Origin of the sequence: Komagataeibacter rhaeticus (assembly GCF_003207855.1) — a bacterium.
Lineage (GTDB): Bacteria > Pseudomonadota > Alphaproteobacteria > Acetobacterales > Acetobacteraceae > Komagataeibacter > Komagataeibacter rhaeticus.
Genome location: NZ_NKTZ01000006.1, coordinates 57,281 through 114,213 on the forward strand (window position 1 = coordinate 57,281; position 56,933 = coordinate 114,213).

The following is a 56,933-nucleotide window of genomic DNA, read 5'->3' on the forward strand; positions in this document are numbered from 1 at the left end:
AGGGTCACGACCGTATCCCGGAAATCCGTATCCCGTTCACGCTTGTAGGACAGCGACAGCATGGGATTGACCACGATGCGCGACAGGCGGCCGGCATCAAGCATGCCTTCCTCCAGATCGAACTCCCACGCCCGTGTCTGCTGCGCCATGAGCTTGCGCTGCAGCCGGTTGGCCAGCTTGGACACGACACCCTGCATGCTGACCAGCTGCTGGTCCAGCGTCTGGCGCAGGCGGGACAGTTCTTCCGCGTCGCACAGGTCCTCGGCGGCAATTTCCTCATCATACACGGTGGTGAAGGCACGATAGCCGACGGGCATGTCCTCCTGCGCCGCGTCTTCCTCACCGGGGCCACCAGCTTCTTCCGAACCGCTGGCCGTGCCGCCCTGCTCGCCATCCTCCGGCTCGTCATCACCAGCGCCCGTGCCCTGTGACATCTGCATGGGCTGGGCACTGTCGTCCTCTTCCGGGCCTTCGTCCTGGGACTCGGGGGTTGTATCCTCGGCCTGTTCCTCATCCTCGCTGCTGGCGGCCTCGGCCTCGGCCGTGCCGTCGTCGGCGGCCTCATCGGGCGTGGTTTCCTGCTCCAGCAGCGAACAGGCCATCAGCAGCCTGCAGGCGGCCTGCGCGAATTCACTCTGGCTGTCCTGACGGCGCGCCATCTCGTCCAGCGCGCGGCGGGCGGCGGGTGGCAGGTCATCCTGCCAGCGCGCCATGATCTCCCGCATGGGTTCGACCACCGGCTGGCCGGACATGCGCGCACGCGCCAGCAGCCCCAGGGCGAGGGGGGTGGGCAGCCTTGTATGGCTGGGCAGGCGGTCCAGCCCCAGATCGGCGCATTCCTGTGCTAAGCGCGCATCAAGATTGGCGGCAACCCCCGCCATGTGCCGTGCACCCAGGCTTTCCACCCGCGCCTGTTCCAGCACGTCATATACCTCACGCGCCTCACCCGCGGGCGGGCGGGCACGGTCATGCAGACCCGTGTCATGATGGCGCAGGCGCAGGGCGGCGGCATCGGCCGCCCCCCGCATGCGGGTCATTTCCGCATCCGTCATCTTGCGCGCGGGGTGGGGCAGGCGCACATGCGTGCCGGTAACGGATACCCCCGAGGGCACGGGACCGTTGAGGAACGAGACCTCGGCCTGCGCCTGCCCGCCCATGGCGCGCACCGCCCCTACGGTTGCGCGCTTGAAGCTTTCGGCCTGCCGGGCCTCACGCTCGGCCTGGGGGTCGGGAACGTTTTTCCGGTTCTCACGCATGAACTGCCTGCCCTGCCATCAACCCCGGGGTGCCAGCGGGCTGGCGTTGAAGCAGCGCTGGTAATATTCCGCCACCGTGGGGCGTTCGGCCTCGTCGCACTTGTTAAGGAAGGTAACGCGGAAGGCGAAGGCAAGATCTTTGAAAATCTCGAAATTCTGCGCCCAGCTGATCACCGTGCGCGGTGACATAACGGTGGAGATGTCCCCCGCGATGAAGCCCGAGCGCGTCAGGTCCGCCAGCGCCACCATGCTTTCCACCCGCCTGCGCCCGGCCTCGTCCTTTTTGGGGTCGATGCCCATCTTGGCCAGCACGATGGCGGTTTCCTGCGCGTGGGGCAGGTAGTTCAGCGTGGTCACGATGTTCCAGCGGTCCATCTGGCCCTGATTGATCTGCTGGGTGCCGTGATACAGCCCGGTCGTATCGCCCAGGCCCACGGTATTGGCGGTGGCGAACAGGCGGAAGAAGGGATGGGGGCGGATGACACGGTTCTGGTCCAGCAGCGTCAGGTGGCCCTCCACCTCCAGCACGCGCTGGATGACGAACATGACGTCCGGGCGGCCGGCATCGTATTCATCGAATACCAGCGCGCAGGGATGCTGCAGGCCCCAGGGCAGCAGCCCTTCGCGGAATTCGGTGATCTGCTTGCCATCCTTCAGCACGATCGCATCCTTGCCGATCAGGTCGATGCGCGAGATATGGCTGTCAAGGTTGATGCGCACGCTGGGCCAGTTCAGGCGCGCGGCCACCTGCTCGATATGCGATGACTTGCCCGTGCCGTGATAGCCCTGGACCATGACGCGGCGGTTGTAGGCAAACCCGGCCAGGATGGCCAGCGTGGTGTCATGGTCGAATTTATAGGAAGGATCGATTTCGGGCACATGTTCCGTGCGCACGGAAAAAGCCGGAACCTTCATGTCGCTGTCAATGCCGAACACTTCACGCGCCGAGACCTGCAGATCCGGGGCGGAGACGGCCGAAATGGCGGGAAGCGGCGTGCCGTTGGCATCCACTGCGGCAGTTGTCAGGTCTGCGGGTTCGTTCATCTGCTTTGTTCTCGTCCGTCACTTCGTCTGTTTTGGCCCGTCAGGCCAGCACGGGGCCAGCATGCCGGGCGCTGATTATAGGCATGTATGCAACCGGCCTGCCAGTGCGGCCCGCCCCACGCGCCATCAGGCGGTGCGGGCCATGTCCTCGCGCCCGGGATTGGCTGCAAGATGGGCGCGCACCGTCGCATAGGCAATGTTTATGCCCTTGAAACGTTCCTCCGCCCTGCGGTCTCCGCCATTGGCGTCGGGGTGATGGCGGCGGGCGAGGTCCTTGTACCGGGCCTTGAGTTCCTCCATCGACACGGGCCAGCCCAGATCAAGCACGCCCAGTGGATATTTGAGCGCCTGCGGGGCGTCCATCCGGCGGTCTTCCTCGTGCCTGCGGCGCGCGGCGCGTGCCCGCGCCTTTGCGGCCCCCCTGAGCAGGTCGAGGGGGTCAAGCAGGTCTTCCTCGCTGAACGTATGGGCGGCCTTGCCCTGGCCCAGCTTCCACGAGGGGCGGTTCCATGACGTATCGGCCCGGATATGGGCCTCGATCTGGCCGGGACTCATGCCACGATAATAGTCCCAGCGCGCGTTGTATTCGCGCACATGTTCCAGGCAGAACCAGAAATAACTGTTCAGCGCATCACGCGAACGCGGGGCGCGGTAGCCTGCGGGCTGGTCGCAGCCATGCATGTCGCAGCAGCGCTCCGGCGCATCCGGGTCGGGGTCAAAGGCGCGATGCCGGGTGTTCCTTCTCTTCATCATTGTCGTTATGTGCGCCTGTCCATGCTTCGTGCAAGAGCGAAGCTGTGCAATGAATGATCCCGCTATCATGGAGCCGCCAATGGAACAGCAAGCAACCGGACGGGCCGGACGGATCGATCGCATCCTGCGCGAACACCTCTCCCCCGTGGAACTGCAGATCAAGGATGACAGCGCCCGCCACGCCCATCACGTCCACATGCGCGACAATGGCGTGCAGGCGGGCGAAAGTCACTACAATGTGCTTGTGGTCAGCCCCGCATTCGAAGGCGTGGGCCGCGTCCAGCGCTCGCGCATGGTACATGACCTGCTGGCGGCGGAGTTCGCGGGGGGGATGCATGCGCTCTCCCTCGTGCTGCGCACGCCGGACGAACAGGCACGGATGGCGGTGGCATGAAGCCCGCTTTCCCCTTCGCCACGCGGCGGCTGATGATGGGCGGGCTGCTGACCCTGCTGGCCGCCTGCGCCGGCGTGCCCGGACAGACACCCGACCAGCGCGGCGACATCGCGCGCGTCGAGACCTATCTGAACACATCCCGCGGGCTGCAGGCCGGTTTTGTCCAGACCTGGCCCGATGGCGGCAAGGGGGAGGGGATGCTGCACTATGATCCCGGCCGCCTGCGGCTGGACTATACCACGCCGGGGGCCATGAAGCTGGTCGCGGCGAATGGTCACCTGCTGTTTGTGGACCACCGGCGCGAATCGGTGACCCGCATGTCACTGGGCCATCAGCCGCTGGGGCTGATCCTGGAGCAGCCGGTCCATCTGTCGGGCCAGATCGTGGTGACGGCGGTACAGCATGGCACGAACAGCCTGCAGGTCTCGCTTGCCCGGTCCGACAGTCCCTCGCAGGGGATTCTTACACTCGGCTTTTCCGATATCGGGGGCACGCTGTCGCTTCTGGTCATCGAGATGACGGATGTGGAACGCCAGCACATCCGCCTGGACCTGACGGACGCAACCGCCAGCGGCCAGCCCTGGCCTGACGCGATGTTTACCCTCTCCGCCAGCAATTAGGCGTGAGGCCGGTGCGCGGGGTCATTCCCGCGCACCGGGAATCGGGCCGAAGCACTCCGGCCAGGTCGCGGCCAGTGCCACATCCACCTCCGCCATCGTGGGGTGCCTGCCCAGCTTCGCCAGGCTGGTCACGCCGTAATCGCTGATGCCACAGGGCACGATACCGCCAAAATCGGTCAGGTCCGGCGCCACGTTGAGCGCCACCCCATGCCAGCTGACCCAGCGCGACACGCGCACGCCAATGGCCGCCACCTTTTCCTCCCGCCCCGTGGCGGGATCGACCACCCATACGCCAATACGGTCGGCCCGGCGCTCACCCGCCACGTCAAAGCGCGCAAGCGTGCGGATCAGCCATTCCTCCAGCCCGTGCACATAGGCCCGCAGGTCGCGCGCCGGCACCATGCCATGGGGCTTCGCCAGGTCCAGCATGGCATAGGCCACCCGCTGGCCGGGACCGTGATAGGTCCACTGCCCACCCCGCCCGGCGGGATAGGTGGGATAGCCACGCGGATTGAACAGGTCCGATTCCTTTGCCGACGTGCCAGCGGTATAGGTGGGGGGATGTTCCAGCAGCCAGACGCGCTCAGGCAGCGTTCCTTCACGGATTCCGCGGGCCTGTGCCTCCATTTCCGCCAGTGCGGCGGGATAGGGAACCAGATCTGGCGCCTTATGCCATAAAAACTCGTTTTCAGTCATTGCCCGCGCGCCTTCCATCGGTTATACGCCCCTTCATCGTCATGACGGTATCGCCCAGTCGATCATCGTTGTCACGTTGCGGCCATGGCGGAATGGTAGACGCGCAAGCTTGAGGTGCTTGTGGGGGCAACCCCGTGGAAGTTCGAGTCTTCTTGGCCGCACCAACCTGATTTCCTGAAAATATGATGACAATGCCTCTTCCCCGGATGGGGAAGCCCGATGGCCTTGCCGCGCGTCATGCCGTCTGGCTGGCCGGATACACGGAAAACAGGCCCGGCGCGCGCATATCTGCCTGCCAGGACACGCAATTCACGGACGGGGCGGAACCGGCGTCACAAAAAAGCCATGATCCTTTCCCACAAAATGCCTGTCTTGCCCCAAGGCGCGTGAAAAACCGCACATGACATTCCATGCATGGAATTGTTACAAAAAGTTGAAACCACGACAACGGAAGCTGTCGTCGGGGAAGAATCTTGATTTAAGTCATATCTGGTCCTGATGAAGCACGCTACATCCTTGCCCTCTGGCAACAGCCCGCTGCCTGTTTTCGTATTGAAAACCAGACGATTGGGGCGGTTGCCTGTTCCTGTCATGCATCTTGAGGTAAATATTAGTGATTAAGCCCCTTAAAAAAGCCGTATTGCCGGTTGCCGGTCTTGGAACACGCTTCCTGCCCGCCACGAAGTGCGTGCCCAAGGAAATGCTGACCGTCGTTGACCGTCCGCTCATCCAGTATGCGATTGATGAGGCACGCGAAGCCGGGATCGAGGAATTCTGCCTCGTTTCCAGCCGGGGCAAGGATTCCCTGATCGATTATTTCGATATTTCCTACGAACTGGAAGACACGCTGAAGGCCCGCAAGAAGGCATCGGCGCTGAAGGCACTGGAAGCGACCCGCGTTACCCCGGGTTCCATGCTGTCCGTCCGCCAGCAGGAGCCGCTGGGCCTGGGCCATGCCATCTGGTGTGCGCGTGAGTTCATCGGCAACGACCCGTTTGCCATCCTGCTGCCCGATGACGTGGTGCAGAGCAAGAAGTCGTGCATCGGCCAGCTGGTCGAAGTGTATAACAAGACCGGCGGCAACGTGCTGGCCGTGACCGAAGTGCCGCGTGAGCAGACCGGCAGCTACGGCATTCTGGATATCGGCAAGGATGACGGCAAGACCGTCGAGGTCAAGGGCCTGGTCGAGAAGCCCGATCCGAAGGACGCGCCCTCCACCCTGTCCGTGATCGGCCGCTACGTGCTGACGGCGGATGTGCTCAAGCACCTTGCCAAGCTGGAAAAGGGTGCCGGTGGTGAAGTCCAGCTGACGGATGCCATGGCCAAGACCATCGGGCATGTGCCGTTCCATGGTTACCGCTACGAAGGCAAGCGCTTCGACTGCGGCAGCAAGGTCGGCTTCCTGGAAGCCCAGATCGCCTTTGCGCTGGAGCGCGAGGAACTGGCTGGCGACGTGCGGGAATTCCTGAAAAAGTATAAATGACCTTCCGGCATCGGTTCGACCCCACAACCCTGCGGGAGTACGATATCCGCGGGATTGTGGGAAAGACCCTTGGCCCGGAAGATGCCCATGCCATCGGCCGCACGTTCGCAAGCCTGGTGGCACGGGCAGGGGGCAGGCGCCTTGTCATTGGCCATGACGGTCGGCTTTCGTCTCCGTCCCTCGAGCACGTGCTTGTGGAGGGCGCGATGGCGTCCGGCATGGCGGTGCAGCGCATTGGCTGCGGGCCGACGCCGATGCTGTATTTTGCCGCGATTGCCCTGGGGGCGGACGCGGCGGTCATGGTTACGGGCAGCCATAACCCGCCGGACTACAACGGCTTCAAGATGGTGCGCGCCAACAGGCCATTCTTTGGCGCGCAGATCAGGGAACTGGGGCGGCTGTCCGCTGCGGGCGATGTCATTCCCCATCGCTCCGGCACCGTGCGGGACGTGGACATAAGGCCCGCTTATGTCACGCGCCTGCTGCGCGACCAGGGCAGTGGTCCGCGCCCGCTGAAGGTGGTGTGGGACAATGCCAATAGTGCGGCAGGGGATGTCCTGTCCATGCTGGTGGCACGACTGCCCGGCACGCACCATATCCTTAATGGTGATATTGACGGTCATTTCCCCGCCCATCACCCCGACCCCACCATACCCGCCAACATGCGCCAGCTTGCCGCTGCGGTACGGGCGGAGAAGGCGGATATCGGCCTGGCCTTTGATGGCGATGCCGACCGGCTTGGCGTGGTGGATGAGACCGGCACCATCATCTGGGCCGACCAGTTGCTGGTGCTTCTGGCGCGTGACGTGCTGCGTACACGCCCAGGGGCCACGATCATTGCCGATGTCAAGGCAAGCCAGATCCTGTTTGACGAGATAGCCCGTGCCGGCGGCACGCCGCTCATGTGGAAATCAGGCCATTCCCCCATAAAGACCAGGATGGCGGAAACGGATGCCCCGCTGGCGGGCGAGATGTCGGGCCACTTCTTTTTTGCAGATCACTGGTATGGATTTGATGACGCGCTGTATGCGGCCGTCCGCGTGCTGGAGATGGTCAGCCATCTCAAAACCCCGCTTTCGGCCCTGCGCACGGCGCTGCCTGCCCGCGTTTCCACGCCCGAACTGCGGTTTGACTGCCCGGAATCACGCAAATTCGCCGTGATTGCGGAAGTGGCGGCCCGGCTGGAAAAAACCGGGGCCACGGTCTGCGCCATTGATGGCGTGCGTGTCTCGACGCCGGATGGGTGGTGGCTGCTGCGTGCCTCCAACACGCAGGCGGCGCTGACAGCCCGGGCGGAAGGAACAACGGGGACGGCGCTGGCACGCCTGCAGGCGGAACTATGCGCCCAGCTTGCGCAATCCGGCATTGCCGCGCCCGATTTTACCGGGGCGGGAAACGACTGATAAGCAGTAAAAGGTTCCGGGCACTGCCTGTGTTCGGGAAGGCAGGACGTCCTGAATCCTTAAAAAAAGCCCCGTCAGAAACATCTGTTGAATTTGCAGCGTGCTTCATGGACCGACCCGGAAGGATGGGCACAGGGGGCCGCATGCGGTTTTTTTGTTGTGTGGCGGCCAAGGGGGTTTAATAAGACCCTGACCGGTCCGATATGCCGGTCATGAACCCCATGCAGGAACCGTGCAGCATAATGGCCCAACCTCCTTTCCGTTCCTTTCTTGTGCCGGGGCAGCCTGTCAGCCATCCCGACCACCCGGAATGGGGCGAGGGCGTGGTACAGTCCGCCGTCGGGCACCGGGTTACGGTCATGTTCCCCCATGCGGGCAAGGTGGTGGTGAACGCCACGGTCGTGCACCTGACCGAACTGTCATAGGGGCGCCGAATGGACCATACCCCGCTACCCGATTCCTACGGCCGGCTGCTGACCTATCTGCGCGTATCGGTCACGGACCGGTGCGACATGCGCTGCATCTACTGCATGGCGGAAGACATGACCTTCCTGCCAAAGGCCGAAATCCTGTCCCTTACGGAACTGGAGCGGCTGTGCGCCGCCTTCATCCGCCACGGCGTGCGCAGACTGCGGATCACGGGGGGGGAGCCGCTGGTGCGGCGCGATGTGATGGCCTTCTTCCGTGAGATGGGACAGTGGCTTGGCCGCCCTGGCGGCCAGCCGGGACTGGATGAACTGACACTGACCACCAATGCAAGCAGGCTGGCGGCGTTTGCCGAGAACCTTCGTGCCTGTGGCGTGCAGCGCATCAATGTCAGCCTTGATTCACTTGATCCCGCCCGTTTCGCCCGCATAACCCGGCGCGGCAACCTGTCCCGCACGCTTGATGGCATCCGTGCGGCACGCGAAGCCGGACTGGCCCTGCGCATCAACACCGTAGCCATGGCAGGCGTGAACGATGATGAATTCGACAGCCTGATTGCCTGGTGTGGTGAAATTGGCGCGGATCTGTGCCTGATCGAGACCATGCCCATGGGCGAGACGGGAGAGGACCGGACGGATTACTACCTGCCCCTGTCCGGCGTGCGTCGCGGTCTTGAACAGCGCTGGACGCTGGAACCGGTCCCCTACCGCACCGGCGGCCCCGCGCGCTATGCCCGCATTGCCCAGACCGGGCGGCGGATCGGTTTCATCACGCCCATGACGCATAATTTCTGTGAAAGCTGCAACCGCGTACGGCTGTCATGCACCGGCAGGCTGTATACCTGCCTGGGCCATGAGGGCTCGACCGACCTGCGCGCGCCATTACGGGCGGGTACGGATGATGCGGGCATGATGGATCATGTCCGCGCCGCCATCCTGCGCAAGCCGCGCGGGCATGACTTCCTGATCGGCCGCAGCGCGGATGATCCGGCCCGCGTGACGCGCCACATGAGCGTTACCGGCGGCTGAAGGCGGCATCATGCCATGTTTCCCCACGCAGCGCATCCTCCAGACTGGTCGTGAACTGTCCCGGCCGCAGGGGTTGCGGCTGGGTGGGGGCAGGGGACCAGCCGGTCATCATCGCCACATGCAGGTCCTGCATCAGGCTGCCATCGGGTTCCAGCGGCAGGCGGGCCAGCGCATCGGCCAGCAGGGCGGGATGGGTCAGGCCACGGGCGCGCTGGCACAGGGCATTGGTCTCTCCCCCATGGCGCAGGTCGGCCAGCAGGCCCATGGGGGTGCGGTACGACAGATGGATCACATCCGAATCCGCCACCGGCAGCGCAAATCCCGCGCGCTGGAGCAGGCCCGCACAGTCACGCAGTCCCGGAAAGGGCGAAATACGGGGAGAAACCCCGCCCCGCCGCGCCATCTCGGCTTCCAGCAGCGCATGGCGCAGGCCGCCCAGCGTGGGCAGCACCGGCATGCAGGCCAGGAACAGACCATCGGGCACCAGTATGCGCCGCACCTGCGCCAGCAGCCCGGGCAAGTCATTGACCCAGTGCAGCGAGAGACAGGCCACCACCAGATCGAAACTGTGGGGGGCAAAGGGCAGCCATTCCCCATCCATGCACACGGCGGGACCATCATCCCGTCCGCACAGATCCGGGGAAAGATCACCCGCCACGGTAGCGATGCCCCGCGCCCGCAGCGCAGGCGCCACCACGCCCCGCCCACCGATATCCAGCGCCGTGCCGAAGCCACGGGTCACGTCATCCAGCCGGTCCAGCAGCCGCGCCGCCGCTTCCGCCAAGACGGGGCGCACATCAGCCATGTGGGTCGCGGCACGATCGCGGTGCAGGCGCACGGCATGGCGGTCGAATATCTGCGGCACCTCGGGGTTCATGTTCTCCATGTGCGCCACCCGTCCGGTGCTGCCAAGCCTACGATCGTGTGAACGCATGACCCTCCGTCCTTCCTTCCCGCCATGGCGGCGAGCCGCGAGACAGGTGCTTGACGTGCTTTTCCCGCCTCGTTGCGCGGGCTGCGGGGATGACGTGGCGCAGACGGCCCATCTGTGCGCCACCTGTGTCAGCCAGCTCCATCTGATCACCGCCCCGTTCTGCCATTGCTGCGCGATGCCTTTCACCTCACGCGCGGCAGGAGGGCCGGATCTGACCTGCGTCGCATGCCGCGAGAACCCGCCACCATGGCGCGAAGCACGGGCCGCCATGGTGTATGACGATACGCCACGCACCCTGATCCTGCCGCTCAAATATGCCGACCGCACTGAAAACGCGGCGCTGCTTGCCCGTTACATGGCAGGGGCGGCCTCGGGCCTGATCGGCCCGGACTGCGTGCTGGTACCGGTCCCGCTGCACCGTTTGCGGCTGTTCAGCCGCCGCTACAACCAGGCGGCCCTGCTGGCACGCGCGCTGGGCCGCCTGACCGGCGCGGCGGTCATCATCGACGGGCTGGAGCGCCCGCGTGCCACGCGCCCGCTTGAAGGGCTTGGCCGGGCGGCCCGCCACGCCCGCATGCACGGCGCGGTTGGCGTGCGGGCCTACCGTCAGGCCGCCATACAGGGGCGGCACATGATTGTCGTCGACGATGTCATGACGACCGGCGCCACCCTTGCCGCCTGCACCCGCGCCCTGCTGGCGGCCGGGGCCGGGCGGGTCGATGTGCTTGCCGCGGCGCGTGCCTGTGGCCAGCACGAACAACAATAGGATAAGCTGCACACCGGCCACCCGCCCGGCAACGCGCGGATACGACAACAACGAAGTGAAGGTTCAATGCCCGCTATCGACATCTATACCCAGCCCGGCTGCCCCTACTGCATCCGCGCGGTTCGCCTGCTGGCGCAAAAGGGCGTCCCTTTCAACGAGATCAACGCCCCGCACGGCACGCCCGAACGCGCGGAGTCCATCCGCCGCTCCGGTGGCCGCACCACCGTGCCGCAGATCTTCGTCGACGGCACGCCCGTCGGGGGCTGTGATGACCTGATGGCGCTGGAACGCGCGGGCAAGCTGGACAGCCTGCTGGCCGCGGGCTGACCGGCACAGGGGTGGAGGGCGCATGATCCGGTATCAGCTGCGCTGCGGCGCAGGACATGAATTCGAGGGATGGTTCCCCGGCAGCAGCGCGTTCGAGCGGCAGGCGGCCGATGGCCTGCTGTGCTGCCCGCAATGCGGAACGCATGACGTGACCCGTGCCCTGATGGCCCCTGCGGTCCATACCGCCCCGGCCCCCGCGCGGGCGGAAGCCGTACCACCACCCGCCGCCACGCCACCCGGCCATGCGCCGGGGGCGGTGCCTGACGCCGTGATCGCTCTGTTACAGAAAATGCGCCAGACGGTGGAAACACATTGTGACGACGTGGGCGACCGCTTTGCCCAGGAAGCGCTGGACATGCACCGGGGCACGCGCGAAGCCCGTGGCATATACGGCAGCATGACCGCAGAGGAACAGGCCGAACTGGATGAAGAGGGCGTGGAAGTGCACGCCATACCCTGGGTCCGGCGGGCCGATAGCTAGACGAACACGCAAGCGCGCGGCCCGGGCCCACCCCGCCCGGTCCCGCGCCATGTCGGGGAATGATTTGATATGCAGGACAGCAAAAGGGACAACCCCCCAGGCCACACCGGCATCCGCCCGGTGCCGCGCCAGGTACGGCGTGCGGGGGCCGCGCTGTGCGCGATGGCGATGATGCTTGCCCCCCTGGCCATGCCCGCCGCCAGCCACGCCCGGGCCGCCGAGCCGGACATCATCGGCCGGTGGATGACAAAGGACCATGACGGGGTGTTCGAGATTTCCCATTGCGGGCAGGAAATCTGCGGTCATCTGGTGGGCCTGCGCTACGAGACCGAAATGCCGCGCGACAAACGCGGAGAGGTGGAATGCAACCTGCCCATGCTGAACGGCTTTACGCCCGATGCCGATACGCCCGGCCACTGGAACGGGCGCGTGACCGACCCCGATACGGGGCATGTCTATCATGCCAAGCTCTGGGTTTCACAGTCTGGTGACCTGAAGCTGCGCGGCTTCGTGGCCGTACCCTTATTTGGTGAAACGGAAACCTGGAGCCGCTATACCGGAACCATCGGCCCGGCCTGCAAACTGCCCTGAAGGCCCAAAAAGACAATCCCCGACCAATGAGGATACCCCTGATTCCATGAGCAGCACCATCTCCCGCCGCGCCTTTGCCGCAACCCTGGCCGCAGCCGGCGTGCCCGTCCTGTCGCGCCGCGCGGTGGCCCAGATCGCGGCCAAGCCGCGCATCATCTGTTACATCGGTGGCTACACCCAGCACGGGCCACCGGGCGGGGCCGGCAACGGACAGGGGATTTCCGTGTTTGAAATGAACCCCGATACAAGCAGCCTTTCGCCGCTCATGACCTATGTGGACATCGCCAGTCCCTCGTTCATGGCCATGTCGGCCGATTTCAGGCACCTGTATGCCCTGAGCGAGATCAATGATTTCAACGCCAGCGGGGAAGGCTGCGTGACCGCGTTCTCCGTCAACCGCTCCAGCGGGGAGCTGACCAAGCTCAACGTCGTGCGCTCCGGCGGGGCGGTGCCCGCGCATCTGAGCGTGCATGCCTCGGGCAGATACGTGCTGGTGGCCAACTACATGGGTGGCACGGTTGGCGTGCTGCCCATCCACCCCGACGGCAGTCTGGGTGACCCGACCGACGTGGTGCACAACACAGGCCCCCGCATGCCGGACCGCGCGGCGGACAATCCGCCGGGCAACTTCGCCATAAGCGACCATTCCAGTTCGCATGTGCACATGGTGGCATCCGACCCGTCCGGGCGGTTCGTGCTGGCGTGCGACGCGGGGCTGGACCGGGTGTATGTCTGGACGCTCGACCTGCATACCGGACGGCTCGTACCCGCCAAGATCCCGTTCATTCCCATGACGCCGGGCTCGGCACCCCGTCATTTCTCGTTCAACGAGAAGGGAACGATGATCTATATCCTGGGCGAGCAGGATTCAAAGGTGGTGGCCGCCAGCTTCAACCCCCAGACCGGCGAGATCGTACCCCAGCAGACCGTGAGTACGGTTACGCCGCATTTCCGGGGCAGCACGCTGGCCGCGGGCATCCTGCTCTCGCCCAATGGCAAATACCTGTATGTCTCGAACCGGCTGGGTGATTCGCTGGCCAGCTTCCATGTGAATGACGATGGCACGCTGAACCTGGTGGAAGAAATCTGGATGCATGCCGATTACGGGCGCGCGATGATGTTCGACCCCAGTGGCAACTTCCTGTTCTGCGCCAACCAGCGCAGCGATTCCGTGACCTCCTTCAAGGTCAATGCCCAGACCGGGGTGCTGGACTTCACATGGAACTTCACCCCCGTGGGCAGCCCGACCACCTTCGCGTTCATGAACACGATCTGAAGGCGCGCAGGCACTGGTGCGCGGCCTCTAGTCGCGCACCAGTGCGGCAAGATAGTTTACCGCAAGGTCCCGGCTCTCGCGCCAGCCACCAAGTGTCGGCACCATGCCCGCGATGTCGGTAATGCGCAGCCCCGCCTGGGCCGCGTACTGCCCCAGTTCGGCCGGGGTAATGAACTTGCGCCAGTCATGCGTGCCAACCGGCAGCAGGCGCAGCACGTATTCCGCCCCGATCTTGGCCATGGCCATGGAGCGCCATGTGCGGTTCATGGTAGACACGACCATCGCGCCGCCCGGCCGCAGCAGGGACGCCAGCATGCGCAGGAAGGCGGCGGGATCGGTGACATGCTCGATCACTTCCAGCGCGGAAATCGCATCGAAGCGCGCCCCTTCCGCCACCAGGGCCTCCGCACTGGCGCAGCGATAGGCAAGGGGGCCTGCGGATGCGGGCAGGGGATGCTGGCGCAGGTGCAGGCGGCCTGCCGTAATCGCGGCCTGTGCGGCATCCAGCCCCGTCACATCATAGCCCGCGCGCGCGAAGGCCTCGCTCGCAAGGCCCGCGCCACAGCCCATATCCAGCAGCCTGCGCCGCGTGCCGTCAGCGGCCACGGGGGCGGGCAGGTGGCGCAGGCTCCAGCCCGTGCGCAGGTCGTTCATGGCATGGAGCGGGCGCATGGGGCCTGCCGGGTCCCACCAGCGGGCGGCAAGGCTGCTGAAATGGGCGATCTCTTCCGGGGCGACCGAATCTGCCGACACAACGGGCGAATCGTGATTCTGCATGGGTGCACCGCCTTTCATTTGGCTTTCTCCCGCTGGACGCGGAAGCTGGGGAGATGTATGTGACGCGGCTTGCACATAACCGCAATGCCCCGCTTTGGCCAACAGGCCCCCGGCCGGGACGCGTTGCGGCCCCGTAGCCTTTATGGAGCCATTATTCCGATGTCCCCTACCGTACCACGGATCGTGATGAAATTCGGTGGCACCTCCGTCGCCGACCTGGACCGGATTCGCGCCGTGGCGGAAAAAGTCAAGAAACAGGTCGACGCCGGGTGCGAGGTGGCTGTGGTCGTTTCCGCCATGTCGGGCGTGACCAACCGCCTTGTCGGCTACTGCCGCGACCTCTCGCCCACGCATGATGAACGCGAATACGATACGGTCGTTGCAACGGGCGAGCAGGTGACAAGCGGCCTGCTGGCCATAGCCCTGCAAAATCTGGGCGTGAACGCGCGCTCGTGGCTGGGCTGGCAGATTCCGCTGCGCACGGATGATGCCCACGGCAAGGCGCGGATCGTGTCGATTGACGGCGGGGACCTGATCAGCAGCATGCAGGCGGGGCAGGTGCCCGTCGTGGCCGGTTTCCAGGGGATCGGGCCGGACGGACGCATCACCACGCTGGGGCGTGGGGGGTCCGATACATCGGCCGTGGCGCTGGCGGCGGCGCTGAAGGCGGATCGCTGCGACATCTACACCGACGTGGACGGCATATATACAACCGACCCCCGTATTGTTACCAAGGCCCGTAAGCTCGACCGGATCACGTACGAGGAAATGCTTGAACTCGCATCGGTCGGGGCCAAGGTACTCCAGACGCGCAGCGTGGAACTGGCCATGAAGGAGCGCGTGCGGGTACAGGTACTTTCCAGTTTTGCCGATGGCCCGGCGCCATCCGAGGGGCATCTGCCCGGTTCAATAGTTGTGGATGAGGACGAAATCGTGGAACAGGAACAGGTCGCCGGAATCGCCTACTCCCGGGACGAGGCCAAGATTTCCGTGCGCCAGCTGCCTGACCGCCCCGGCATCGCGGCAGGCGTGTTCGGACCGCTGGCCGATGCCAACGTGAACGTGGACATGATTGTCCAGAGCACGGGCGATGACGGCATGACCAACATGACCTTCACGGTCGGCAAGAGCGACCTGGCCCGCGCCATTTCCGTGCTGGAGGCCCACCGCGACACCACCCGTTACGCCGAGCTGCAGACCGATGACAGCGTGGTCAAGATCAGCGTGGTGGGTGTGGGCATGCGCTCGCATGCCGGCGTGGCCAGCACCATGTTCCGCACCCTGGCCGAGCGCAACATCAACGTGCAGGTCATTTCCACCAGTGAAATCAAGGTTTCCGTGCTGATTGCCGCGGAATACACCGAACTTGCGGTGCGCGCGCTGCACACCGCCTACGGGCTGGACGCGGCGTGAGCACGGCGGGCATGACCGACACCACGGCAGCCATGCTGGCCGATCCCGCCCGCCGGGCGGAAGCCCGTGCCCGGCTTGACCACCTGTGCGGGCGCGGCACGCGATTCCTGGGCAGCGAATACGCGCTGCTGGGGGGCGCGATGTCATGGGTGAGCGAGCGCAACCTTGTTTCCGCCATTTCCAACGCGGGCGGGTTTGGCGTGCTGGCCTGCGGCGCGATGGAACCCGAACGCCTGGCCGGGGAAATCGCGGCCACCCAGGCCCTGACCAGCCGCCCCTTTGGCGTCAACCTGATCACCATGCACCCACAGCTGGATGATCTGGTGCGGGTCTGCCTGGAAGCGGGCGTGACCCATATCGTGCTGGCCGGGGGCATCCCCTCCGGCCCCGTGATCCGTGCCATCAAGGATGGCGGGGCAAAGGCCATCGGCTTTGCCCCCGCACTGGTGCTGGCCAGAAGGCTGATCCGTTCGGGCATTGACGCGCTGGTGATCGAGGGATCAGAAGCGGGCGGGCATGTCGGCCCCGTGTCGCTGACCGTGCTGGCGCAGGAAATCCTGCCGCATGTGCATGACGTGCCGGTCTTTGTGGCAGGCGGGCTGGGGCGGGGGGATGCCATCCTGTCCTATCTGGAACTGGGAGCGGCGGGTGCGCAGCTTGGCACGCGCTTTGCCGCATCACGCGAAAGCATCGCGCATGAGCGCTTCAAGAAGGCGTTCATCCGCGCCAATGCACGCGACGCCGTAACGTCCGTGCAGCTTGACGAACGCTTCCCGGTCATTCCCGTGCGCGGGCTGAACAACGCGGGCACACGCGCCTTCCTGCAGCACCAGGCCGAAACGCTGCGCCGTTTCCAGTCCGGTGAACTGACAAAGGAAGCGGCCCAGCTTGATATCGAGCATTTCTGGGCTGGTTCACTGCGCCGTGCTGTGGTTGATGGAGACGTGGAGAACGGTTCCGTCATGGCCGGTCAGTCCGTCGGCATGATCACGGACGTGCAGCCGGTTGGTGAAATCATCGGCGAACTGGTCGATCAGGCGATTGATGCCCTGATCCGGCAGGAGGAGAGGGCCCGCTACGGATGACTGATGGCAAGCGCGTTTTTCGCCCCAAATCCGCACCCGATGCCACGGCGCCCGCGCCGGGCACCACGTCCGTCGCATCGGTGGGGGACATACTGCGCGCGCGGCGCGAGGAACTGGGCTGGAAACTGCCCGATGTCGCGGCCTGGCTGCGCATCCGCCTGCCTTACCTGGAAGCACTGGAAGCAGGCCGCGCCGCCGAGCTGCCGGGCAGCGCCTATGCCATCGGCTTCCTGCGAACCTATGCCAAGGCGCTGGGGCTGGAAAGCGAACAGCTGGCCGAACGCTTCAAGGTGGAAAGCCGGGGCGCGTTCACCCGCCGCTCCGAACTGACCTTTCCCATGCCACTACCCGACCGGGGGCTGCCCACGGGCGTGCTGCTGCTCTGCGGTATCGTAATTCTGGTGGGGGCCTATGTCGGCTGGTACAAGCTTAGCAGTTCCGAGGGCACCGGCAATGACACGCCCGCCCGGCTGACCCTGCCGGGCCTGTCCTCCCCCCCCACGACCGCATCGCCGCAGGTGGCCTCCATGCTGCCACCGGCTGATGAACGGCCCACGCCGCAGCCGCTCCCCCCGCAGGAGCGCGAGGCACTGACAGGCATGCCGGCCACACCCGCCACCCCGGCAGCACCGCCGCCATCCGATCCGCCCATGCCCGCGCCGGCGGCACCCACCCAGCCACTGGAAAAGATGGGAGAGGACCGCAACATGCTGGCCCAGCAGCAGGCCGCGGCCCAGCCGGCCCCGGCCGCCCCCGTCGCGGGCGACACGGTCACCCTGAATGCATCGGCAGCCACCTGGGTGCAGGTCCGCAAGCCCGGTGGGCCGGTGCTGTATGACCATGTGCTCCAGCCCGGTGAAACATGGCAGGCACCTGCCGACCAGACGGGCCTTGTGCTGACGGTTGGCAATGCCGGGGGCCTGACGCTGAGCAGTGGCGGCGTGACGACACAGCCGCTGGGCCGCAACGGGGAAGTCAGGCGCAATATCCCGCTTACGCCCGCCGCCGTGGCCGACGGGTCCGTCATGCAGGCGGCTGCGCCCGCGCCGCAGCAGCAGAATATCCACCCGCCCATGCCCTCTTCCGCCGCCATGGCACAGCCTGCCGGCACGGCGGCTACGGGAAGTGGCAATAATCTCTCGCCGCCCCTCCCGCAGCACTTCAATGCGGAGTAGGATGGCCTTTCACGGCATGGCCCCTTTGTGGTTCCCATGCCGCAAACCGGCATGTAACAGATTTTCGGGTCGTGCCGCGCCCCGCCACGGCGGGCCGGAGCGCAAACCGCCGCCTTATCTGGAGGGCACACAATGAGCAGCTATCGTCCTTATCAGCATATCGAACGCCGCAAGTCACGGCAGATCCATGTCGGCAAGGTCCCGGTCGGGGGAGACGCCCCGGTTTCCGTCCAGACCATGACCAACACGCTGACCACCGATGCCGAGGCCACGATCGCCCAGATCCGCCGCGCCGAAATGGCAGGCGTGGATATCGTGCGCGTCTCATGCCCGGATGAGGAAAGCACGAAGGCGCTGGCCGAAATCGTGCGCGAAGTGAACGTACCCGTCGTGGCCGACATCCACTTCCACTACAAGCGCGCCATCGAGGCGGCGAAGGCGGGGGCCGCGTGCCTGCGCATCAATCCCGGCAACATCGGCAGTGCCGAGCGTGTGCGTGAGGTCGTGAACGCGGCCAAGGACCACAACTGCTCGATCCGCATCGGCGTGAACGCCGGTTCGCTGGAAAAGCACCTGCTGGAAAAATATGGCGAACCCAACCCCGACGCGCTGGTGGAAAGTGCGCTGGAACACGCGAAGATCCTGGAAGACCACGACTTCCACGAATTCAAGATCAGCGTGAAGGCATCGGACGTGTTCATGGCGGTCGCGGCCTACCAGCAGCTGGCCGATGTCTGTGACCACCCGCTGCATATCGGCATTACCGAGGCGGGCAGCAAGCGCGCGGGCACGGTCAAGTCCTCCATCGGGCTGGGCAACCTGCTGTGGGCGGGCGTGGGTGACACGATGCGTGTCTCGCTCTCGGCCGAACCGGAAGAGGAAGTGCTGGTTGGCTGGGACATCCTGAAGTCGCTTGGCCTGCGCCACCGTGGCGTGAAGATCATCTCCTGCCCGTCCTGCGCACGCCAAGGCTTCAACGTGATCGAGACCGTGCAGACGCTGGAAGACCGGCTGGCCCATATCAAGACGCCGATGACGCTGTCCATCATCGGCTGCGTGGTCAATGGCCCCGGTGAGGCACTGATGACCGATATCGGTGTGACCGGCGGCGGTTCGGGCCGCCACATGGTGTATTCCGCCGGCAAGCAGGACCACACCATGCCCGCCGGCGACATGATCGAACATATTGTGGAACTGGTGGAAAAGAAGGTGGAGCAGCTTCAGGCCGCCGATGCTGGCAACACCACCGCCGAGGAAATGGCCCGCGAGGCCAGCATGTCCCCCGCGGACTGAAGTACATGCCGCGCGTCCTGATCCGGCGCGTGGCCCACCGGCCCGCCTGCGGGCAGGCCGGGTTCAATGCAGGAAGAGTGCGTAGTGAGCAGTTTGCAGCCCGTCCGTGGCACCCATGACCTGATCGGTGAAGAGCGCAGGCGTTTCAATCATGTCGTGGAGACCGCGCGCCGTATTGTCAGCCTGTACGGGTTTGATGAATGGTCGACCCCGATATTCGAGGATACGCGGGTCTTTTCACGCTCACTGGGCGATACGTCCGATGTCGTCTCGAAGGAAATGTACACCTTCGAGGACCGTGGCGGTGAATCCCTGACCCTGCGGCCCGAGGGCACGGCAGCCATCTGCCGCGCCCTGGTCACCAATGGCCTGACGCAGTCCCTGCCGCAGAAGGTGTTCTACGCCGGTCCCATGTTCCGCTACGAACGCCCGCAGAAGGGGCGCTACCGCCAGTTCCACCAGATCGGCGCGGAACTGCTGGGCGCTGCCGAACCGCTGGCCGATGCCGAGATCATCGCCATGGGCCGCGACGTACTGGGCGCGCTGGGCATTGGCGATGAGGTCGTGCTGGAACTCAACACGCTGGGCGATACCGCCAGCCGGGATGCCTGGCGCACGGCGCTGATCACCTATTTCAGTGACCGGCGCGATGACCTCTCGGCCGACAGCCAGACCCGTCTGGAACGCAATCCCCTGCGCATACTGGACAGCAAGGCCCAGCAGGACCGCGCCCTTGTGGCTGACGCCCCCACCATCGACCAGTTCCTGACCCCCGAGGCACAGGAATTCTGGGACGGGCTGCGCCGCACGCTGGACGTGATGGGCGTGCCATTCCGGCACAATCCGCGCATCGTGCGCGGGCTGGACTATTACGGCCATACCGCGTTCGAATTCGTGACCGAGCGCCTGGGCGCGCAGGGCACCGTGCTGGCCGGTGGCCGGTATGACGGGCTGGTGGCGGAAATGGGCGGTCCGGCAACACCCGCCATTGGCTGGGCCGGCGGGATCGAACGCCTGTCCATGCTGCTGGCCGAAAGCCCGGCGGACCCGCGCCCCGTAGCCGTCATTCCCATGGGGGCGGACGCACAGGCGGCCGGATTGACCGTGCTGCAGGCCATCCGGGCCGCGGGCATCCGGGCCGAGACATCCTATCGCGGCAACATGAAACGCCGCATGGAGCGCGCCAACCGCATGAACGCGACCCATGCCATCGTGGTCGGCAGTGACGAGATCGCGCGCGGCGTGGTGCAGGTCAAGGATCTGGACAGCGGGCAGCAGGCCGAGGTGGCAATGGATGGGGTGGCTGGCTTCCTGCGCGCCGGTTCAGCCCCGAAAGCCTGATCGTGGCACAGTTTGACGACCGTCTGGACCGCATCGTCGCGCGTTGCGATGAACTGCAGGCCCTGCTGGCCGAAGGGCTGTCGGGGGCTGATTTCAGCCAGGCCTCACGCGAATATGCCGAGCTTGAGCCGATCGTGGCCCGCGTCAACGCCCTGCGTGCGGCGGAAGAGGCGGAACGCGACGCCAGCCAGATGCTGGCCGATCCTGAAATGCGCGAACTCGCCCAGGCTGAGCTGGACGCGCTGCGCACGCAGATCCCCACGCTGCGCCACGATATCCGCCTGGCCATGCTGCCGCGTGACGAAGCCGATGAGCGCAGCGCCATCCTGGAAATCCGCCCCGCCGCCGGTGGAGACGAGGCAGGTCTGTTCGCCGCCGAACTGTTTGGTGCCTACCAGCGCTATGCCGACCTGCGTGGCTGGCGCTTTGAAGTGCTGGAATATGACCAGTCCGAACTGGGCGGCCTGCGGGAAGGCATTGCCAGCATAACCGGGCGCGGTGTGTTTGCGCGGCTGAAATACGAATCCGGCGTACACCGGGTCCAGCGCGTACCCGCCACCGAAAGCCAAGGCCGCATCCATACCTCCACCGTGACCGTGGCAGTGCTGCCCGAAGCGGAAGAAGTGGATGTGGAGGTCAATGAAGGCGACCTGCGCATTGATGTCTACCGTGCATCCGGGGCAGGGGGGCAGCACGTCAACAAGACCGAAAGTGCCGTACGCATCACCCATCTGCCCACCAATATCGTGGTGGCGATGCAGGAAGAGAAAAGCCAGCACAAGAACCGCGCCAAGGCGATGAAGATCCTGCGCGCGCGCCTGTATGAGCGCAACCGTGCCGCCGCCCACGAATCCCGCGCCGCCGACCGGCGCGCACAGGTTGGCACGGGCGACCGTTCGGAGCGCATCCGCACCTACAACTTCCCGCAGGGGCGGGTGACCGACCACCGCATTGGCCTGACCCTCTATAAAATCGACCGCGTCATGGCCGGTGAACTGGACGAGTTTGTCGATGCGCTGACACAGGAAGAACAGGCCGCCCTGCTTGCAGCCGATGATGGCTGAACCAGGCCACGGCTTTCATGAAGTCGGGGCGGCACACAGCGAACTGCGGCCCGGATGGCGTTCGACCACATTGGGGTCATCGGGATCGGCCAGGTAGAATTCGGTAAAGTTACGCGCGCCCAGGGCAACCAGATGATGGCCATCGGGCTCATGCAGCACGCCTTCGCCACTGACCTGATGGATCTCGATCTTCCCGGCAGGACGACGGATGGTAATCTCCCCGCACAGGGCATAGCTGTGATTCACGCGGCTGACGGGGGTCTCGACATGGGCGGTCTGGGTAGTGTGGTCATGGTCAAGGTGGAAGGTCGCAACAAGCTGTTCATCCACATACAGGCGCGAGACTTCGGAAACCTCGCCCTCGCCGTACCCGTCCTCCACTTCAAACGACCCGGCAAGGGCAGGGGTGGCCAGCAGGGTGCACAGCATGGTGGCCAGCAGGACACGGACAGGGCGCGATGAGGGAGGCGGATTTTGCATGATACCTAGATATGACGGAAAGCAGCCGGGATGAAAGAGACCATGGCGCCTTCCCCCGCAAATTTGCGCGCCCTGCTGTCGGCCGCCACGGAGCGGCTGCACAGGGCGGGCATCGAGGCCCCGCAGCGCGAGGCCCGTCTGCTTGCCGCCCATGCGGCGGGCACCGACCTTGCGGGCCTGCTGCGTATTGACGGGCTGACGGATGCGGCCCATGCCACTTTCATCCACATGCTGGGCCGCCGCCTGAACCATGAGCCCATGGCCTATATTACCGGGCAGGCCGGGTTCTGGTCGCTTGATCTTGCCGTCTCGCCCGCAACCCTTATCCCGCGTGCCGACAGCGAGACGCTGGTCGAAGCCGTGCTGCACCACCTGCCCGACCGCACGCGGGCGCTGCGCGTGCTGGATATCGGCACGGGCACGGGCTGCCTGCTGCTGGCCGTTCTGGCGGAATATGGGCAGGCCACCGGTATCGGCACCGACATCAACCCGCATGCGGCACGCCTTGCCGCGCACAATGCCGCGCGCAACGCACTGGCATCACGCTGCGCCACGCTGTGCTGCAACTGGGCCGATGCGGTATGCGGCCCCTTTGACCTTGTGCTGAGCAATCCACCCTACATCCCGCATGCCGACCTGGCGGGCCTGATGCCCGATGTCGTGGCGCATGAACCCGCGCGCGCGCTGGACGGCGGCCCGGACGGACTGGTGGCCTACCGCGCACTGGCGGCCATCGTGCCCGCACTGCTGGCACCCGGTGGGACCGCAGTGCTGGAACTGGGTATTGGCCAGGATCGCAGCGTGCCCGCGCTGATGCGTGAGCGCGGGCTGGAAGTGGCGGAAATCCGCCCCGACCTGGGGGGAATAGGGCGCGCGCTGGTAGTGAAAAAATAATTTGGCAGAAAGTAATACGCACGGTATATTCCAAGGGCGCAGGGAACACGAACAGCACATAGATCTGCTCTTCCACTCCCCCGCGGGCGATCCCGATTGCAGAACAGAAAAGCTGGCGATGCGAACCCCCGGGTTCCGCCCGGCGCAGGGATCCATGTCCGGTCTGGACCGGACAAGCAATATGGCAACAGACGGGACGGGCAGACCGCCCCACGGTCCAGGGCAGCGCCAGCGACCGGCAACAGGAAAGTGCTGCGACAGCTTATGAACATGAAACGCATGCGAGGCCGTCACAATCGTTCGGGCGGCAGCAATGGCGGAAGCGTACGCCATAACAATGGCCAGATCCCGTTGAACCGCAACCACGTCTTTGACAGCAATGGACCTGACCTGCGCGTGCGCGGCACGGCACAGCAGCTATTTGAAAAATACCTTCAGCTGGGCCGTGATGCCAGCAGCACCGGCGACCGGGTCATGGCGGAAGCCTATTTCCAGCATGCCGAGCATTATTTCCGCATTCTCAATGCCATGACGCAGGCCGCGCAGCAGAGCCAGCAGGAGCGGCAAGAACGCATGAACAACGGCCGCCAGCAGCCGCAACCGCGCCCTGTAGCCGATAACCGCCAGCCGGCAGAGGCCGGTGGGGAGGAAACAGGCGAGCAGCCTGCCATAGCGGCACCACCTGCGGCACAGCCCGAAGAAACCGCGCCCCAGCCCGCCATTGCCGCGGCAGAACCACCCGCGGCACCGCGCGCGCCCCGTGCCCCGCGCGCGCCACGCCGCGCCAAGCCACCGGTGGAAAAGAAGGAAGAACTGGAATCCAGTTCTTCCTGACCCGGAAAGCCCCCATCCGCCCTGCGGGTGGGGGTACCGTGTGGTTAACCGCGTTCAGCTACATGAATTGACCAGCCGCCAGACCTTGCGCTTGCGGCCGTCATTGGCTTGAGGCGCATCCTCTACCGTGACCAGACCCTGATTGCGCAGCGCCTGTAACGCCAGCCGGGCATGATAGGTACCCAGTTCGGGGAACAGGTCACCGATTTCCTTGACCGAACGCGCTTTGCCGTCAGACAGGATCTTCAGCACGATCTGTCGCTTGCTGTCATGATTTGTCATGCGCCAGGATCGGTGCTGGAAAAAAGTCATGCCGCATCCATACCAGATTCATCCCCAATGGCCTAGCCATCCATCTGTCAAACCTGCACCGAACCGGACAGGACCGTGTGGATGGCGGTCGTCAGCACGCGCAGCTCGGCAGCCGTGATGGTAAAGGCCGGGGTCAGGTAAATAATATTGCGAAATGGGCGGACCCACACGCCCTGTGCCACCAGCGCCGCCTTGAGCGCATTCATATCGTGTATGTGGTCCAGTTCCACCACGCCAATCGCGCCCATCACACGTACGTCCACCACATGGGGCAGGTGCCGGCAGGCTTCCAGTTCGGCGCGCATCTGCGCACCGATGCGGGCGACCTGCGCCAGGCGGGGTTCACGCTCAAACAGGTCGAGGGACGCATTGGCACACGCACAGGCCATGGCATTGGCCATGAAGGTCGGCCCGTGCATGAGCGCATGCAGCGGGTTGTCGGACAGGAACGCCTCGAACACATGCCGACGCGCGACGGTGGCCGCCAGCGCCATGGTGCCGCCGGTCAATGCCTTGGACAGGGTGATGATATCGGGCACGATGCCGGCCTGCTCACAGGCGAACAGGGTGCCGGTGCGGCCAAAACCGGTAAAGATTTCATCAAGGATCAGCAATACGCCATGCCGGTCGGCAAGGGTGCGCAGGGTGCGCAGGACCTCGGGTGAATGAAACAGCATGCCGCCCGCGCCCTGCACAAGGGGTTCGACAATGATCGCGGCAATCCGGCCCGCCGACTGCGCCAGCAGGCTGTCCAGCGCCTGCGTGCGCATGTCATCCGTTGGCAGGTCGGTCATGAAATGCTCAGGCAGGGCACCGGCATACAGGCTGTGCATCCCTTCCTCCGGGTCGCACACCGCCATGGTAGCCATCGTATCCCCATGGTAGCCACCCCGGAAGGCAAGCAGCCGGGTGCGGCCGCTCTCACCCTGGTTGAGCCAGTACTGGATGGCCATTTTCATCGCCACCTCGACGGCGACGGAACCTGAATCGGTAAAGAACACCCGCTCCAGATCACCGGGCAGCATATCCGCCAGCCGTGTGGCCAGCGTCAGCGCCGGTTCATTGACCAGGCCGCCAAACATGACATGCGGCATGCACTCAAGCTGGGCCTGCACGGCCTGACGGATATGGGGATGGTTATAGCCATGGCAGGCGGTCCACCATGAGGCGATGCCATCAATCAGTTCCGACCCGTCCGCCAGCGTTATGGTCCGGCCCCGCGTTGCCACGGCGGGCAGGGGGGGCGGTGCGGTACGCATCTGGGCGTAGGGTAGCCAGACATGATGCATGCCCCGTTCCAGCCATTGTGGTCCGCGCATGGACTGCCTCCATATGATATTGCGTTGGCGGGATTGACCGGAGCAGCCTGCTCCGGCAGGAGAATGCGCTTCATGGCCGGTTTTGACTCACTTTTCCAGACAGCACTTGACCATATGGCGGACCAGCATACCCGCCGCGTGCTGCGCCCCGTGCGCCATGTGGGCGCGGCCACCGTCATGCGCGACGGCCGCAGGCTGGTCAATTTCTCCGCCAATGATTATCTGGGCCTGGCCCATCATCCCGCCCTTGGCGCGCGCGCGGCACAGTGGGTGGCGGAAGAGGGCACGGGGGCAGGGGCATCGCGCCTTGTAACCGGTACCAGCGAACGGCACATGGCGGTCGAAGCCCGGCTTGCGGCCTTCAAGGGCACGCAGGCGGCCCTGCTGCTGGCCAGCGGGTGGCAGGCCAATGCCTCGGTGCTGGCGGCCCTGCTGCGGCTGGCGGCCGGGCAGGGCGCGCCGCCGCTGGTCCTTGCCGACCGGCTGAACCATGCCAGCCTGCACCAGGGCTGCCTGGCGGCAGGCATACGCCAGATCCGCTTCCGCCATAACGATCTTGACCATCTGGAAAGCCTGCTCGTGCGCCACGCGGATACGCCGGGCCTGCGCGTGATCGTGACGGAAAGCGTGTTCAGCATGGATGGTGACCAGACCGATATCGCGCGGCTCTGTGCGATCGCACGCCAGTACAACGCCTTTACCTATGTGGATGAAGCCCATGCCACCGGCGTACTCGGCCCGCAGGGGCGCGGACTATGCGCCGGGCATGACGTGGATCTGGTAATGGGCACGTTCAGCAAGGCGCTGGGCGGGTTCGGGGCCTATGTTGCCGGCACGCAGGCCCTGTGTGACTGGCTAGTCAATGCCTGTTCGGGCTTCGTGTTCACCACCGCCCCGCCACCTGCGGTTCTGGGGGCGATGGATGCAGCCCTTGAACTGCTTCCCATGCTGGACGAAGCGCGCGCGCGCCTGGCCCGTAACGCGGCGCATATACGCGGCGTAATCCGTGACTGCGGCCTGTCATGCGGGCCGTCCAGCACCCAGATCATTCCCGTCTTGCTGGGCGATGCCCCGCGCGCGCTGGCTTTTGCTGCGGCACTGGAGGCCCGTGGCATCCTGGCCACCGCCATCAGGCCACCCACCGTGCCGCCGGGTGGCAGCCGCATCCGGCTTGCACTCAGCGCCGCCCATACGGATGACATGATCCACCAGCTGGCCACGGCCATCCCCGCCGCCCTGCGCGGGAGCGCCTGAATGGCACCGGCACTTCCCATCATCTTCATGCATGGCTGGGCGTTTGATCCGACCGTGTGGGAGCAGACCCGTGCGGCCCTTGGCCCGATGGAGACACGGTGCCTCGATTTCGGCTTCTTTTCCCCCCGGGCCGATCTTGACCTGCCGGCCCGGCCCTATGTCGGGGTGGGACATTCACTGGGGGCATTATGGCTGCTGCGCCATCACGGCCCGCACTGCCGGGGGCTGCTGCTGATCAACGGTTTCAGCCGCTTCGGCGCCGGCCCCGACTTTGCCGATGGCATTTCCCCGCGCATAATCGCCCGCATGCGTACAGGCCTGCGCCACGCGCCCGAGGGCATGCTGCGGACCTTCCGCCAGCGCGCGGGCATCAACACGCCCGTCCCCCCCCATATCGCATGCGACAGGCTGGAACAGGGGCTGGCCGCCTTGATGGACATGGATTGCAGGCCCGACCTGCGCCATGCCCCATGCCCCGTGCACGTCATGGCCGGAACACATGATGCCATCGCCCCCCCCGGCCTGACACGGGCCTGCTTTCCGCCCCATGGCCCGGTTCTCACCCGGTGGCTGGATGCAGGGCACCTGCTTCCCCTGACCCATGCGGCCGACTGTGCCCGCGCCATTACCGACCTGACCCGACGGATACCCCCGCCATGACCCGCACCGCGCGCATTGCCGCCCGATTTGACGCAGCCGATGATTATGAACAGGCCGCCCGCGTGCAGCGCCTGGCCGCGATGGAACTGGCCCGCCGCATCGGCCGCCAGTATGGGCAGGAAGCACCCGCGCGTATTCTGGAAATCGGCTGCGGCACCGGCCTGCTGACCCGCGAACTGCGCAGGCTGTTCCCCCGCGCCCATATCACCGCAACCGACATTGCCCCGCGCATGCTGGACCGCATGGCGCGACAGATGCCCGGTGACACGCATCTGCGCCTGCATGTCATGGATGGGCAGGCACCGGACGCGCAGGGACCGTTCGACCTGATCTGCTCAAGCCTTGCCATGCAATGGTTCCATAACCGTGCACAGGCGCTGCATGCCCTCGCCGGTCTGCTGGCACCGGGGGGACACATGGCCCTGGCCACGCTGGCCGCCGGCAGCCTTGCACAGTGGCGTGCCGCCTATGACCGTGCGGGCGTGGCCTGTCCCGTTCCGGACTACCCGACGCAGGCCCGGCTGCAGGCGGAATGGCCCGTCATGGGCACGGGGCTGTGGGAGGTATCTCAAATTGTGGACATGCCTGCCACACCGCTGGCCTTCGCCCGCGAACTCAGGGCCATAGGCGCCACCCATACCGACCACCCGCCCGCGACCGCAGGCCAGATGCGCCGCGTACTGGCAGCGGCCGGGGCGAATCCCTTCACCGTGTCCTATCATGTAGCCTACGGGCAGTTCCGCAGGGCTGCGTGGCCCGGTGTATTCGTAACCGGCACCGATACGGATGTGGGCAAGACCGTCGCATCGGCGGCACTGGTGCTGGCATGGCATGCCGCCTACTGGAAACCGCTGCAAAGTGGCACGGACGACGCGCAATCGGACAGTACAAGCGTGCGGCAGCTCGCACGGCTGGAGGACACACGGCTCTATCCGCCTGCCGCCACTTTTGGCGCATCCCTCTCCCCCGAGGACGCGGCAGCCCGTGCCCACACCCGCATCGCTCCCGCTGCTATCGCCCTGCCGCCCCATCCGGCCGCACGCGGCCCGCTGGTAGTGGAAGGGGCAGGGGGCGTGCTGGTGCCCATTGCCGAACATTACCTGATGATCGACCTCATGGTCCGGCTTGCGCTGCCCGTGGTGCTGGTTGCACGCAGCGCGCTTGGCACGATCAACCACACGCTGCTCAGCCTGGCCGCCCTGCGCGCACGCGGGCTGCATGTGGTGGGCGTGATCCTGAACGGTCCGCCTGAACCGCTGGCCCGCAGCGCCATAGAACGGCATGGGCAGGTGCGGATACTGGCTGATTTCCCACCCGTCATCCCCATGGGGCCAGAGGCGGTGGCCGAACTGGCCGGTCGCCTGCCGCCATGGGCACAGGTTACGGGTGAGGGGGGTCAGTAACGGCGGATCAGCCCCGCCAGCGTCCCCTGCACACTGACGCGCGACGCGGGCAGCAGGCGGGTTTCGTACCGGGTATTGGCGGGAATGAGCGCGATTTCGCCACCTTCGTGACGGATGCGCTTGAGGGTCACTTCATCCCCATCGACCAGCGCCACGACAATCTGGCCATCGGTCGCCTGCGTCCCCTCGCGGATGATGACCATGTCGCCGTCCAGTATGCCCGCGTCCTGCATCGAATCCCCCGTCACTTCCAGCGCGTAATGGCTGGCCTTGCCCAGCATGTCCGCCGGAACGGCAATGCGGGTGGTGTCGGTCGTGATCGCCTCGATCGGATTGCCGGCGGCTACACGGCCCACGAAGGGTACCTCCACCACCGGCACCAGAAAGGCCGCGTCCGCGCCCTCGGGGAGGGAAGGCCCGGGTGCCTTGACCGGCGGGGGCGGCGGGATCTCGATATCTGGCAGGCGCAGGATTTCCAACGCGCGGGCGCGGTGATGCCTGCGGTGCAGGAACCCCCGTTCCTCCAGTGCGGAAATCAGCCGGTGGATGCCGGATTTGGAGCGCAGGCCAAGCGCATCCTTCATTTCATCGAAGGAAGGGGAAAATCCGGTCCTGCGCAGATGGCCGTCTATGAATAGCAAAAGCTCATGCTGTTTTTTTGTAAGCATACCACATGTCCTTTTGCCGGGGCGATGACACCGCAACATGCGTGCGGCGGAACAAACCAAAAACCTGTTTCCATGTTCTATATTGGTTCCACCCGTCGCGTCAACCGGCTTTAGCGCCCGCGTTCAGGCCGGAGCCTGATCGATGCGGATGATGTCGCACATCTCCCCACGCCGCGCGGCCGGGGCATGGGGCGCGCGCAGCACCAGCGCCTGGCTTTGCGCCAGGATGTGCAGCATGGCCGAATCCTGTACGGGAAAGGGCGTGGCCACAAGCTGGCCCTGCGCGTCATGCGCAAGGGTGGCACGCAGATGGTCCATGCGCTGGTCGTTGGCGGGCACATCCGCGCCAAGGACGGCACGCATCACGGGTTCGACCGGCTGCGCCATGCCCGCCATACGGCGCAGAGCAGGCAGCACGAACACGATGGAACACACAAAGGCCGCCACCGGGTTGCCCGGCAGGCCGATAAAGGGCAGGCGACCCAGATGGCCCGACATCAGCGGCTTGCCCGGCCGCATGGCGATCTTCCAGAAATCGGTCTTCAGGCCCACCTGTTCCAGTCCCCGCCGCACCAGGTCATGACTGCCGACACTGGCACCCCCGGCCGTGACCAGCATGTCCACGCCATCGACCATGCGCTCGAGTGTGGCAAGGTCGGCCATGTCATCACGCAGGGCGGGCAGCATGACCGGCTCGGCCCCGGCCGCCCGCAGCAGGGCCGCCAGCATGGGGGTGTTGGAATTGGCGATCTGCCCGGTTCCGACCGGGCTGCCGGGCAGCAGCAGTTCATCGCCGGTCGCGGCAATGGCCACGCGTGGGCGACGCGTGACCGCAAGCCAAGCATGGTTGGCGGCGGCCGCAACCCCCACGTCCCGCGCCGACAGCCTTTTGCCCGCCGGGATGATGACCTGACCCGCCGCGAAATCCTGGCCCTGGCTGCGCACGTAGGTACCGGGGCGCAGGGTATGGGTTGTGGTGACGGCCGTGCCATCGGCCTGCGCGTTTTCCTGTATCAGCACCGCATCCGTGCCTGCGGGCATGAGGCTTCCGGTAAAGAGACGCACGCACTGCCCCGCCCCGACCCGACCGGGAAAGGGATGCCCCGCCGGGGCGTTGCCAATGCACGCCAGCGACACGCCGCCCCCCGAAAGGTCGGCCGCCCGTACCGCATAACCATCCATTGACGAAACATCGGCAGGCGGGTTGGACAGCAGGGCGGCCACGGGTGCCGCACTGACGCGCCCGCAGGCTTCGGTCAGGGGCACGACCTCGGCGGGCAGGGGAAAAACCCCGTCCAGAATCCGTTTGCGCGCTTCGGAAACACTCAACATCGTGCACCGCACTCCTTTTTTTACCCGTTATCGACAAATTTAAGCAGAAATATCGGTCTGGGTGCTTGACCTCAGCCTTGTGTATGCGCATTTTCCGCCAACTTGAACCACTGCTGCACCCGAGTGTTCCAGCAGCGGCGGAGCAGTGCTGAGGATATCATGGCCAAGAGCAACACCATTCAGATCAAACTCGTTTCCACGGCGGACACCGGCTACTTCTACGTGACCAAGAAGAACGCCCGCGCCCAGACCGGCAAGATGGAACTGCGGAAATATGACCCCGTGGCACGCAAGCACGTGGCCTTCCGCGAAGCGAAGATCAAATAATCTTCCGCCCTGGCGGATACAGAAAAACCCCGGCGGAGACGACCGGGGTTTTTTTGCGCCTGCATTCCGGCCCCGTTGGTCAGTACAGGTGGTCATGGTCCCCATAGGGCACGACAATCTCGTCCTGACGGGCAAGGTTCTGCATGGAACGCGCGCGTTCATCCAGCAGGTCGGTATCCAGCGCGCCTTCCTTCAGCCCCCGCACGCGGCGCAGCCAGACTTCCTGTTCCGCCGTGGCGTCCTTCTGGGCGGAACGGGCTTCATCCAGCAGGTGCAGCTGGGTAGCATAGCTGTGCAGCCCGTGCTCCCCACGCATGGCATTCCAGCCGAAATAGGCGGTCAGGCCAATGAACAGGGCAGGGGGAATGGTTGCGTGCAGCACGCGCCGCATGATCTTGCCCAGTTGCATGATGTTCTTCCCCCTGCCTTGATATATGCCGGACGGACTTAGCCCGTCCGGCGTGGCGTGTCACCCGTTCTTCAGGATCGTGCGCCCGGCATAGCGGGCGGCAGTGGCCAGTTCGTTCTCGATGCGGATCAGCTGGTTGTATTTCGCCGTCCGGTCCGAGCGTGAAAGCGAGCCGGTCTTGATCTGTCCGCAATTGGTCGCGACCGCCAGGTCAGCGATCGTGCTGTCCTCCGTCTCGCCCGAACGGTGGCTCATCACCGCCGTGTAACCGGCGTGCTGGGCCATCTGCACGGCTTCCAGCGTCTCGCTCAGCGTGCCGATCTGGTTGACCTTGACCAGCAGCGAATTCGCCACGCCATCTCTGATGCCCCGGCGCAGGCGGTCAGGATTGGTCACGAACAGGTCATCACCCACAAGCTGCAGCTTGTGGCCCAGATTGGCGGTCAGTTCGGCCCAGCCTTCCCAGTCATCTTCGGCCAGGCCATCCTCGATCGAGATGATGGGGTAGCGGGCGGACAGGTCGGCCAGGTAGGCAATCATGCCGGCGGCATCAAGGCTCTTGTCCTCGCCCTTCAGCTCATAACGGCCGTTCTTGTAGAACTCGGTCGCGGCACAATCCAGTGCGAAGGTCACGTCATCACCCGGCCTGTAGCCCGCCGCCTCCACCGCACGCATCATGAAGCCCAGTGCTTCATCAGCGGATCTGAGCGCGGGGGCAAACCCGCCCTCGTCACCCACGTTGGTATTGTAACCCGCACCTGACAGGCTTTTCTTGAGCTGGGTAAAAATCTCGGACCCCATGCGGATCGCATCGGTCACCGTCGGTGCGCCCACGGGCTGGATCATGAATTCCTGGATGTCGATCGGATTGTCGGCATGTTCACCACCGTTGATGATGTTCATCATCGGCACCGGCAGGGTGCGAGCATACACGCCGCCCACATAGCGGTACAGCGGCACCTGCAGTTCCTGCGCCGAGGCCTTCGCCACGGCCAGCGACACGCCAAGAATTGCATTCGCCCCCAGCCGGGACTTGTTGGGCGTGCCATCAAGATCGATCATCGCCTCGTCAATGGCGACCTGATCGGTTGATTCCACGCCCTGCAGGGCCTCAAGGATCTCGTGCTCGACATGGCCCGCGGCCTTGAGCACGCCCTTGCCACCAAAGCGCTTGGGGTCACCATCGCGCAGTTCCACCGCCTCATGCGCGCCGGTGGATGCGCCGGACGGCACGGCGGCACGGCCTTTGGCACCGGACGCCAGTTCCACATCCACCTCGATGGTGGGATTACCGCGACTGTCGAGTATTTCGCGGGCGATGATATCGATAATGGCGCTCATGGTATCTGTTTCCTCAGATTTGACATTATGGGGACATGCCATGCCGCCGGCATGCATATCCTGCCCATACGATAACAGATGCCACGCATCATGCCAGAGCGGGCTATACATATCATGACCAGTATTTCAGGAGAGTCCCCGCCGTGAAACGCCTGCCCCTGCTTGCCATTGTCACCGCGCTGGCCAGCCTGCTGCCGCTGATCGGCTGCACCTGTGCGATCCTGTTCCTTACACCGGACCACACGCCACGCCTGCTTACGGCAGCCGTGGGCTATGGCGCGGTCATGCTGTCCTTCCTTGGTGCCGTGCACTGGGGGCTGGCGCTGGAACGGCCCGACATCATCCCCGCGGGCGGCACGCAGCGGCTGACCAACCTGCGCCTGGCGCTGGGGGGCGTGCCCGCGATCATCGGCTGGGTGGGACTGTGCGCCGCAACCGTGCGGGAACTGGCCGGGCTGTTCATCCTGATCGCGGGATTCGTGATGGCGGCCATCGGGCAGCGCATGGCGTGGCAGCGCGGGGCCATGCCGCGCGGTTACATGACGTTGCAGTGGTTTGTCATCTGCCTGGCGGAACTGTGCTTCCTGGCCATACTGGCGGCCTGCCTGGGCATGCGCCCGGCGCAGTAGGTAGACAATCTGGCAGAATGCACTGTTGAAAAACGGATAAACGTTTTTGGCGAAGCTTTTTTCAAAAAGCTTCAGGGAACGCCGCCTTTCTGAAAAAGGGCGGTACCCGAAAACTGTCGTTTTCGCATCAGGCTGTTTTTACGGGCGGTCCCACTCCACGGCATAATAAAAAAACCCCGGCACGCAGAACGTACCGGGGTCTTTTCGTAGTCAGGCTATCCGCAATCAGGTGTTCTGCAGGGCACGCAGGACATCCGCCGGGCGCACCGGCATATGGCGCAGGCGCACACCCACGGCATTGAAGATGGCGTTGCCAATGGCCGGCCCCACCACCGTCGTGCCCGGCTCACCCAGACCCATCGGCTTTTCCGTGCTGGGCAGGAACTCGATGTCCATTTCCGGCGTATCGGCAATGCGCAGCGGGGTATAGGTGTTCAGGTTGCGGTCAACCGGCAGGCCGTTCACGATTTCCGTGTTCTCGAACAGGACCATGCTCAGCCCCCACAGCGCAGCACCTTCGGTCTGGGCCTTGGCGCCATCGGGATCAACCACGGTACCCGCATCCACCACGATAGTCAGCTTCTGGCATGTCACCACGCCGGTGCTGCGGTCAACATGCACCTGCGCCACACAGCCGATCCATGTCGGCATGCCACGTTCCTGCCCGGCCGTGGTGGCCAGGCCCAGGGCGGTGTCCTTGGGCAGGGTGGTCTTGCCCCAGTTCACCTTTTCCATAAGCCTGCGCACGACGGCGGCCTGACGCAGCGCGCCCCCCACGGAATCCGGTGCCTGGCCCTTGTTGCGGCCCTGCGCGGTCAGCAGGTCAAGGCGGAACTGGGCGGGGTCCTTCTTCTGGCGGTGCGCGACCTCATCCAGGAAGCACTCGATCCCCCAGCTGGTCCAGCCGGGGCTGACCGAACGCAGCCAGCCGGGACGGAAGGTCTTTTCCGCCAGGTCATTACGCAGCGCGCGCACCCGGAAGGCCCCGACCTCGTACCAGTGGTCACCACCGGCAATGGCGAACTGGTCATAGGGCTTGCCATCCACGCCCTTTTCCATGAACGCTTCGGCCATGACACCCGTGGGCCAGCCGGCGGCGGCCTGATAGTCCATGGCGGTGATCTTGTCACTGCCATCAAACGCCATGCGCACGCGCTGGACGGATGGCGAGCGGAAGGAGTCGAACTGCATGTCGTCCGAGCGGGTCAGGATCAGCTTGACCGGCTTGCCCCCCAGCGCCTTGGACGCAAGGGCAGCGGGGATCATGTAGTCGCCATTCAGGCGGCGGCCGAACCCGCCACCCAGCAGGTAGCTGCGCAGGATGACCTTGCTTTCCGGCACCTGCAGCGACTTGGCCAGCGTGGGCAGGATCAGGCTCTGCCACTGGTTGCCGGCATGGATCTCGTAGACACCGTCCTTCTCGAAGGCCAGCGCATTGGTCGGCTCAAGCTGGTAGTGCAACACGGATGCGCAGGTATATTCCTGGTCCATGACCAGATGCGCGCCTGAGAAAGCCTGATCCACACCATCATCGTTGAAGATGTAGACGCCACCTTCCTTGTTGCTGATCAGCTGGCGGCCACGGTCCTGAATATCGCGTTCGGACGTGTGGGCCGTCTCGCCCGGCGTCCATTCCACCTTCAGGGCATCGGTCGCGCGGATGGCGGCGCTGTAGCTTTCAGCCAGTACCACAACCCAGCCCTGCACAACTTCCGAGGGGTCCTCGATCAGCAGGTAGCGCACATAGCCCTTGATCTTCTTCGCATCGGTATCGTCAACCGAACGGACCTTGGAGCCATAGCGCGTGGGCGGCATCTTGGGGCGGGCATAGAGCATGCCCTCCACCTTGGCGTCGATGCCATAGATTGCAGTGCCGTTGGTCTTGGCCGGGATATCCAGCGCCTTGAGCTCGGCATTGCCGATCAGCCTGCGCTCGCTGGCGGGCTTGAGCGGCAGCCTGGCCATTTCCTCGGGCGTGAAGGAATGGGACGGATGGCCCTTGGCCACGATATCGCCAAAGCTGATCTGCTTGCCACCGGCACTGACAATACCGTTGGCAACCGTGCACCTGTCCGGCGTGGTGCCCAGCAGGCGGGCCGCTTCCTCCACCAGTGCGGTGCGGGTTGCGGCACCGGCCTGGCGGAAGACATCCCATGTCATCCACACCGACCAGCTGCCACCCGTGACCATCAGGCCCCATTTGGGGTCGGTATCCACATAGTTGATGCGGACCTTGCTCCAGTCGGCTTCCATCTCGTCCGCGATGATGCGGGCAAGGGCGGTGCCGATATGCTGGCCCATTTCCGCGCGGATGATGTTGACCGTGATGATCCCGTCGGGTGCGATGGCGCACCAGATGGTGGGTTCGAACGCACCATCGCCGGGTCCGGCATTGTCAAGCGGGAAAATCTGGTTGGCGGTGGCCTGACGCGCGAAGCCGAACATGACCCCGGCGCCAAGCGAGGTGACAAGGAAGCCACGGCGCGACAGGGAAGCCTGTTCACGACGGCCGTCCCTGCCCAGGCGGAAGCGGTCTAATCTACCCATTTGATGCATCTCCGCGTGCGTTGGCCGCGGCCTTCTTGATGGCCTCACGAATGCGAACATAGGTCATGCACCGGCACAGGCTGCCAGCCATGACGGCATCGATTTCCTCATCCGTGGGAGAGGGGTAATCCCTGAGCAGGCTGATCGCCTGCATGATCTGCCCGGACTGGCAGTAGCCGCACTGCGGCACCTGGATTTCACGCCAGGCCTGCTGGACCGGGTGGTTGCCCTCGGGGTCGATGCCTTCGATCGTGGTGATGTCAGCCCCTTCGGCGGCGCTGACGGGGGTCACGCAGGAACGGGTGGCCCGGCCACCGATATGGACGGTGCACGCACCGCACATGCCGATGCCGCAACCGAATTTCGTTCCGGTCAGGCCAACTTCGTCACGGATGACCCACAGCAGGGGGGTATCACCCGGCACGTCAACGGTTACATCCCGTCCATTGAGGCGAAAGGTCGTCATGTTCTAGCTCCGTCTTTCAGCTCAATGGGACGACGCGACAGGGGGGGCGGGCAGGGTCTTGCGTACCTCGGCCGCCTTCTTTTCCAGATCGGTCCATGGCGGCAGGGTCGTGCGGGTTGCACGCAGGTAAGCCGCCAGACGGGCCAGATCCGCATCGGAGAAGGAATGGTAGAAACTGGGCATGGAAACGGTGGAAATCCCTTCCGTCGTGCCAATCCCGCGCAGGATGACCTGGAACAGGTTGGTCGGCTCGTCCAGCCACAGCGCGTTGTTCAGCGCAAGGTCGGGACGGCCTTCAACCGGCTGCGGGCCGGCATTGGCATGGCACGCGGCACAGGCACCGGCATAGAGCTTGACGTTCGGGTTCACCTGCGGGCCGACCAGATCCTTCATGGAAGCCTGCATGGCCCACGCAATCGCCTTGGGGTCCTGGCTGACGCGGGTAGCGGCATGGTCGATATCGGCCAGGTAATGCGCGATGGCATGCACATCCGATTCCGGCATCTCGCTCAGGCCACCATGGACCACGGGCGACATGGGACCGGCCGCACTGCCGTGCAGCGGGGCGGAACCGAAGCGCAGGTATTTGAAATACTCGTCCTCGGTCCAGACAACCGGGGTCGGGTTATGTTCGTTGAGCGGCGGCGCGATCCAGTTGTCCACCGGGGCACCGTCATACGGCGCGCTGCTCTTTTCCGCACCCATCAGGTTACGCGGCGTATGGCAGGCCGAGCAGTGGCTCAGCCCTTCGGCCAGATAGGCGCCACGGTTCCATTCGGCATCATGCGCGGGATCGTTCCTGAGCGGGCCTTCGTGCAGGAACAGGAGCTTCCAGCCCGCCTGTTCCAGACGGATGTTGAAGGGGAAGCCCACCGTATTGTCACGCTTGACCGAATGCACCGGCTGGCGCGTCATGAGGAAGGCATAGACATCGGCGATGTCCTGATCCGTCATGTGCGTGAAATGGTCGAACGGGAAGGCGGGAAAAAGCTGCGTGCCATCGCGCGAGATGCCCTTGCGCATGGCGCGGTGGAAGGCGGCTTCCGACCAGCGCCCGATGCCCGTTTCCGGGTCGGGCGTGATGTTGGAGGAGAAGATGGCGCCAAAGGGCGTATCCATCTTGTAATCGCCCGCCAGTTCCACGCCGCGCACGCCGTCGGTGCGGGTATGGCATTCCGCACAGTAGCCACCGGCGGCCAGCACGCGCCCACGCTCGATCTGCGCGGCCGTGAAGGAGGAAGGAGGAGGCGGTGCAACCGGCGCAATGGCCGGATACCACGCATAAGCCAGGAACCCGACGCCGCCGGCGACACCGATCCCCACAATCGCTGCTGCAATACGTTTAATCACGATGTTCTCGCGGTTGTGAAAGTCATCATATCACCCCGTATCATCCGCCCGGTTCCAGTGCCGGTATGGCGCGAAACACATGAGATGGCGCAGCGTTGCGCCACCCCCGAAGCACCGGAACTGCCGGATGTGCGGGAACATCGGCGCCACGGCGGAAACTTTTGTATTACCGTTTCCTAATCAAGCGGTCCGGGCGCGCGTAAGGTCAAAGCGATGATAAGACTTATTTAGTTATGGACTAAATAAGCATAACCACCACAAAACCCTGGATAATCGGGCTGTGGGGGCCTGTCAGATCACTATCTATATCTGAATGGATATAGACCAAAATAGGGAATGTCAATCCGGGGAAGGAAAAATCCTTCCCCGGTCGTCCGGTTCAGTTCTGGTCAGCCAGGGTGTAGGCGACGATGTAATCGCCCAGCTTGGTGCCAAAGGAGCCATGGCCGCCATCGGCGGTCACGATGTACTGCCTGCCATCCACCGCATAGGTCATGGGGGTGGACTGGCCACCGGCAGGCAGGCGGTCCTGCCACAGCACGCGGCCGGTCGTCACGTCATAGGCACGGATGTAGTAGTCCAGCGTGGAGGTCAGGAACGCAACCCCGCCCGCGGTGGTCAGCGGCCCGCCCAGGCTGGGCACGCCCATCCAGATGGGCAGCGGCAGGGGGGCGCTGTCACGGATCGTGCCGTTGCGATGCTTCCACACGATCTTGTTGGTGCGCAGGTCGATGCCCGACATGTAGCCCCATGCCGGCTGCTTGCACGGCAGGCCAAGGGGCGACAGGAAGGGATGCAGGTCCACGCCGTACGGCACGCCAAACTGCGGCTGCACGCCACTTTCACTACCCGAGGGCAGGGACTTGTCCGGCGTTGCCGGGTTGTTCGGCCCGCGCGGGATCAGCTTCGATACGAACGGAATGGCAATGGGGTTGGCTATGGCGATCTGGCGTTCGGGATCAACGGCCAGGCCACCCCATTCGAACATGCCCAGGTTGCCGGGGAAGACCAGCGTACCCTGCAGTGAAGGCGGCGTGAACGTGCCTTCGTAGCGCAGGCGGTGGAACATGATGCGGCAGACCAGCTGGTCAAACATCGTGCCGCCCCACATGTCGGCATCCGTCAGCTTCTGGCTGGGACGGAACGTAAGCCTGGAGAACGGCTGCGTGGGCGAAAGGTGATCGCCCGGGGCGGCGCCCTGCGGCACCGGCTGTTCAGGAGCGGGGACCACGAGCTGGCCGTTACGGCGGTCCAGCACGAAGATGTTGCCGGTCTTGGCCGGGGCATACAGGGTGGGAATGACCTCACCGTGTTCGTTGCGGATATCGACCAGACTGGGCTGGGCAGGAATGTCCATGTCCCACAGGTCATGGTGCACGGTCTGGTAGCTCCACACCAGCCTGCCGGTGGTGGCGTTCAGCGCCACGATGGCACTGGCATAGCGCTCGGCATCGGCCCCGCGGTTGCCACCCCAGATATCGGGCGTCTGCACGCCCATGGGAATGTAGATCAGGTCCAGCTTCGCATCATAGGACGACGTGATCCACGAATTGGGGGAGTTGGGCACGAAGGTATGGTGTTCGGACGGCATCTCGTTCGGATCGGGGTTGCCGGGGTCGAACGCCCACCGCAGCGCGCCGGTATGCACGTCGAACCCGCGCGTCACGCCCGAGGGTTCATGCGTGGAATAATTGTCCGTCACCGCGCCGGACACGATCACGGTCGTATCGGTCACCACTGGCGGGGATGTGGGTTCGTAGAAACCCAGCGTCCTGACCGGCATGCCATCACGCAGGTCCACCACGCCGTTATTGCCAAAGGAGGCGCAGCGCGCCCCGCTTTCGGCATCCAGCGCGAAAAGCTGGCCATCATTGGTCGGCAGGAAAATACGGCGCGCGCATTCGGCAGGGGCCGGGGCAGGGGCGCCATCGGCCTGCGCTTCCACCCTGTCCTCATGATAGGACACGCCACGGCAGGTCAGGTGCTGGAAGGTGGGATTGTACTGCAACCGGGGGTCGAACTTCCACCGCTGCTTGCCCGTCCTTGCATCCAGCGCGAACAGGATCTGGTGCGGGGTGCAGAGATAGAGCGTGTCGCGCACCTTGATGGGCGTGACCTCATCGGTAATCTCGCCCGGGTCATTCGGGCCGCGCATGTCACCGGTGCGGAAGGTCCAGGCCACCTTCAGCCTGCTGACATTGCCGGTATTGATCTGCCTGAGGGGGGAGAAACGGTCCCCGAACTGGGTGCGGCCATAGGCCTGCCAGTCCTCGTCGGGCATCTGGTGGGCATCACCGGGTTCCGGCGCGTTCTGCGCCACGGGGGGCAGGCTGCCCGCAATATCCTGCGGGTCGCCCATCAGGGCCGCGCCAATCACCACCGCCGCCGCCCCGATCGCGCCCAGCAGGGGAAGTCGGGCACCAGGGGTTGCGGGCTGCAGGTGCCGTGTCACCCACGGCAGCAGCAGCACGATGCCGATGGGCACCAGAATGTCCCCACGTGGCGCCAGCGCCCAGAAATCCAGCCCCGCTTCATTGACAGCCCACGCCATGGTGCCCAGCAGCAGGGCCGCATAGACCGTGAGCGCCACGGCCTGCCGCCGGAACAGCAGGAACGCCGTCACCAGCAGCAGGGCACCTGCCACCACATAATAGAAGGAGCCGCCAATGGCGCAGAGCCATAAGCCGCCACCCAGCAGGTAGAGACCCGCCAGGGCGCAGACACCTATGGCCGCAGCGAGAAGGGGAGCCGAACGTAAGGGGGTATTCATAAGTTTTCCTGATTACCGTGATGCAGCAGCACGAACATTCTCCCATGAAAAGCATGAGGTGCAGGAGCCAGGTCAAGGCCAAACTTATGAATAAAACGTGTGGAAAGCCCTTCGGGTTCGTGCGCCAGGAGCGGAATGATCTATTTCCCGGCGGATATAACCGTTGCCAGCGTGGCCCGCGTGCCGTGCGCGCGGATGGACTGGCGCAGGGCAACATAGGCCTGCACGAAAGCGGGATGCTCCGCCAGGCCCCATCCGGCCAGGGCGCTCATGCCCAGCGCGTCCTCCAGCCGGGAAGACGCGGCCAGGATGCGGTCCTCCTCCGTCAGGTGCGGCTCCACGATGACATAGGTTTCACCCCTGTCATCATGCCCGCGCAGGTATTCGGCATAACAGGCCACGACAAACGCAATGCGCGCCACGGGCCGGTGATGCGCGATCACGCCCATTGCGGTACTCCTGATGAACATGGGCAGCTTGGACGTACTGTCGGATGCGATGCGCAGCAGCTGGTCGCTTATGGCACGGTTGCGGAAGCGGTGCAGCAGGCGGCGGCCATATTCGCTTAGCGCCATGCCCGGCGGCGCGCTGAGCAGGGGTTCCGCATCATAACCCAGATACTGCTCGACCAGCGTGACCTCGTTCAGGTCCGCCATGATCTCGCTGACCACCCGGTAGCCCGACAGCACGCCCGACAGCCCCAGCAGGGAATGGGAGGCATTGAGCATGTGCAGCTTCACCTCCTCATAGGGCTGGACATTGTCGGTAAACTGCACGCCCACCGCCTCCAGTTCCGGGCGTCCGGCACAGAAACGGTCTTCCACCACCCACTGGATGAAATCCTCGCAGAACACGGGAATGCGGTCATCCAGCCCGCTTTCGGCATCCAGGCGGCGGACATCCTCGGCATGGACGGCAGGGGTGATGCGGTCAACCATGGTGCAGGGGAAGGTGACGTTCGCCTCGATCCACTGCGCAAGCCCCGCATCCTTCGCACGCGCCCAGCCCAGGAAGGCGGTGCGGGCCACATGGCCGTTCTGCGGCAGGTTGTCGCATGAAAGGATGGTGAAGGGACCGGCACCGCTCTCGCGCCGCTGGCGCAGGGCCTCGGTCAGCAGGCCGAACACGGTATGGGGCACATCGCGCTTCAGGTCCTCGGCAATCACGGGATGATCGATGGGGAAGACCCCGTTCTCATCCACGTAATATCCGCCTTCCGTCACGGTCATGCTGACGATGCGGATCGCCGGGTCGGCCAGGCGCGCGATGGTGGCGGCACGGTCGGCCGGGGCGTACATGTACTGCGTGATGGAGCCGATCACCCGGACCACGTTGGGCGCGTCAGGCGCGCATTCGGTCAGGGAATACAGGCAGTCCTGCGCCGCCATGTCCTGGGCCTTGGCCGCCTCATGCGGGTTTTCCATGAGACCGATGCCCAGTATCCCCCAGCCGGACTGCCCGGGGCGGGCCAGCACACGGTCCATGTAGACCGCCTGGTGGGCACGGTGGAAGTTGCCCACGCTGATATGCGCGATACCGGGCGTGACCCTGCCACGATCATAGGCGGGCACCACGATCGTGGGCGGCAGATGGGGCAGGGACGCTGTATTGAGTATGGTCATTACCATTTTCCATGGAAAGTATTGTCGACGCCTAATAAGAAACGCACGATGAGACAACCCGCACGGATGCAGCACCCCCCTGCGTGCGCCAAACGGCAGCCCCCCGTCACGGTTGCGGCGCGCGCGGCATGGCCCGTGTGTTTTCCAATGGACAAAACTGGCCTATTAACCCATCCCACCGTTGCATATCCGGTGCGCCGGTTCGAAAAATCAGGGCGCAGGGCCGGTTCCGGGCCGGACCTGCTGTTGGTAGTGAATGCGTATCCTCTATCTCATTAACAGCCTCAACGGCGGCGGGGCGGAACGGCCGCTGCCCGCCGTGATCGGGCTCATGCGGGCCTGCGGCCACAGCGTGCGGGTGGTGGCGCTGGCGCGCAAGGCGGGCAACGCGATTGCATGGCTGGAGGAAGCGGGCATCGATTACCACATCGTGGATGACCGTGACCCGCAGCACTTTGCCTCGCTGCGGCAGGTCATGGCCTATGTCCGCGCCAACCGGCCCGACATGCTGTGGACATCGCTTACCCGCGCCACGCTGTTCGGCCAGCTGATCGGCAGGACACTGGGCATCCCGGTGGCCAGCTGGCAGCACAGTGCCTATCTCAAGCCCGCCAACCGCTTCCTGCTGCGCCGCACGCGCAACATGAGCGCGTTCTGGATTGCCGATTCCGATTTCGTGGCCCGCGTCACCCACAGGCAGCTTGGCATCCCGCCACGGCGTATCTGCACATGGCCTCTGTTCGAGGCGGATGCCACGGCCATTCCCGCCACGCCATGGCGGGGAGAGGACGGGAACACGGTCTTCCATGTCGGCGCGCTGGGGCGGCTGGAACCGGAAAAGAACATGGAACTGCCCATTCGCGCCATGGCGGTCATCCGCGCGCGGATGCCGGGGGCACGCATCCATTTTTCACTATGCGGCAGCGGTTCGCAGATGGACACCCTCAGGGCGCTGGCGGCCGGGCAGGGCGGGGGAAACGTAAGCTTCGAGGGCTTCCAGCCCGACCCGCTGGCCTTCTGCCGCAGGCTGCATGTCTATGTCCAGCCCTCCCGCTTCGAGGGGCTGTGCATTGCCGTGCATGAAGCCATGCTGGCCGGGCTGCCGGTCATCGCAACGCCGGTAGGCGCCATTCCCGATGTCATCCGCGACGGGCAGAACGGTTTCCTGCTGGCTCCCCCCACGCCGGAAGCCCTGGCCGAGCGGATCCTCCATCTCTACACTCGCCCCGAACTGTGCGCGCGCATCGGCCGGCAGGCCCGCGCCGACATCCTTCACCGCTACGCCCGCGAAAGGGTGGAGACAATGGCGCGTGCCGTCATCCACCGTGCGGAACGGCTGGTGCGGGACTGGCCCCGCCCGGCGGGGGGGGCATGACCCATCATCGCCCTTCCGGTGGCAATGGAAGATCGGGTAGAAGGGCTGCGTGAATACGATCCAGAATCCCTCCTCCGCAGAGTCCCGGCAAAAGGACTCGCTTCTTGGCGTCTCGCAACGCCTGCCCCCGGCCAACGTGCAGGCCGAACAGGCACTGCTGGGCGCGTTGCTGACCAATAACCGGGCCTATGACCGGGTTTCGGACTTCCTGACCGGCGCGCATTTTGCCGAGGAGGTCAATGGCCGCATCTATGACGCCATCTCGCGCCGGATCGAGGCGGGGCAACTGGCCGACCCCGTCACCCTGCGCGCCGAATTCGAAAATACGGGCGTGCTGGATTCCGTGGGCGGCCCGGCCTATCTGGCCAAGCTGCTGACCTCCATGGTCGGCATCATCAATGCGGCCGATTATGGCCGGGTGATCCATGATGCGTGGATCCGCCGCCAGCTGATCGATATCGGTCAGGACGTGGTCAACAACGCCTTTGGCGCCCGCCCGGACCTGGATGGCCCCGACCAGATCGCCGCCAGCGAGGAAGCCCTGTTCCGCCTTGCCACCGAAAAGGGGCAGGATGGCGGCTTCATGTCGTTCGACCGCGCACTGACCGAGGCGCTGGACATTGCCCAGCAGGCCTTCAGCCGCAGCGGTGACGTGGTGGGCCTGACCACCGGCCTGCGTGACCTGGACAAGAAAACCGGCGGCCTCCATCCCTCCGACCTGCTGATCCTGGCGGGGCGTCCGGCCATGGGCAAGACGGCGCTGGCCACCAAGATCGCCTTTTCCGCCGCGCGTGCCATCATGGAAGAAGCGCGCGATGCCCCGCCCGATGCCAGGCCCAAGGGGTCGGTCGCCATCTTCTCGCTTGAAATGTCGGCCGAACAGCTGGCAACCCGTATCCTGTCCGAACAGGCCAGCGTGTCAGGCGAGAAGATCCGCCGTGGCGACCTGGGGCAGAAGGAATTCGACCGCTTCGTGCAGGTCAGCCGCGAACTGGCCCAGCTGCCGCTGCATATTGACGACACGCCCGCCATTACGCTGTCCGCCATGCGCACGCGCTGCCGCCGGCTGGCGCGCACCAAGGGACTCAGCCTGGTGGTGGTCGATTACCTGCAGCTCATGCGGCCATCGGTGGGGAGCAGGGCGGAAAACCGCGTGCTGGAAATCTCCATGATCACACAGGGGCTCAAGGCGCTGGCCAAGGAACTGTCGGTACCGGTCATCGCACTCTCACAGCTGTCGCGCCAGGTGGAGAGCAGGGAGGACAAGCGCCCCATGCTGTCGGACCTGCGTGAATCCGGGTCGATCGAGCAGGACGCCGATGCGGTGATGTTCGTCTATCGTGACCAGTATTACCTCCAGCAGCGCCAGCCCAAGGAAACCTCCTACGATTCACAGGACAAGTACCAGACCGCGATGGAGGAATGGCAGCGCAAGATGGATCTGGCCCATAACCGCGCCGAACTGATCCTGGAAAAGCAGCGCCATGGCCCGACAGGGACGGTGCACCTGTTCTTTGAAGGCGAGTTCACGCGCTTTGCCGACCTGGACATGGTGCACGACGTTTAAGGATAAGCTGTAAGCACGACACAGCCACCGGGTATTGCGCCGTGCTGTGGCATTGCGGCCACAGCCTGTGCCAGAGGCCGCCTGTCCCATATGGGACAGGCATAGTGCACAAACCTGCACAAAAGAATGGGACAGCGGTGCGAAGGGCAGCCGGGTGAACGGATCATCAGGCCCTCTTCCCCGCACCGCCATAAGTTTTATAAGAAATATTATGCCAACAAAATGCCGTGGACGGGTGGCCATGCCCGTAATCCGGCCTGATCCGTCATGTTCTCCAATGGTCAATCCCGTCCATATCCGGCATCATCACCATCATGACTGACACGGCGCTCGCATCCATCTGCGGTTTTGCTTTTTCCGGTATCGAGGCCGTTCCGGTCAAGGTCGAGGTCCAGCTTTCCGTGGGCCTGCCATCCTTCCTGATCGTCGGGCTGCCTGACAAGGCCGTCAATGAATCGCGCGAACGCGTACGGGCGGCGCTCTCCGCCATGGGGCTTGCGCTGCCTGCCAAGCGCATCGTGGTGAATCTGGTGCCAGCCAACCTGATGAAGGAAGGCTCGCATTTCGACCTGCCCATAGCCCTTGCGCTACTGGTGGTCATGGGGCTGCTGCCGGGCGACATGGCGCAGCGCCATGCAGCACTGGGCGAGCTTTCGCTTGATGGCGGCGTCAACCCGGTCTGTGGCGTGCTGCCGGCCGCCATGGCGGCATGTGGCCTGTCGCTGGGGCTGATCTGCCCCGCAGCCCAAGGGGTGGAAGCACGCTGGGCCAGTGACGCGATGGATATCCTGGCCATCCGCTCCCTGCCCGAACTGCTCAACCATTTCCGCGGCCAGCAGGTGATCGAACCGGTGGAACTGCCCGCACGGCCGGATACGGACCTGACCGCCCTGCCCGACCTTGCGGACATACGCGGCATGGAAACCGGCCGCCGCGCGCTGGAAATCGCGGCCGCCGGCCGTCATTCGCTGCTTATGGTCGGGCCACCGGGTGCGGGCAAATCCATGCTGGCCGCCCGTCTGCCCGGTATCCTGCCCGACCTGACCACGGCGGAAATGCTGGAAATCAGCCGTATCCACAGCATTGGCGGGCTGCTGAAGGACGGGCAGCCCGTCTGCCGCCCGCCCTTTCGCGACCCGCATCATTCCGCAAGCCCGGCTTCGTTGAGCGGTGGCGGCGCCCGTGCCCGCCCCGGTGAGGTCAGCCTGGCCCACCGTGGCGTGCTGTTTCTGGATGAACTGCCGGAATTTGCCCGTTCCGCACTGGAAATCCTGCGCCAGCCGATGGAAACGGGGTCCATCTCCATTGCCCGCGCCGCGGCCCATGTCACCTACCCTGCCCGCTTCCAGCTTGTCGCCGCCATGAACCCGTGCAAATGCGGCTATCTGGGCGATGCGGCACAGGAATGCCGCAAGGCCCCACGCTGTGGCGAGGACTATCAGGCCCGCCTGTCCGGCCCGCTGCTGGACCGATTGGACATGGCCGTGCATGTCGAACCCATGCCCCTTGCCCGCATTGCCGCACCCCGTGGCGGTGAATCCAGCGCCATCGTGGCCGCCCGCGTGATGGAAGCCGTGCTGCGCCAGCGCGCGCGACAGGGTGACGCCCGCAATGCCGAAGCCCCAATCGATGATTTCCGCATTACCGTGGCCGCGCGTGATTTCGCGGTTCAGGCCGCCGAGAAAATTCCGCTTTCCGCCCGTGGCTTTACCCGCCTGCTGCGCGTCAGCCGCACCATAGCCGACCTTGCGGCAAGCCCGGATGTGGAGCGCGCCCATATTGCCGAGGCCCTGATCTACCGTATCCGCCGCCCGGGCAGAAAATAGCATGATGGGCCTGTTTTTCCCCCTTGCGCCCCCGCCGCTGCTGGATTAATAAGACCCCACCGAAGCGGATGGGTGCGTAGCTCAGCGGTAGAGCATCGCCTTCACACGGCGGGGGTCACAGGTTCAATCCCTGTCGCACCCACCATCCGGTCTCTCCCCCCTGAAAATCAGATATTTTTGTGTGGTGCCGTAGTGCCTGCGCCGTGCTGTCCAGCACTTCTGGCGCCCAAAAGACCACCTTTGAAACATAAGGACGTTTCTGGTGGGTCCTTTTCCAAAAAGCTCCTGAAGAAGGCCGTCTTTTTAAAAACAGGCAACATCCAGGAAATTCCCGTTTTTATCAGTGATCAGTTTTCAAACGCGCCCTACGGCACCCGTGCAATGGCATCGCGGCACTTCACGTAAGACAGTTTGTCCCGAAACAGGAACAGCACATAGTAATCCAGCGTCCGCCGCCGCCTGCGGGTGGGGTTTGTATAGAACGGAAAGACATCGAACGGCCCGTCATACCCCTCCGGCAGCGGGTCGCGCGCGCTGATGCAGCGCACACGGAACAGCGGCGCATAGACCGTGGCATCCGAATCCGTGCGGCGGACATGGAACAGGTTGCGATGAAACCTGCGCAGGCGCTCGGGCAGGATGAAGATCATGTTCTGTTCAAGAAAATTCTGCGGCGGGTTACGATCACGCAGGTATTGCATGTCCTCGGGCATGTCACAGAAGAAATTGGTGTCCTGTACAATCATTCTAGGCTTCTGCCCCTTCCCCGTGGCGCCGTTTCAGATCCGGCGCGCACGGATCGCACGCCGAAGCTTTCCCATCATGGATGACCTTTCATATGGGCATCCGGTGCCTGTCTTGCAGGGGGATCAGAAACCGAACATGTGATCGAGCGAAAAACGGCCAGCCCCATCATCATGCCGCCCGTGATAGCCAAACAGGCGGCATGTGGTATCGCGTATGATCACATACCCCCCCACACCCGCACGGCGCAGGGCCTGCGCGCCAAAAATATGGTCGGGCCGTACCAGGCGGGAGCCGGACATGGGAATGGCGATCTTCTCGCACGCGATCACCTCGCCACTGGCGGCATGCAGGTGCAGCGACGTGTCCGACACCGCATGCCATATGCCCGAGGCGGGGTAGATCAGCCAGCAGAAGCTGTATGGTTCCTCGCATGCCGCCGTCAGGAACAGCCGCGTGCTCAGCCCGGGGGGAGAGCCGGCATAGGACTGCGGCTCCCCCCGATAGGTCATGACGGTGTTGAAGATGTGCGAGCCAAAGCTGCTTTCGGCCACATGGCCGCTCTCCCGGTCCTCATAACGGATCAGGGCATGCAGCCAGCCATCGGCGGTGCCCCCCTCGCGGAAGTCATAAAGCAGTTCCGCATGCCCGGCCTGCCGCGCAAGGGCGCCCACATCCACCATCGTGGCATGATCACGCGCGAGGCAGCCCGGAAAATGCGACCCGGTGCCCCTGCCCTCCGCATCAAAACAGTCCACCCTGACCGGCAGGGTGGACAGGCTTTCCGCCATGGGGGCGGGCAGCAGCAGCGTGCGGTAACGTGCCGGGTCCGGCACCGGGAACGGCAGCAGGTAGCCACGCCCGAAAAAACGCGGGTCCAGTTTTTCAATATGCGGGTCAGGCTTCAGGTCGGCGCGCTGCACGTTCAGATGCGCGATGCGGGTGCGCCCCCCCCGCGTCACCTCGTAGCGCGGGCGCACCACGTACCCTCCGGCACGGAATTCGATCTGCTCGGGCCAGGCCAGTCCGGGCAGGACATCGCCCATGTGCACGGCCATGGTCTGGTAAGGAGCCAGTTCGCGGTCAATGGGCACCAGCGCGTCCTGCCCCATGCGGTTGAGGTGCATGCTGCCCGCCGGTATGGGCAGCGCGTGGCTGTTCTGGACCCACAGCACCACGTCCTCCCCCGCCGCCGGGGCGGGCAGGTTGGCGTAACGGCTGGCGGGCCAGGCATTGGCGTCATGCGTGACGGACAGGCTGACATTCGCGTTGCGGCCCCGCGTCTCCAGCGCGTATTTGACCACGTCATGCCCCGCAATGCCCTGCGCATGGATGAAGAGCTGGCCGGTAAACGCCGGCAGACTGAAGCGCTGGCGGATCTCGGCACTGTCAATGACAATGGCCTGCCCTGCCCCCGGCACGTCCTGCTCCCATGTATGGAGTACCTGCCCGTCGCCATCGAACAGCCGCAGCCACAGCCTGACGCCGCGCGCGCCATAGCGTGCCCAGTAATTGGCGGTGACCAGACGGGTGGAGAATTCGGCGTCGTCACGGAAAAAGGCAAGGTTGGTGGCAAAATTCAGCCGGTCCAGATAGACATGCGCGACCGAAAGCATGGCAACGGGCAGGCGCACCGGCTCCAGCGTGTGCAGCACGACGCCCGGTGGCAGCAGGGTGGACAGACGGGCGCACATGGCCGCCTGGCTGAAATCAAGCGCCCATATCGCGCGCGCCGTGGTCTGGCGCAGGTCCACGACCGGCCGCAGCGCATGGCCCGCGCGGTCCTGCCCCACCTTTAGCGAATCATGTGTGTAGATCCCGGCCACGGTAATCGGGCGGGGCAGCAGGGCCAGCAGCGTGCCGGCCATGCCGTGCGGGTCATACAGCGCCACGGGGCCCGCACTGGCAAGCTGGCGTGCCAGCACGTCCAGCCTTTCCGCGGCCAGCGGGTGTGTAAGGGCCTTGTAGGCGATATTGCCACCCGAATGCGGGTCAAAAGTACGAATGCCGAGCATGGACCTGTTCTTATTCCACTCTGGACGCAAGCGGGAGGATTATTATTCAGGCAACCGCAGGCCAAGGTAATGACGCACCGCCTCGGCCGCCATCACCGTATCATCAAGCGGGCTGGCCGGCCATGTTTCCAGCCGCCCGGCAAAGGGGCGGATACGCCCCGCCTGCATCAGTTCCTGCAGGAAGTGCCCGATCCGGCGCGAGCGCCCCGGCAGGGCCGCCACCATGACCGGGGCCGTGGTTGCCACGGCCTCCGAAATCATGGAGACACTGTCCATCGTCACCACAATGGCATCCGCGCAGGCCAGCAGCCCCAGATAGGGGTTGGGGCCGGACTGGTCCCAGATCCACGCATCCGGCCCCGCCAGCGCGTGGCGCAGTTCAAGGCAGACCTCCGGCGCGGTGCGGCGTGAGGGGGTCAGGGCAATCCCCACACGGTCGCGCCGCATCATGGCGGCAAGCCCCGCCGCCAGCGACGCCCCCTCCGCCCTGCCCAGCCGGAAGCGCCCGTTGCCCCCCCCCACCAGCACCGCAACCAGCGGGCGTGGCAGATGGGCAAGGCGTGGCGCCCATTCCACACATGCCTGCGCCAGCCGTTCCGGGGTCACGCCATGCAGCGCCGTGCGGGTCAGGACCACGTTCGGCCCCGCAATCCTGTCGTGCCGGTTGGCGATGACCAGGTCAAAGCGGTCGGGCGGCAGGCGGGGGTTCTGCACCTGGATCACCCGCGCGCCCTGCCTGCGCAGCGCCGCCCCCACCGCACCGCCACTGCCGCCAATGCTGATGACGGGATGCGCCAGGTCATCCGCCGCCAGCCCCAGCGGCTGCACGGCGCGCAGGGGGGCGGGCCACCACGCCGCCGGTACATGCCGCCACACGCCGCGTGGCACCAGCGCATGCAGGCGTGGCTCCAGGCCTGCACGCTGCGCCAGCCCGAATGTCTGCGAACGCATGCCGGCCAGGTCTGCCGCGATAACGGATGCAAGATGCGGTACTGCTGTCATCGCGCCATGTGGCGGGATGAGACGGAGCGCGTCAATGCCCGGCCCCTTTTGTCCGGCGCCCAGCCGCGCTAAGGGACAGCAATGAACGAGACAGAACCGACATTTTCCGGCATGGGGCTGGATGGCCGCGTGGTGGCCGCCCTGGCACGGATGGGGCTGCAGGCGCCTTCCGCCATTCAGGGCGCGGTCATCCCCCCCGTCATGGCCGGACGGGATGTGGAGGCACGCGCGGGCACGGGCAGTGGCAAGACCGTGGCCTTCGCCGCCCCCATCGTGTCCATGCTCATGGCGCGGGAGACCGATAACAGCCGTGTCCGCTGCCTTGTCCTTGCCCCCACGCGGGAACTGGCGGGGCAGATCGCGGGCGTGCTGCGGGGGCTTGCGCGCGGTGGCGGATTGCGGGTGATGCAGGCCACCGGGGGCACCGCGCGCGTGGCACAGGCCAGGACACTGGCGGACGGGACCGCCATCGTGGTGGGCACGCCCGGACGGGTGACCGATCTTGTACACGGGGGGGAACTGGATCTTTCGGCCGTCGGTATCTTTGTGCTTGATGAGGCGGACCGCATGCTCGACCCCGGCTTTGCCGAGGAAATGCTGGCCCTTGCCGCCGCCCTGCCGCCACGGCACCAGACCCTGCTGTTTTCCGCCACCCTGCCACCCGCCATGGCCGAACTGGCCGCCCGCCTGCTGCACCGCCCCACGCGCGTCAGCATGGCGGTGGAAGACGCGCCGGCGCCCCGCATCGCGCAATACGCCATTTTCGTGCCCATGCGGCACAAGACACAGGCCACGCTTGCCTGCCTGCGGCAATACGGCACGCAGCGCGTGATGGTGTTCGTGCGCACCCGGCAGGAAGCCGATGGCGTGGCGCGTGCCATATCGGCGCTGGTTCCCGCCATTGCCATCCATGGCGACCATTCACAGGCAAGGCGCGAGCGCATGCTGCGCGACTTCCGGCAGGGCCGCGTAGGCGTGCTGGTGGCCACCGATGTCATGGCGCGCGGAATCGATATTGACGATGTGGCCCTGGTGATCAACCACGACATTCCCCCCCAGCCCGAATCCTACGTGCACCGCATTGGCCGCACCGCGCGCGCGGGGCGCAGGGGGGTTGCCGTGGCGCTGTGCGCGCCGGAGGAACGTCAGGCGCTGCGCGAGATCGAGCGCCTGACGGGACAGCGCATCCGCATTGCCAGCCTGCCGGAATAGATGCCGCTGGGACACGGTCATGGATTTGTCATGCGCCATCGCCGCAGGTGGCCTTGCCGTCGGGTGAAGGCTGGCTAAACTGCATTGCATGATCACGCGCCACGCCCTGCACCCCCATGCCCCCGGCATGACAGACGCGGCATGCCCCACGCCGGGGCGCACATGACATGACATACGGGCCGGAGGATACGCCGCTGCCGGTGCGCGTTGCGCGGCCCACCCCGTTTCTTGACCGCCTGCCCCCTCCGCCTTCCCGCCTGCCCCGATGGACGGTCGGGATCACCCCGCCCGACCTGTCACCCTGGCTTGGGGGGAACTGCGGCATACCGGGTGTCATGCATTACGAAGGGCGCAGGCCGGGGCCGCACGTGGTGTGTGTCAGCCTGATCCACGGCAACGAGTTTTCCGGCGCCATCGTGCTTGACCGCCTGCTGCGTGCCCGCGTCCGCCCCCGCGCGGGACGCCTGTCGCTGGTTTTTGCCAACCCCGCGGCCATGGCCCTGTTCGACCCCGAAGCACCGGTCCGGGCACGCTGCGTGGACGAGGACATGAACCGCGTCTGGTCGCCCGACATGCTGGAAAGCAGCCACACGTCGCATGAACTCGATCGCGCGCGTGAACTGCTGCCAGTCATCCTGACGGCGGACAGGCTGCTGGACCTGCATTCCATGCTGTGGCCGGGCGACCCGCTGCTGCTGTCGGGCATCTCGACCGCCGGGCGGCGCATGGCGCGGCGCATTCGCGGGGTGGATATATGCGTGGCCGACCGGGGGCACAGGGGCGGGTGCAGGCTGATCGACCATCCCCGCTTTACCGGGGGAAAGGCAGCGGCCTGCCTGCTGGAAGCGGGACAGCACTGGCAGCAGGCGACGGTGGACCGGGCCATGCAGGCCGTACTGTCCGTAATCGGCCCATGCTGCGGCCTGCCGGGGGGGGATGAAGGCCCCTTGCCCCGGCATGACAGGGTGGTGACCCATGTCGTGACCGCACGGACCGGCATGTTCCGTTTTGTCCGACCCTTCCACGGGGGGGAAATCCTGCCCCATGCCGGAACGGTGGTGGCGCATGACGGGGGGGACGACATCCGCACCCCTTACCCGCACTGCATGCTGGTCATGCCCAACCTGCGCCCGGCACGCGGCCATACCGCCGTGCGCCTGGCCCGCGTGGATGCCGGCATGAATGGTAACGGCCCGGCATCCTGACCACGGCGCGCCCGCGCGTTACAAAAAAAGAATGCCGCCTTTTTGAAAAAAGGCGGCACCCGGAAACTTTTGTCTTTTTTGTCAAAGCGTTATTTTAAAGCCGTCTTTCAGGCATAGATGGGAAAGCGCGCGCACAGCGCCTTGACGCGCGCGTGCACGGCCTGCTCCGTCCTTGCACAGCCTTCCTGCCCCTCGCTTTTGGCCAGGGCGGTCAGCACCTCGTCAATCATCAGGCCCACTTCATGGAACTCCGCCTCACCAAAGCCACGCGCCGTCGCCGCCGGGCTGCCCAGACGGATGCCCGAGGTCACGGCAGGCTTTTCGGGATCAAAGGGAATGGCGTTCTTGTTGGCGGTGATGCCCGCGCGTTCCAGCGCGCGCTCGGCCGCGCGGCCCGTCACACCCTTGGGGCGCAGGTCCACCAGCAGCAGGTGGCAGTCGGTGCCGCCGGTTACGATGTCAAAGCCGCTCTTGACCAGTGTTTCGGCCAGCACGCGGGCATTATTCGCCACCGCTTCCTGATAGGTGCGGAAATCGGGGCGCAGCGCCTCGCCAAATGCCACGGCCTTGGCGGCGATGACATGCATGAGCGGACCACCCTGCAGGCCGGGGAACACGGCGGAGTTGATCTTCTTGGCCAGATCCGCGTCATTGGTCAGGATCAGCCCGCCACGCGGCCCGCGCAGGGTCTTGTGGGTGGTGGAGGTCACGACATGCGCATGCGGCACCGGCGACGGGTACAGCCCGGCCGCCACCAGTCCGGCAAAATGCGCCATGTCCACCATCAGGTAGGCACCGACCTCATCGGCAATGGCGCGGAAGCGCGCGAAATCGATGATGCGCGGATAGGCGGAGCCACCGGCCACGATCAGCTTCGGCTTCTCGGCGCGGGCCAGGCGCTCCATTTCCTCATAGTCAAGCAGTCCGTCCTGCGCGCGCACGCCGTACTGCACCGCGTTGAACCACTTGCCGGAATAGTTGGGGGCGGCGCCATGGGTCAGGTGGCCACCGGCGGCCAGGCTCATGCCCATCACGGTATCGCCCGGCTTCACCATGGCCATGAAGGCGGCCTGGTTGGCATTGGCGCCCGAATGGGGCTGCACATTGGCGAATTCGGCGCCAAACATCTGCTTCACGCGTTCGATGGCCAGGGTCTCGACCTTGTCCACTTCCACGCAGCCACCATAATAACGGCGACCGGGATAGCCCTCGGCGTATTTGTTGGTCAGCACGCTGCCCTGGGCGGCCATAACGGCGGCGGACACCATGTTCTCGCTGGCGATCAGTTCGATACCGTCGCGCTGGCGGACCTTTTCCGCATCGATAATGGCGGCCACATCGGGGTCGACTTCGGCCAGAGGGGCGCGGAAAAACTGCTTGAGTTCAGTCTGGCTGATAGGATCCGGCACCGTCATGTTTCTCCATTCATTGGATCGGCTGTCATTTCCGGGTAGGAGACGGATATGACACATAGGGGAACAGGCCTGCTATGTGCGCCATATCATGGCGGTTAGACAACGCCAAAATGATGGAGACGGGCTGATTTGACTGTTGTAGCATTTCCCACCCCCACCCGGGCCGCCCGCCAGGACATGCCATGAACACACGCCTGAAGTCCGGTCTGGCGCAGGCGCTGCTGCGCAGGCTGCCCGTAGCCCCCCCGGCGGACAGTGCGGGGCTGAAACGCGTGCTGGGCCTGGGCAGCCTGATCGCCCTGGGCGTGGGGGGCACGATCGGGGCGGGCCTGTTCTCGCTGACCGGCATTGCCGCGGGCAGCAACGCGGGGCCCGCGGTCGTCATATCCTTCGCGCTGGCGGCGGTGGCCTGCGCCTTTGCCGGGCTGTGCTATGGCGAACTGGCGGGCATGATCCCGGCGGCGGGCAGCGCCTATGTCTATGCCTATGCCGCACTGGGGGAACTGGCTGGCTGGGTGATCGGGTGGGACCTGGTGCTGGAATACACCGTGGGCGCCTCGGCCGTATCGGTCAGTTGGGCGCGCTACATGCGCTCCCTGCTGGATGGATGGGGCATTCACCTTGCCCCCCGGCTCATGGCCTCGCCCTTCGAGGTGGTGGGCATGGCCGATGGCCAGCCCGTGCACGGCATTGCCAACCTGCCGGCCGTGTTCATCATCGTGGCGATATCGGTGCTGCTCATGCGCGGCATCGCGGGTTCGGCACGGATGAACATGCTTGTCGTCATCATCAAGCTTACGGTCATCGCCGCCGTCATCGGCTTTGGCCTGCCCTACATAAAAATGGCGAACTACACCCCCTTCATCCCACCCAACACGGGTACATTCGGGGAATACGGGCTTTCGGGCATCCTGCGCGCGGCGGGTACCGTGTTCTTTGCCTATCTGGGGTTTGACGCGATCTCCACCGTGGCACAGGAAACCCGCAATCCCGGCCGGGACATGCCCATCGGCCTCATGGCCAGCCTGGCCATCTGCACGGCGGTCTATATCGCGTTTTCCTTCGTGCTGACGGGCCTGGTCAATTACCATGCCATGGCAGGCGACGCCGCCCCCGTTGCCACCGCCATTGACCAGACACCGTTCGGCTGGCTGAAGGCTGCGGTCAAACTGGGCATCATATGCGGCTTCCTGTCGGTCATACTGGTCATGCTGCTGGGGCAGAGCCGGGTGTTCTTCGCCATGGCGCGTGACGGGCTGCTGCCGCCCCTGTTCGGCCGCACCCATGCCGGATGGGGCACACCCGTGGGTTGCCACCTGTTCTTCATGGTGGTGACGGGCGGGCTTGCCGCCTTCCTGCCCATCGAGCAGCTGGCGCACATGACATCGATCGGCACCCTGCTGGCCTTTGTCATCGTATGCGTGGGGGTTATCGTGCTGCGCAGGCGTGAACCCGACCGGCCACGGGTATTCCGCGTGCCCGGCGGGGCCGTGATTCCGCTGGCCGGCATTGCAAGCTGCCTGGTCATGATGGTCTCGCTGGACGGGCTGACCTGGCTGCGGCTGGTGGGCTGGCTTGCCATCGGCATGGTGGTGTACGGGACATACGGCATGCGTCACAGCCGGCTGGCGACGACACGGGGCAAGGACATGCCTGCCATGCGGCACACGCCCTGATGGCGGCAGGATTACCGGATCATAATTTGGCGCGGGGTGGCTGCGCGATCATAGTCATCCCTTCCCTGAATGGAGTTGGATTGGATGAGTATCGGTCAGTTTCCCCAAGTAAGGCTGCGGCGCAACCGGCACGACCGGTTCACACGGCGGCTGGTAACCGAAAACACGCTTTCGACCGATAACCTGATCTGGCCGATCTTCGTGACGGAGGGGACCGGCTCGATCACCGATGTCGCGTCCATGCCCGGCGTGCAGCGTGTCAGCCTCGACCGGCTTGCGGCCCATGTGGAACCGGCGGCGAAGCTGGATATCCCCGCCATTGCCCTGTTCCCCATCACCCCCACCGAACTGCGTGACGAAGCCGGGACGGAAGCCACCAACCCCGATAACCTGATGTGCCGTGCCGCCCGGCTGCTCAAGCAGGAATTTCCCGAAATCGGCCTTGTGGGCGACGTGGCGCTTGACCCCTATACCAGCCACGGCCATGACGGCCTGATCGAAGGCGGTTACGTGGTCAATGATCCGTCCGTCAGAATCCTGACAACCCAGGCGGTCAACCAGGCGGCCGCCGGAATCGACATCATTGCCCCGTCGGACATGATGGACGGGCGCATTGGCGCCATCCGCACCGCACTGGACGCAGGCGGGCTGGT

Annotated in this window: 53 protein-coding genes and 2 tRNA genes (2 of these 55 running past the window's edge); 33 read left to right on the forward strand and 22 right to left on the reverse strand. The window is 65.1% G+C overall.

Going from position 1 to position 56,933, the window contains the following annotated elements; genetic code table 11:
- The 3 genes from CFR78_RS08280 to CFR78_RS08290 form a co-directional block, all read right to left on the reverse strand.
- Window positions 1-1,256, reverse strand: the 5' portion of a protein-coding gene (locus CFR78_RS08280; protein ID WP_034928326.1) for a cobaltochelatase CobT-related protein. The gene continues 643 nt to the left of window position 1, outside the view; only the first 1,256 of its 1,899 coding nucleotides appear in the window; it begins with the start codon at window positions 1,254-1,256; its stop codon lies off the left edge, out of view.
- Between the two features lie 18 nt (window positions 1,257-1,274).
- Complete coding sequence (cobS, locus tag CFR78_RS08285) at window positions 1,275-2,300, reverse strand: cobaltochelatase subunit CobS (RefSeq protein ID WP_007400558.1); 1,026 nt, start codon at window positions 2,298-2,300, stop codon at window positions 1,275-1,277.
- Between the two features lie 126 nt (window positions 2,301-2,426).
- Complete coding sequence (locus tag CFR78_RS08290) at window positions 2,427-3,053, reverse strand: J domain-containing protein (RefSeq protein ID WP_007400557.1); 627 nt, start codon at window positions 3,051-3,053, stop codon at window positions 2,427-2,429.
- 79 nt (window positions 3,054-3,132) lie between these two features.
- Between CFR78_RS08290 and CFR78_RS08295 the strand changes: the two genes are divergently transcribed.
- Entirely contained in the window at window positions 3,133-3,447 is a 315-nt protein-coding gene (locus CFR78_RS08295; RefSeq protein ID WP_007400556.1) for a BolA family protein, read from the forward strand.
- Window positions 3,444-4,067, forward strand: a complete 624-nt coding sequence (locus CFR78_RS08300; RefSeq protein WP_034928323.1) for a LolA family protein — start codon at window positions 3,444-3,446, stop codon at window positions 4,065-4,067. The genes CFR78_RS08295 and CFR78_RS08300 overlap by 4 nt, the downstream gene beginning before the upstream one ends.
- A gap of 21 nt (window positions 4,068-4,088) precedes the next feature.
- Here the strand turns inward: CFR78_RS08300 and lipB are convergent, their stop codons facing one another.
- On the reverse strand, window positions 4,089-4,781 hold the full coding sequence (gene lipB / locus CFR78_RS08305) for a lipoyl(octanoyl) transferase LipB (RefSeq protein WP_034928320.1): 693 nt from the start codon (window positions 4,779-4,781) through the stop codon (window positions 4,089-4,091).
- A gap of 60 nt (window positions 4,782-4,841) precedes the next feature.
- Between lipB and CFR78_RS08310 the strand changes: the two genes are divergently transcribed.
- The 5 genes from CFR78_RS08310 (at window position 4,842) to moaA (ending at window position 9,103) form a co-directional block, all read left to right on the forward strand.
- Window positions 4,842-4,927, forward strand: a tRNA-Leu gene (locus CFR78_RS08310).
- A 449-nt stretch (window positions 4,928-5,376) separates the two neighbouring features.
- Window positions 5,377-6,246, forward strand: a complete 870-nt coding sequence (gene galU / locus CFR78_RS08320; protein ID WP_034928315.1) for a UTP--glucose-1-phosphate uridylyltransferase GalU — start codon at window positions 5,377-5,379, stop codon at window positions 6,244-6,246.
- The gene (pgmG, locus tag CFR78_RS08325) at window positions 6,243-7,649 is read left to right on the forward strand and encodes a phosphoglucomutase/phosphomannomutase PgmG (protein WP_034928313.1); all 1,407 of its coding nucleotides are present in this window, start codon (window positions 6,243-6,245) and stop codon (window positions 7,647-7,649) included. The genes galU and pgmG overlap by 4 nt, the downstream gene beginning before the upstream one ends.
- A gap of 203 nt (window positions 7,650-7,852) precedes the next feature.
- Window positions 7,853-8,074, forward strand: a complete 222-nt coding sequence (locus CFR78_RS08330) for a DUF3553 domain-containing protein (protein ID WP_050800823.1) — start codon at window positions 7,853-7,855, stop codon at window positions 8,072-8,074.
- A gap of 9 nt (window positions 8,075-8,083) precedes the next feature.
- Window positions 8,084-9,103, forward strand: coding sequence for a GTP 3',8-cyclase MoaA (gene moaA, locus CFR78_RS08335; protein ID WP_034928310.1), 1,020 nt, complete (start codon window positions 8,084-8,086; stop codon window positions 9,101-9,103).
- Here moaA and CFR78_RS08340 read toward each other — a convergent pair.
- On the reverse strand, window positions 9,090-10,037 hold the full coding sequence (locus tag CFR78_RS08340; RefSeq protein ID WP_084149611.1) for a methyltransferase domain-containing protein: 948 nt from the start codon (window positions 10,035-10,037) through the stop codon (window positions 9,090-9,092). The two genes, moaA and CFR78_RS08340, sit on opposite strands and share 14 nt — an antisense overlap.
- On the opposite strand from CFR78_RS08340, the gene CFR78_RS08345 reads away from it, so the two are divergent.
- From CFR78_RS08345 to CFR78_RS08365, 5 genes are all read left to right on the forward strand, one after another.
- Window positions 10,036-10,803, forward strand: a complete 768-nt coding sequence (locus CFR78_RS08345; protein WP_051672018.1) for a ComF family protein — start codon at window positions 10,036-10,038, stop codon at window positions 10,801-10,803. The two genes, CFR78_RS08340 and CFR78_RS08345, sit on opposite strands and share 2 nt — an antisense overlap.
- A 66-nt stretch (window positions 10,804-10,869) precedes the next feature.
- On the forward strand, window positions 10,870-11,130 hold the full coding sequence (gene grxC / locus CFR78_RS08350) for a glutaredoxin 3 (protein ID WP_007400545.1): 261 nt from the start codon (window positions 10,870-10,872) through the stop codon (window positions 11,128-11,130).
- Between the two features lie 22 nt (window positions 11,131-11,152).
- Window positions 11,153-11,611, forward strand: a complete 459-nt coding sequence (locus tag CFR78_RS08355; protein ID WP_007400544.1) for a DUF1178 family protein — start codon at window positions 11,153-11,155, stop codon at window positions 11,609-11,611.
- Window positions 11,612-11,680: 69 nt separating this feature from the next.
- Complete coding sequence (locus CFR78_RS08360) at window positions 11,681-12,202, forward strand: DUF2147 domain-containing protein (protein ID WP_007400543.1); 522 nt, start codon at window positions 11,681-11,683, stop codon at window positions 12,200-12,202.
- Window positions 12,203-12,248: 46 nt separating this feature from the next.
- Window positions 12,249-13,478, forward strand: a complete 1,230-nt coding sequence (locus CFR78_RS08365; RefSeq protein ID WP_007400542.1) for a lactonase family protein — start codon at window positions 12,249-12,251, stop codon at window positions 13,476-13,478.
- Window positions 13,479-13,505: 27 nt separating this feature from the next.
- Here the strand turns inward: CFR78_RS08365 and ubiG are convergent, their stop codons facing one another.
- Window positions 13,506-14,255 (reverse strand): bifunctional 2-polyprenyl-6-hydroxyphenol methylase/3-demethylubiquinol 3-O-methyltransferase UbiG, encoded by a 750-nt coding sequence (ubiG, locus tag CFR78_RS08370; RefSeq protein ID WP_034928308.1) that lies wholly within the window; start codon window positions 14,253-14,255, stop codon window positions 13,506-13,508.
- Window positions 14,256-14,414: 159 nt separating this feature from the next.
- On the opposite strand from ubiG, the gene CFR78_RS08375 reads away from it, so the two are divergent.
- The 6 genes from CFR78_RS08375 (at window position 14,415) to prfA (ending at window position 21,626) form a co-directional block, all read left to right on the forward strand.
- On the forward strand, window positions 14,415-15,668 hold the full coding sequence (locus CFR78_RS08375) for an aspartate kinase (RefSeq protein ID WP_007400539.1): 1,254 nt from the start codon (window positions 14,415-14,417) through the stop codon (window positions 15,666-15,668).
- Between the two features lie 11 nt (window positions 15,669-15,679).
- Entirely contained in the window at window positions 15,680-16,753 is a 1,074-nt protein-coding gene (locus CFR78_RS08380; RefSeq protein ID WP_110581083.1) for an NAD(P)H-dependent flavin oxidoreductase, read from the forward strand.
- Window positions 16,750-17,928: a helix-turn-helix domain-containing protein gene (locus tag CFR78_RS08385; protein WP_034928302.1), complete on the forward strand. Its 1,179-nt coding sequence runs from the start codon at window positions 16,750-16,752 to the stop codon at window positions 17,926-17,928. Before CFR78_RS08380 ends, CFR78_RS08385 begins: the two co-directional genes overlap by 4 nt.
- Before the next feature lie 132 nt (window positions 17,929-18,060).
- Window positions 18,061-19,221, forward strand: a complete 1,161-nt coding sequence (gene ispG / locus CFR78_RS08390) for a flavodoxin-dependent (E)-4-hydroxy-3-methylbut-2-enyl-diphosphate synthase (RefSeq protein WP_034928300.1) — start codon at window positions 18,061-18,063, stop codon at window positions 19,219-19,221.
- A gap of 84 nt (window positions 19,222-19,305) precedes the next feature.
- Window positions 19,306-20,562, forward strand: coding sequence for a histidine--tRNA ligase (gene hisS, locus CFR78_RS08395; RefSeq protein ID WP_034928298.1), 1,257 nt, complete (start codon window positions 19,306-19,308; stop codon window positions 20,560-20,562).
- Window positions 20,563-20,564: 2 nt separating this feature from the next.
- Complete coding sequence (prfA, locus tag CFR78_RS08400; RefSeq protein ID WP_034928296.1) at window positions 20,565-21,626, forward strand: peptide chain release factor 1; 1,062 nt, start codon at window positions 20,565-20,567, stop codon at window positions 21,624-21,626.
- 15 nt (window positions 21,627-21,641) lie between these two features.
- Here the strand turns inward: prfA and CFR78_RS08405 are convergent, their stop codons facing one another.
- Complete coding sequence (locus tag CFR78_RS08405) at window positions 21,642-22,106, reverse strand: hypothetical protein (protein ID WP_034928294.1); 465 nt, start codon at window positions 22,104-22,106, stop codon at window positions 21,642-21,644.
- Between the two features lie 30 nt (window positions 22,107-22,136).
- On the opposite strand from CFR78_RS08405, the gene prmC reads away from it, so the two are divergent.
- The gene (gene prmC, locus CFR78_RS08410) at window positions 22,137-23,000 is read left to right on the forward strand and encodes a peptide chain release factor N(5)-glutamine methyltransferase (protein WP_034928292.1); all 864 of its coding nucleotides are present in this window, start codon (window positions 22,137-22,139) and stop codon (window positions 22,998-23,000) included.
- Window positions 23,001-23,264: 264 nt separating this feature from the next.
- Entirely contained in the window at window positions 23,265-23,834 is a 570-nt protein-coding gene (locus CFR78_RS08415; protein WP_040000103.1) for a DUF4167 domain-containing protein, read from the forward strand.
- Window positions 23,835-23,888: 54 nt separating this feature from the next.
- Here CFR78_RS08415 and CFR78_RS08420 read toward each other — a convergent pair whose 3' ends face one another.
- Together CFR78_RS08420 and CFR78_RS08425 are read right to left on the reverse strand one after the other, a co-directional pair.
- On the reverse strand, window positions 23,889-24,146 hold the full coding sequence (locus tag CFR78_RS08420; protein ID WP_007400530.1) for a hypothetical protein: 258 nt from the start codon (window positions 24,144-24,146) through the stop codon (window positions 23,889-23,891).
- Window positions 24,147-24,193: 47 nt separating this feature from the next.
- Complete coding sequence (locus CFR78_RS08425) at window positions 24,194-25,465, reverse strand: adenosylmethionine--8-amino-7-oxononanoate transaminase (RefSeq protein ID WP_034928287.1); 1,272 nt, start codon at window positions 25,463-25,465, stop codon at window positions 24,194-24,196.
- A 63-nt stretch (window positions 25,466-25,528) separates the two neighbouring features.
- Between CFR78_RS08425 and CFR78_RS08430 the strand changes: the two genes are divergently transcribed.
- Genes CFR78_RS08430 through bioD form a run of 3 tightly spaced genes read left to right on the forward strand, consistent with a single transcriptional unit; the run spans window position 25,529 to window position 28,782 of the window.
- Complete coding sequence (locus tag CFR78_RS08430) at window positions 25,529-26,719, forward strand: aminotransferase class I/II-fold pyridoxal phosphate-dependent enzyme (protein ID WP_034928284.1); 1,191 nt, start codon at window positions 25,529-25,531, stop codon at window positions 26,717-26,719.
- Complete coding sequence (locus CFR78_RS08435; protein ID WP_034928283.1) at window positions 26,720-27,379, forward strand: alpha/beta fold hydrolase; 660 nt, start codon at window positions 26,720-26,722, stop codon at window positions 27,377-27,379.
- The gene (bioD, locus tag CFR78_RS08440) at window positions 27,376-28,782 is read left to right on the forward strand and encodes a dethiobiotin synthase (RefSeq protein WP_034928279.1); all 1,407 of its coding nucleotides are present in this window, start codon (window positions 27,376-27,378) and stop codon (window positions 28,780-28,782) included. Before CFR78_RS08435 ends, bioD begins: the two co-directional genes overlap by 4 nt.
- Here bioD and lexA read toward each other — a convergent pair.
- Together lexA and CFR78_RS08450 are read right to left on the reverse strand one after the other, a co-directional pair.
- Window positions 28,776-29,450 (reverse strand): transcriptional repressor LexA, encoded by a 675-nt coding sequence (lexA, locus tag CFR78_RS08445; RefSeq protein ID WP_034928277.1) that lies wholly within the window; start codon window positions 29,448-29,450, stop codon window positions 28,776-28,778. The two genes, bioD and lexA, sit on opposite strands and share 7 nt — an antisense overlap.
- Window positions 29,451-29,573: 123 nt before the next feature.
- The gene (locus tag CFR78_RS08450) at window positions 29,574-30,782 is read right to left on the reverse strand and encodes a molybdopterin molybdotransferase MoeA (protein WP_034928274.1); all 1,209 of its coding nucleotides are present in this window, start codon (window positions 30,780-30,782) and stop codon (window positions 29,574-29,576) included.
- Window positions 30,783-30,941: 159 nt separating this feature from the next.
- On the opposite strand from CFR78_RS08450, the gene rpmG reads away from it, so the two are divergent.
- A complete protein-coding gene (rpmG, locus tag CFR78_RS08455; protein WP_007400522.1) occupies window positions 30,942-31,109 on the forward strand; it encodes a 50S ribosomal protein L33 in 168 nt (55 codons plus the stop codon).
- A 79-nt stretch (window positions 31,110-31,188) separates the two neighbouring features.
- Here the strand turns inward: rpmG and CFR78_RS08460 are convergent, their stop codons facing one another.
- Window positions 31,189-31,518 carry an FtsB family cell division protein gene (locus CFR78_RS08460; RefSeq protein ID WP_034928271.1) on the reverse strand — a complete coding sequence of 110 codons (330 nt, stop codon included), beginning with the start codon at window positions 31,516-31,518 and terminating at the stop codon, window positions 31,189-31,191.
- Window positions 31,519-31,578: 60 nt separating this feature from the next.
- A complete protein-coding gene (eno, locus tag CFR78_RS08465; protein WP_034928419.1) occupies window positions 31,579-32,859 on the reverse strand; it encodes a phosphopyruvate hydratase in 1,281 nt (426 codons plus the stop codon).
- 143 nt (window positions 32,860-33,002) lie between these two features.
- Between eno and CFR78_RS08470 the strand changes: the two genes are divergently transcribed.
- A complete protein-coding gene (locus CFR78_RS08470) occupies window positions 33,003-33,488 on the forward strand; it encodes a DUF3429 domain-containing protein (protein ID WP_007400519.1) in 486 nt (161 codons plus the stop codon).
- A gap of 225 nt (window positions 33,489-33,713) precedes the next feature.
- Here CFR78_RS08470 and CFR78_RS08475 read toward each other — a convergent pair whose 3' ends face one another.
- The 5 genes from CFR78_RS08475 to CFR78_RS08495 all read right to left on the reverse strand — a co-directional run bounded on the left by CFR78_RS08475 (window position 33,714) and on the right by CFR78_RS08495 (window position 42,243).
- Window positions 33,714-36,035 (reverse strand): xanthine dehydrogenase family protein molybdopterin-binding subunit, encoded by a 2,322-nt coding sequence (locus CFR78_RS08475; protein ID WP_007400517.1) that lies wholly within the window; start codon window positions 36,033-36,035, stop codon window positions 33,714-33,716.
- A complete protein-coding gene (locus CFR78_RS08480; protein WP_007400516.1) occupies window positions 36,028-36,501 on the reverse strand; it encodes a (2Fe-2S)-binding protein in 474 nt (157 codons plus the stop codon). Before CFR78_RS08480 ends, CFR78_RS08475 begins: the two co-directional genes overlap by 8 nt.
- A gap of 21 nt (window positions 36,502-36,522) precedes the next feature.
- Window positions 36,523-37,851, reverse strand: a complete 1,329-nt coding sequence (locus CFR78_RS08485) for a cytochrome c (protein WP_034928267.1) — start codon at window positions 37,849-37,851, stop codon at window positions 36,523-36,525.
- A 379-nt stretch (window positions 37,852-38,230) separates the two neighbouring features.
- Window positions 38,231-40,621 (reverse strand): glucose/quinate/shikimate family membrane-bound PQQ-dependent dehydrogenase, encoded by a 2,391-nt coding sequence (locus CFR78_RS08490; protein WP_034928264.1) that lies wholly within the window; start codon window positions 40,619-40,621, stop codon window positions 38,231-38,233.
- 140 nt (window positions 40,622-40,761) lie between these two features.
- Window positions 40,762-42,243, reverse strand: coding sequence for a mannitol dehydrogenase family protein (locus tag CFR78_RS08495; protein ID WP_110581082.1), 1,482 nt, complete (start codon window positions 42,241-42,243; stop codon window positions 40,762-40,764).
- Window positions 42,244-42,499: 256 nt separating this feature from the next.
- Between CFR78_RS08495 and CFR78_RS08500 the strand changes: the two genes are divergently transcribed.
- The 4 genes from CFR78_RS08500 to CFR78_RS08515 all read left to right on the forward strand — a co-directional run bounded on the left by CFR78_RS08500 (window position 42,500) and on the right by CFR78_RS08515 (window position 47,156).
- Complete coding sequence (locus tag CFR78_RS08500; RefSeq protein WP_034928259.1) at window positions 42,500-43,618, forward strand: glycosyltransferase family 4 protein; 1,119 nt, start codon at window positions 42,500-42,502, stop codon at window positions 43,616-43,618.
- Window positions 43,619-43,667: 49 nt separating this feature from the next.
- Entirely contained in the window at window positions 43,668-45,185 is a 1,518-nt protein-coding gene (locus tag CFR78_RS08505) for a replicative DNA helicase (RefSeq protein ID WP_007400510.1), read from the forward strand.
- A gap of 314 nt (window positions 45,186-45,499) precedes the next feature.
- Window positions 45,500-47,011: a YifB family Mg chelatase-like AAA ATPase gene (locus tag CFR78_RS08510; protein WP_034928257.1), complete on the forward strand. Its 1,512-nt coding sequence runs from the start codon at window positions 45,500-45,502 to the stop codon at window positions 47,009-47,011.
- A gap of 70 nt (window positions 47,012-47,081) precedes the next feature.
- Window positions 47,082-47,156, forward strand: a tRNA-Val gene (locus CFR78_RS08515).
- Window positions 47,157-47,376: 220 nt separating this feature from the next.
- On the opposite strand, the gene CFR78_RS08520 is transcribed toward CFR78_RS08515, so the two are convergent.
- The 3 genes from CFR78_RS08520 to CFR78_RS08530 all read right to left on the reverse strand — a co-directional run bounded on the left by CFR78_RS08520 (window position 47,377) and on the right by CFR78_RS08530 (window position 50,772).
- Window positions 47,377-47,757, reverse strand: a complete 381-nt coding sequence (locus tag CFR78_RS08520; protein ID WP_007400506.1) for a hypothetical protein — start codon at window positions 47,755-47,757, stop codon at window positions 47,377-47,379.
- 123 nt (window positions 47,758-47,880) lie between these two features.
- Window positions 47,881-49,770: a hypothetical protein gene (locus CFR78_RS08525; RefSeq protein ID WP_034928254.1), complete on the reverse strand. Its 1,890-nt coding sequence runs from the start codon at window positions 49,768-49,770 to the stop codon at window positions 47,881-47,883.
- Window positions 49,771-49,812: 42 nt separating this feature from the next.
- Entirely contained in the window at window positions 49,813-50,772 is a 960-nt protein-coding gene (locus CFR78_RS08530) for a mitochondrial fission ELM1 family protein (protein WP_034928251.1), read from the reverse strand.
- A gap of 81 nt (window positions 50,773-50,853) precedes the next feature.
- Between CFR78_RS08530 and CFR78_RS08535 the strand changes: the two genes are divergently transcribed.
- Window positions 50,854-51,984 carry a DEAD/DEAH box helicase gene (locus CFR78_RS08535; protein WP_007400502.1) on the forward strand — a complete coding sequence of 377 codons (1,131 nt, stop codon included), beginning with the start codon at window positions 50,854-50,856 and terminating at the stop codon, window positions 51,982-51,984.
- Between the two features lie 167 nt (window positions 51,985-52,151).
- Window positions 52,152-53,189: a M14 family metallopeptidase gene (locus CFR78_RS08540; protein ID WP_034928247.1), complete on the forward strand. Its 1,038-nt coding sequence runs from the start codon at window positions 52,152-52,154 to the stop codon at window positions 53,187-53,189.
- A gap of 107 nt (window positions 53,190-53,296) precedes the next feature.
- Here the strand turns inward: CFR78_RS08540 and glyA are convergent, their stop codons facing one another.
- The gene (gene glyA, locus CFR78_RS08545; protein WP_276202624.1) at window positions 53,297-54,586 is read right to left on the reverse strand and encodes a serine hydroxymethyltransferase; all 1,290 of its coding nucleotides are present in this window, start codon (window positions 54,584-54,586) and stop codon (window positions 53,297-53,299) included.
- A gap of 200 nt (window positions 54,587-54,786) precedes the next feature.
- Between glyA and CFR78_RS08550 the strand changes: the two genes are divergently transcribed.
- Window positions 54,787-56,280: an amino acid permease gene (locus CFR78_RS08550; protein WP_007400497.1), complete on the forward strand. Its 1,494-nt coding sequence runs from the start codon at window positions 54,787-54,789 to the stop codon at window positions 56,278-56,280.
- A gap of 84 nt (window positions 56,281-56,364) precedes the next feature.
- Window positions 56,365-56,933, forward strand: partial view of a porphobilinogen synthase gene (hemB, locus tag CFR78_RS08555; protein WP_034928244.1) — the 5' portion only. The gene runs 424 nt beyond the window's last position; the window shows 569 of its 993 coding nt (coding positions 1-569); it begins with the start codon at window positions 56,365-56,367; its stop codon lies off the right edge, out of view.

Bases quoted from the DNA above. Each gene is read 5' to 3' on its own strand.
- CFR78_RS08450 (WP_034928274.1), bottom strand. From the start codon at position 30,782: ATGTTGAGTGTTTCCGAAGCGCGCAAACGGATTCTGGACGGGGTTTTT.
- CFR78_RS08345 (WP_051672018.1), top strand. From the start codon at position 10,036: ATGACCCTCCGTCCTTCCTTCCCGCCATGGCGGCGAGCCGCGAGACAG.
- CFR78_RS08330 (WP_050800823.1), top strand. From the start codon at position 7,853: ATGCCGGTCATGAACCCCATGCAGGAACCGTGCAGCATAATGGCCCAA.
- grxC (WP_007400545.1), top strand. From the start codon at position 10,870: ATGCCCGCTATCGACATCTATACCCAGCCCGGCTGCCCCTACTGCATC.
- CFR78_RS08385 (WP_034928302.1), top strand. From the start codon at position 16,750: ATGACTGATGGCAAGCGCGTTTTTCGCCCCAAATCCGCACCCGATGCC.
- CFR78_RS08300 (WP_034928323.1), top strand. From the start codon at position 3,444: ATGAAGCCCGCTTTCCCCTTCGCCACGCGGCGGCTGATGATGGGCGGG.
- CFR78_RS08435 (WP_034928283.1), top strand. From the start codon at position 26,720: ATGGCACCGGCACTTCCCATCATCTTCATGCATGGCTGGGCGTTTGAT.
- CFR78_RS08355 (WP_007400544.1), top strand. From the start codon at position 11,153: ATGATCCGGTATCAGCTGCGCTGCGGCGCAGGACATGAATTCGAGGGA.
- CFR78_RS08415 (WP_040000103.1), top strand. From the start codon at position 23,265: ATGAACATGAAACGCATGCGAGGCCGTCACAATCGTTCGGGCGGCAGC.
- lexA (WP_034928277.1), bottom strand. From the start codon at position 29,450: ATGCTTACAAAAAAACAGCATGAGCTTTTGCTATTCATAGACGGCCAT.
- CFR78_RS08380 (WP_110581083.1), top strand. From the start codon at position 15,680: ATGACCGACACCACGGCAGCCATGCTGGCCGATCCCGCCCGCCGGGCG.
- CFR78_RS08520 (WP_007400506.1), bottom strand. From the start codon at position 47,757: ATGATTGTACAGGACACCAATTTCTTCTGTGACATGCCCGAGGACATG.
- CFR78_RS08420 (WP_007400530.1), bottom strand. From the start codon at position 24,146: ATGACTTTTTTCCAGCACCGATCCTGGCGCATGACAAATCATGACAGC.
- CFR78_RS08475 (WP_007400517.1), bottom strand. From the start codon at position 36,035: ATGGGTAGATTAGACCGCTTCCGCCTGGGCAGGGACGGCCGTCGTGAA.
- moaA (WP_034928310.1), top strand. From the start codon at position 8,084: ATGGACCATACCCCGCTACCCGATTCCTACGGCCGGCTGCTGACCTAT.
- CFR78_RS08430 (WP_034928284.1), top strand. From the start codon at position 25,529: ATGCGCTTCATGGCCGGTTTTGACTCACTTTTCCAGACAGCACTTGAC.
- CFR78_RS08340 (WP_084149611.1), bottom strand. From the start codon at position 10,037: ATGCGTTCACACGATCGTAGGCTTGGCAGCACCGGACGGGTGGCGCAC.
- CFR78_RS08365 (WP_007400542.1), top strand. From the start codon at position 12,249: ATGAGCAGCACCATCTCCCGCCGCGCCTTTGCCGCAACCCTGGCCGCA.
- CFR78_RS08290 (WP_007400557.1), bottom strand. From the start codon at position 3,053: ATGATGAAGAGAAGGAACACCCGGCATCGCGCCTTTGACCCCGACCCG.
- CFR78_RS08550 (WP_007400497.1), top strand. From the start codon at position 54,787: ATGAACACACGCCTGAAGTCCGGTCTGGCGCAGGCGCTGCTGCGCAGG.
- bioD (WP_034928279.1), top strand. From the start codon at position 27,376: ATGACCCGCACCGCGCGCATTGCCGCCCGATTTGACGCAGCCGATGAT.
- CFR78_RS08490 (WP_034928264.1), bottom strand. From the start codon at position 40,621: ATGAATACCCCCTTACGTTCGGCTCCCCTTCTCGCTGCGGCCATAGGT.
- lipB (WP_034928320.1), bottom strand. From the start codon at position 4,781: ATGGAAGGCGCGCGGGCAATGACTGAAAACGAGTTTTTATGGCATAAG.
- CFR78_RS08295 (WP_007400556.1), top strand. From the start codon at position 3,133: ATGGAACAGCAAGCAACCGGACGGGCCGGACGGATCGATCGCATCCTG.
- cobS (WP_007400558.1), bottom strand. From the start codon at position 2,300: ATGAACGAACCCGCAGACCTGACAACTGCCGCAGTGGATGCCAACGGC.
- CFR78_RS08460 (WP_034928271.1), bottom strand. From the start codon at position 31,518: ATGCAACTGGGCAAGATCATGCGGCGCGTGCTGCACGCAACCATTCCC.
- CFR78_RS08480 (WP_007400516.1), bottom strand. From the start codon at position 36,501: ATGACGACCTTTCGCCTCAATGGACGGGATGTAACCGTTGACGTGCCG.
- pgmG (WP_034928313.1), top strand. From the start codon at position 6,243: ATGACCTTCCGGCATCGGTTCGACCCCACAACCCTGCGGGAGTACGAT.
- CFR78_RS08360 (WP_007400543.1), top strand. From the start codon at position 11,681: ATGCAGGACAGCAAAAGGGACAACCCCCCAGGCCACACCGGCATCCGC.
- CFR78_RS08530 (WP_034928251.1), bottom strand. From the start codon at position 50,772: ATGACAGCAGTACCGCATCTTGCATCCGTTATCGCGGCAGACCTGGCC.
- ubiG (WP_034928308.1), bottom strand. From the start codon at position 14,255: ATGCAGAATCACGATTCGCCCGTTGTGTCGGCAGATTCGGTCGCCCCG.
- ispG (WP_034928300.1), top strand. From the start codon at position 18,061: ATGAGCAGCTATCGTCCTTATCAGCATATCGAACGCCGCAAGTCACGG.
- prmC (WP_034928292.1), top strand. From the start codon at position 22,137: ATGAAAGAGACCATGGCGCCTTCCCCCGCAAATTTGCGCGCCCTGCTG.
- CFR78_RS08500 (WP_034928259.1), top strand. From the start codon at position 42,500: ATGCGTATCCTCTATCTCATTAACAGCCTCAACGGCGGCGGGGCGGAA.
- CFR78_RS08375 (WP_007400539.1), top strand. From the start codon at position 14,415: ATGTCCCCTACCGTACCACGGATCGTGATGAAATTCGGTGGCACCTCC.
- CFR78_RS08405 (WP_034928294.1), bottom strand. From the start codon at position 22,106: ATGCAAAATCCGCCTCCCTCATCGCGCCCTGTCCGTGTCCTGCTGGCC.
- CFR78_RS08510 (WP_034928257.1), top strand. From the start codon at position 45,500: ATGACTGACACGGCGCTCGCATCCATCTGCGGTTTTGCTTTTTCCGGT.
- rpmG (WP_007400522.1), top strand. From the start codon at position 30,942: ATGGCCAAGAGCAACACCATTCAGATCAAACTCGTTTCCACGGCGGAC.
- CFR78_RS08540 (WP_034928247.1), top strand. From the start codon at position 52,152: ATGACATACGGGCCGGAGGATACGCCGCTGCCGGTGCGCGTTGCGCGG.
- CFR78_RS08495 (WP_110581082.1), bottom strand. From the start codon at position 42,243: ATGACCATACTCAATACAGCGTCCCTGCCCCATCTGCCGCCCACGATC.
- CFR78_RS08535 (WP_007400502.1), top strand. From the start codon at position 50,854: ATGAACGAGACAGAACCGACATTTTCCGGCATGGGGCTGGATGGCCGC.
- CFR78_RS08425 (WP_034928287.1), bottom strand. From the start codon at position 25,465: ATGCGCGGACCACAATGGCTGGAACGGGGCATGCATCATGTCTGGCTA.
- eno (WP_034928419.1), bottom strand. From the start codon at position 32,859: ATGAGCGCCATTATCGATATCATCGCCCGCGAAATACTCGACAGTCGC.
- CFR78_RS08525 (WP_034928254.1), bottom strand. From the start codon at position 49,770: ATGCTCGGCATTCGTACTTTTGACCCGCATTCGGGTGGCAATATCGCC.